Consider the following 57671-nt stretch of genomic DNA (forward strand, 5'->3'; position numbering starts at 1 on the left):
TGTTCATTACAAATTCTTCTATAATATCCTTGGTACTAAAATTATATAGAAATGTTTTATTAATTTTTTTAATGGAAACACCATCCAATTCATTTTGAAATAACAAACTTAAGTTAAATTTTAAAGGCTGATCAGACGGAAATCCATCAAGATATATGTACACGTATTGTTTAAGTTCTTCAGATACCACAACATATTTTATTTCAAAAGTCGTACTAGAATTGGTCACTAACTCTGGATACACAAGTACAGATTGTACACTTTTAAGCATATCCCAAGGGTCATCTATTTCAACCGCTAAAACTATTTGATTTTGGTTATAATATAGGAGTCTTGGCTCTCCAATAACACTCGAAGATCTAAAATTTTCATTTTTGGCACTTAACGTTGCAATTTCTTTTATACTCTCTTGTGACCTATTTACAACGAAATTCACACCTAATTTTACATTATCCATATCATAAGATTTTGTATTTTGGTTAATAATTATAATGTATTTATTTTCAGAAATCTGATATGTACTAACAGGCGTAATCTTATTATCAACTTCGATGAAGAACTCTTTAATAACTCCATCTACTTTTTTCTCAACATCCACACTAAATATAAATCTATTTTTACCAGATAACTCTTCTAGAAACTTAGTCTTAACAATAACATCCTTGCTATCAATTGCATTTGCTTTTGTTCCACAAACTAGAGCAAATAGTACTACGAACATAGACATAAATAAAGTAAATAATTTATGTTTACATTTAAACAACAAATTCCCCCCATTTACTTATTGATTTATTACAATTATATAACATTTGTGACAATTTTTCTATAAATAATTTACAAATCAATTATTAATTATAAACCTTATATATACTTTAATTAATTTATTAAAATTGTATTGAAATTTAAGAATGCTTCCGATATAATAATAATTGTTAATTGATAATTATTAACTTATTTTTGAATAATTATTTTATATTTTGGAGGTTTTTGTAATGAAAAAATTTGTTTGTACAATATGTGGATACATAGCTGAGGGGTCTGCTCCAGAGGTTTGTCCTATCTGTAAAGCACCAGCTGATAAATTTAATGAGCAAACTGGGGATATGACTTGGGCAGATGACCATGTAATTGGTGTTGCTAAAGATGTTGATCCTAGAATTATAGAAGGATTAAGAATGAATTTTGAAGCTGAGTGTACAGAAGTTGGAATGTATCTAGCAATGTCCAGACAAGCTGATAGAGAAGGTTTCCCAGAAGTTGCTGAAGCTTATAAAAGAATAGCTATAGAAGAAGCTGAGCATGCTTCTAAGTTCGCTGAGCTTTTAGGAGAAGTTGTTGACAACTCTACTAAAATTAACTTAGAGAAAAGAGTTGCTGCTGAGTATGGAGCTTGTCAAGGTAAAAAAGATTTAGCTACATTAGCTAAACAATTAAACTTAGATGCTATTCATGACACAGTTCATGAAATGTGTAAAGATGAAGCTAGACACGGAAGAGCATTCAAAGGTCTTCTTGAGAGATACTTCAAAGCTTAATTTATATTTAGAACTCATTGATTTATTCAATGGGTTCTTTTGTTTTTTGTTCTCTCCCTTACTAATAATTTCTTTGTTAAATTTTATGTGATATGTATATTAAGTTTTAAAATTTCATTTCGATATAAATTCATATATATCAACTTAAAATTGTTTGAAATTTATTACTCTTATGGGAGAAATCAATATGAAAAATTCGGAAAATAAAATTAAAAAGCAAAATGATTCGAGAGCATTTGCTTATAAGGCAATCTCACTTGCCTCTTTATCTACTCTAGCACTAACCCTAGGATTAAATAACTTCAAAGAAGCCAAGGCTTTACTTACAAGAACAGGAACTACAAAATTCTTTGGATCAAATGGTTCTAAAGTTATGCTTCCGGGTAATATGGGATCTACTGGAAATACAGGATACGGTATTAAATCAGCAGTTACTGGTGGGGCTACAAAAGTTACTGGCGGAGCTCTTACAAGTGGTAGCAAAGGATTTGCAAACTTCAATAAAAAATGCCATAATCCATTTACTCAACCATACCTAGATTCTGTTAGACCATCTAACACTAGTAACGTAGGATCCTCTAATAAAAATACTTCTACAAAATCTCCTACTACTAGCGGAACTAATGGTACATCTAAACTTCCTACTACTGGATCAGGCTCAACACTTGGTTCAAATAAAACTCCTTCTATAGGAAGTTCATCATCTAGTTCATCTTCATCTTTATCATCTTCATTAAGTAGAAATCCTTCTACAAGTAGTTCATCTTCTACTAGTTCATCTACATCATCTACGTTAAGTAGACCTTCTACAAGTGGATCAGTAGGTGTATATGAAAATCCTACAGATACTAACAACAATACTAATGGTAATAAAAATAAACTTACTCCTAAACAAAAAGCTGGATTAGTTGCAGCAGGTAGTTTAGGTTTCTTAGGAGTACTTGCTGCTATTGGTGTAGGTGTTGGTGCTGCTCAAAATAGTAACAACAATAAGTCAGATTCAAACGGTACTAAAGGACCTGAGTCTGTAGCTACTCCAAAAACTCCAGAAAACACAAATAAAGTAGTTAACTCTGCCGCAGGTAACTATTACACAGATACAAAAGCGTAATTACTTAACAATTCTCTTTTAAGGTAAGGGTGATTATTATGAATAACTCAAACAAAAATAATACTAAAGATATCACTAAGAAAGCCGTAGCTATTGGAACTGCACTCGGTGTAGTTGCAACCCTCGGAGCAAACCTAAATGTTAAAGAAGCTGGAGCTCGCACTCGTAACACTAAACCAAATAAAGAATCTAGAGTAAACTCAGACAAGAAATTTTCGTACACTAAAAGACCTTGGACAAATGTAGATAAAGCAAATGCTCAAAGTTCAGAAGGATACGCAGCAAAAAATAAAGAAGAACGAAAAACTTCTAGTAATAGAAAAATAAGAGTTCCTGTTAGCGTTTCGACTGCAAGAAGATAGTTTATATAAGGGGATACCTCTTCGAGGTTTCCCTATTTTCTTTTTTGTCAATTAATTTTAAATTTTTTTGCAACTTAAATATAAATTTTCCTTTTACCTCACCGAAATATATGATTGTAAAGCTTATAACAAAAATTTTTATAGGATTGTTTTTCAAACAAGGAGGTATTTTATAATGAGTAATTCATCTAAAAAAAATAATAAGAAAGATATCGCTAAAAAGGCTGTAGCCCTTGGTGCTGCTCTTGGTGTTGTTGCTGGTATCGGTGCTACTATGGGTGGTGGTGCTGAAGAAGCTCATGCTGCTAGAAGACCTTCCCAATCTTCTACTACAACTACTAACTCTGAACAAAGTACAACTACTACTAAAAGACCTTCTTCTAACGCTTCATCTGCAAATACTACAGGAACTTCTTCTAGAACTACAAGAAGTTCAGCTAACAGAAAAGTTTCTGCTAAGGTAGCTGATGCTAAAACTACTACAGATACTACTACAGAGGATACAACAACTAGTACAAGTACTGGAAGAAGATCTACTACTTCAACTTCAAGTACTGGAAGAACTACAACTAACAAACAAGAAGATGCTAAGAAGTCTACTTCTCACTCTTCTGTAAGTTCTAAAAGGTCTAAGTCTAAAGCTCAACAAAATAAAGATATGGCTTCAAGGTCTTCATCAACTGAGAAAACAAATAAAGTCGTTGTTAGCGTTTCAACTGCAAGAAAGTAGTTTATATAAGGGGATACCTCTTCGAGGTTTCCCTATTTTCTTTTTTGTCAATTAATTTTAAATTTTTTTGCAACTTAAATATAAATTTTCCTTTTACCTCACCGAAATATATGATTGTAAAGCTTATAACAAAAATTTTTATAGGATTGTTTTTCAAACAAGGAGGTATTTTATAATGAGTAATTCATCTAAAAAAAATAATAAGAAAGATATCGCTAAAAAGGCTGTAGCCCTTGGTGCTGCTCTTGGTGTTGTTGCTGGTATCGGTGCTACTATGGGTGGTGGTGCTGAAGAAGCTCATGCTGCTAGAAGACCTTCCCAATCTTCTACTACAACTACTAACTCTGAACAAAGTACAACTACTACTAAAAGACCTTCTTCTAACGCTTCATCTGCAAATACTACAGGAACTTCTTCTAGAACTACAAGAAGTTCAGCTAACAGAAAGGTTTCTGCTAAGGTAGCTGATGCTAAAACTACTACAGATACTACTACAGAAGAGGCAACAACTAGTACAAGTACTGGAAGAAGATCTACTACTTCAACTTCAAGTACTGGAAGAACTACAACTAACAAACAAGAAGATGCTAAGAAGTCTACTTCTCACTCTTCTGTAAGTTCTAAAAGGTCTAAGTCTAAAGCTCAACAAAATAAAGATATGGCTTCAAGGTCTTCATCAACTGAGAAAACAAATAAAGTCGTTGTTAGCGTTTCAACTGCAAGAAAATAATTTAATGGACACTGAAAAGTGTCCTTTTAATATAATGTAACGGATTTTCTAAACATGGAGGTGTATTTAGAAGTGTCTAATAAAAAGAATAAAAAAGAAATAGCTAAAAAGGCTGTTGCCTTAGGTGCTGCTCTTGGAGTTGTCGCTGGTATAGGTGCTAGCATAGGGGGAGGAGCTGAAGAGGCTCATGCTGCTAGTAGAACATCCCAAACAAGATCAACCAGAAATACAAACACTTCAACTTCTACATCAAAAAGACCAACATCAAATGCTAAGACAAGCGTATCAAAAGAAAATAGTGAAACAGAAAGCAAATCAAACCAAAACTCTAGAAATTATAGAAGCAAATTAAGCTCAACTTCAAGGAGTGGTAGTGAAGACGAATCTTCAAATAGAAGAAGAAGTAAAGCTAAAGTAATATCAAATTCTAATGCTGAAGTTGAGAATGAACAAAATGATGAAAATACTACATCAAAAAGACCTACCCCTAAATCATATAAAAGTATAGATGATAAGAAACAAAACTCAAAAGCAATAGTCGATGGGAGTAGATCATCTGCATCAACAGATGAAAGTTCATCAGGCAATAAAATTATAGTCAGAATATCAACAAAGAAATAATGTTTAAAAACAGCATTCTTATTTATAGGTTTGCTGTTTATTTTTATACAAAAACTAAAATGGAGAAGCATTAAGCTTCTCCAAAAATTAATATTTTAATCCCATTCCAACTACCATTTTCATAAATTCTTCTTCATTAATCATTCTATCCACCACGTGTTTCTTTGCATTAAATACATCTCCATTTGCATTTACAAGTGATTCATTGTTGTAAAAATCTATCCAGAATCTCAAACCTTCCTCATCCGGATCTCTATCAACAACTATAGAATAAAGTATTTCAATTAATTTATCTGTGGTATATTCAAGTTCTGAAAACTCTTTTTCCGCAAACAATAAATTAATCAAAAAATCTCTTGCTCCTATATCTTGATTATTTAATCTATTAATCCAATAATCATAACCAAGTTCGTCAGGGGCTCTTAAGAATGCTCTATCATACACATTGTATAAAAATGATTGCCTAGGATTCTCAGCTTCGAGGATTATATTTTGTATATTAAATATAATCTCCTTCCCTTCTTCTACTACAATTCTAACCTCTATTGAAGGATATTCCTTACCTGGCACAAGTCCTTCAACTCCAATATTTCCATCTTCATTAATTCGAGCAGATATTCCATCTATATCACATAATATATCCATCTCTTCTGTCAAACTTATATCTCCGAGATCAGGAATAGGAAATGCAAATTGATTACCTATTCCATCAAATCTTTCAATTTCAACAGGTTGCTCAAAAATTGTTTCATCTACAGGTTCATTCTTAATAATTTTCTCAACATAAAATTCTGTTTTGCCTGCACCTATTGTAAATTTCTCTGTAACAGGTTCTATCATAACAATATAATCTGTATCATCAGTTAAAAATTGATCTAAATTAAAACTTGTAACTGAAATTATATCTGATTCAATAGTATGAATTTTTACATATTCATCCCCAATTACAATATCAGATTCTTTCTTTTCGTTTGAGGAATCCTCATTTTCTTCACCCTGTTCTGCCTTTTTAACTGTCTTCAAATAAATGTTTAACTTATCTCCTTCTAAAAACTTTGTATTCTCTCCATAAGACCACTTAAGATCAAACGTACTTTTAGTAAATTCATCTTCATATTTCTCGCCCTCTTCAACAGTTGGCTTAATTCCTCTATACTCAAGTTCAAAATCTACAAAATAAACTTCATTAAAATATCCATGTGGATTGTAAGAAATCAACAAATCATAATCTTTTGTATTATCTGGAATCGTACACTCAAAATCAAATATTTCATTACGACTACCACTAAATATAGAATCACTATTATACTGTTTATGATCTGCCAATTTATAGAAAGTATCAACATATATATCTAAATAATCCATAACCACCATATCATTACCAAAATCAGTTTTTATTCTAAGTGTGTTACCTTTCATGGAATCTATCCTACAATTACTAAATTCTAATTTCTTTGTTCTAAACTGCATTGTTTTATCTTCAATATCATTTGCTTTCGTTTTATACGTAAGAAGAACATCATAATCCATATCTGGCAATACAGGAAGTATATTAAATTTCGTTAAATCTTCTAACTTATTACTCTCACCATGGAATGAAATTATATTAGGTTCTTTAGGATACTTATTATCACTTCGCTTCTTTACATATATTTCTACATAATCTCCATTTGCAAATATATAATCTTGTGGAGCTGCAATATTTAAAATTGCATAATACTCTGTCGTACTTTCTAATTTTATAGACGCATCTGCATGCGTTGTTTTAAATTCCACAGTCTTTTCAAATTTAACATTACTTATTGTGTAAACAAGCTTAGCTGTATAATCCATATCCATATAAGTTACAGTCCCATCACCTTTAAACACTCCGCTAACCTCAGAACCAACTTTTGAAAATGAAGATCCTGCAGGATATCCATTAACAATCTTTCTTTTAATATAAATCTCAACTTTATCTTTCTCATCAAAAGTCGTAGGTTCTCCAGATACTTTCCACTCAAAACTTACACTATTTGGTCTAATTGACGTTGTTTTAAATTCATCTATAGTAAATGAGCTAGTTTTCTGATTTTCAAATGTCTTTTCTAAAGTTTTTCTTTCTTCTGTATTTCTAACACTATATTTTTTATTAGAGCTTGAAGGTTCTTCTTCTGTTTCCTCTGTTTTTCCTGTTTCTTCAGATGAACCTCCACCTTCTACTGTTCCAGTATTTCCACTATCTTCTGAACCTTCTGTTCCAGTAGACACATCTTCACTATCTTCTGTTTCTTCTTCATCACCTTCTTCCTCTTCACTGCTGCTATCATCAGATCCTTCACCATTTTCTTGATTGTCATCACCATTTGAACCATTTCCGTCAGATAAATCTCCATTGCTTCCCGAATCTTCTCCACCTGATTCTGTTCCTCCTCCAGTCGAACCACCTCCAGTATCAGATCCGCTTCCAGATCCTCCACTACTACCGTCACCACTTCCAGATTCAATTATAGTATCTTTATCCTTTAGCTCATTTTTTGTCTTAAACTCAATCTTAAAATCATATTCTTTCTCTGGAATTAGGTATCCAATGCTCACCTCTTTTATATTTTTCAAATCAATTTGGTTTTCTCCATTACTAGCATGGATGTACTCTTTATCAGGCTCACTAGAAAAATTCTTTGCAGAACCATTTCTAAGTTTTTTAAATAATCTTATACTGTCACCTTCTTCAAACGTAAAATCTTCAGAATACTCAAGCTGAAATATAACTTCATTAACTTTTTTATCTTTAATAGAAACTTTTACCGTATTATTTTGATTGTTAGCTTCCCCAGTATTATTTGTTTCACCGTTTGAATATGATGTACCTTCAGATTGTGTTCTAACAAGTGCATTATTTTTTAAATCACCATAGCTTACATATTCTTTTCCATCTATATCATAAACAAATTTAAAATCATATTCTTTGTTTATATCTCTCCCCAAATTTAAAATACAAGATCCCAATCTGCTTAAATCTCTATTTGCATAAAATTGCGAATCATTTGGATATTCCGAATCATTCTTTTCTTTAATAAAAACTTTTAATGAATCATTACTCCCAAATCTAAAATTAGGCTCAGTTATTTCCCATCTAAGTTTAACATTTAAATTTCCATCACTATCAACTATAGGCTTGGCACTAATATTTTTAATTTCAAATGGAAGAGTTCTGAAAGTTTCATTTTTAATTATCAAAGATTCATCATATGAATTTAAAATTTCATAATCAATACTATATTCTGTATTCGTTTTCAAATTTTTATAATCAACACTATTTCCCTGAATTTGATCTTTTAAATCTATAGACCTAACTTTCTTTCTGGATAATTTATCATCCTTCTCCTCAATATAAATGTTTAACCTATCCCCGGATTTAAAATTTAAATTTTTAATGAAATCAAATTGTATAAATAAATCTCTTAAATTTTTTATCTTAATATCCGTATTAAGATTATAACAATCATTAGTCTGACCTATCTCTTTTTCAATAACTCCATCTCCAAACTTATAAGCAAGCTTTATATCATAAATAGGGGATAATTCTTTTAATTCAATAACAGTTGAGTTAACCTTTTCATCATTTATTCTAATATCTGGATCAACTGAATAATTTATATCACCCTTACCTTTGATATAAATATTAATTGAATCATTATTGATAAATTTAAAATTATTTGATGTGACATCCCATTTTAATTCAAGCTGATTATTATTAATCATTTTTGAACTCATATCCAAAATATCAAAATCTTTAGTCTTTATATGCTTATCAAATACTAAATTAACATTATCCTTTAAATTAATGACATATCTGATATCATATGTGGTAGATGGATGTAACGAAATATTATTAAACTTAAAAATATTTCTGAGATTATTTATTTCCTTCTTTGATTTCTTTATATGAAAGTCAAATCTATCTTCTTTACCTTCATCTCCAAATTTTTTACCATAAAGCTCAATTCCATTTATAAAAATCAGATTCTTTTTATCATATTTAAACATAACATCACAAGTATTAATTCCAATATTATTAACGTCAAAACTATTGTTTAAATATTTAAACTTCGAAACTTGATTAATTGTTTTAAATGATGATCTATCAATTAATGAAATTTTTATCTCATACCCAGTACCATCTTCTAACTTGTCATATATAAAAAATCGTTTATCAATTTCATTAATTTTAATTTCATTTCCAGAAATCAAATCTTTTAAACTAACTTTATTAATTTCATATCCAAATGCATCATCTACTACAATTTCAACAAAATTTCCACTCTCAACTATGTAAATAGGAACATCTATTTTATCCAGTGTATAACTTACTTTAATGCATAAATTCAAACACAATATTACAAAAAAAACAAACCTAATCATCATTTTAAATAAACTCTTCACACAAACTAACCCCCTACCGAATTTATTAAAAGCATAGATATTAGTTTTAAAAATTTTTAATAATTTATTCATATTCACAAAAAAAGAGAGCCTAAAACCAAATGGTCAAAGCTCTCTTAATTTTATGTTATATCATCTATTATGATAGTACCATTTCCATCAATGTTATTACCTAAATTTTTATTTGATAATATCAAATTAGGCTTATCAAAATTTATAGTTTTTATATCTGATTTAATATCTTCGTTAGAAATTAAAATATCATAATCATCTTTAGTTAAAACATTTTTTATATAATCCTCATCAAACGCAATAACATTACTTGATAAATTAAACTCCTCATATAGAAAATTTTTCAAATTCCTCGCAAGTTCTATATAGTTGTCATCAGAATAAGTAACAATCTTTAAATTCATCTTATCTTCAAAATTATATTTTTCAAACTCTTTTTTCAAATACTCTGTATTAAATTTGTACTTATTTAAACCATCTCCAGTAATGCCATTTATATGTCTTATATCTTTAACATCAACTATAAAATTTAAAAAGTTCCCTTTATCAATCTTATTATCTTCAATTTTAACTATATTTCCTTCTTCATCTTTCTGCTCATCTTCAATTTTTGTTGAAACCTCTGCACTCCCATCATCAACATCCAACTCATCATTTATATACTCATCTAAATCAAAACTCATTTTTGACTCTTCATTATGTACATAATAAATTTGATCAGAATCAAAATAATCTGAAACACAATTGTATGCCATATCAAGTACAAAATTTAATTTACCCGATTTATAAGATTCAAGAGCAAATTCACGAGTTGGAAATACTTCAATCACAACTTCCCTATCTTTAAGCACAGAATATAACTTTCCGTTTACTGCCTTGTAATTATTCAAATAGTAGTATTCATTTGGTGATAATACTATTTGCAAATTACCATTATAATCCTCCTTAACAGAAGATATTTTATATGCTCCCGAATAAGATATGTACTCATAAAAATCTTTGTAATTATATAAATATTTAAAATTCTCTCTCAAAGAAAATTTGTCCTTTGTTAAATTTTTCAAAAACATTTCATCTCTTTGTTTAAGTTTAATAACAAGAACATCATCTTTTAAAGCTTCAATACCAACTTGTTCAAAAAGTATGTTCCCTTTATAGTATTCCTCCACACCAACAATAAACTTCAATTCATCATAATAAAATTTATCTTTGTCTTTATCTAAAATATCTTTGAAAAAATTCACAAAATCTTGAGATCTTATTGGATTTCCTGTACTCATGTACGCATCATTTCTTATATAAAATCTATACTCAAGTCCATCACTAGAAACCGTATATCTTTCTGCAATCCCAGATGAAATATTTCCATCAGCTGTAAGATTCACAAGACCTTCAAACAAATTTCCAAGCATAACATTACTAACGTAATCATCATTAGAAAGATAAACCAAATTTTCAGGAATATTTACAACTCCAATACTCAAACTTGGTTTATCCAAAATAATATCTTTTTCTTGAAAAATATTAAACACTAAATTAAAAACTAGAAAGGCTATTAATAAAATTATCTTAATTACCCTCATAAAACACCTACTAAAATTTTAAAATATATAAGGATAATTCCATATTTTGTATTTTATATTCCTAGTTTTTTAGTAATCTTATTAAATTCATCTTCAGAAATTGTATTTACATTTAATTCCTGTGCCTTCAATAATTTGCTCCCAGAATTTTCACCATATATCACATAATCAGTCTTTTTACTAACAGAATCTGAAATTATAGCACCAAATCTTTCTAAAAGATCCTTAATCTCTTTTCTCGATAAATTTTGAATCGTTCCCGTAACAACAACTCTCTTCCCGTTAAATAAATTATCTTTTACTTCAACATCTTTTTCATATTTAAACTTTATTCCAAGTTCAATTAATCTTTTAATCTCTTCCTTTACTCCCTCATTATTCAAAAATTTAAATATATCATCTAAAATAACGTCACCAATTCCATATATTTTATCAAGTTCTTCACGACTCACATTCATTATTTTATCAAGCGTCTTAAACTCTTTTACTATGTCCTTTGAAGTTTTAAGTCCAACATTTTTAATACCAAGTGCATAAATAAAATTATACAAATTACATTCTTTACTCTTATTAATAGACCTTAAAATATTATTTGCCTTCTTCTCCTTAACTTTATCAAGGGTCACAAGATCTTCAAATGTTATCTTATAAAGATCAGAGATCCTTTTGACGCATAATTTTTCATAAAATTGTTCAGCAAGTTTTTCACTGAAACCTTCAATATTCATCGCATCTCTCGAAGCAAAGTGGACAATAGACTTAATAATTTGAGGTCTACAAGAAATTGTGTTTGTACAATAAAGATGTACTCCTTCACGACTTAAAGGAAACTTACACGAAGGACAAACATCCGGTATATCTATCTCTTTCAAATTTCCGCAAGAAAAACCTTTAATAATCTCCGGAATAACATCATTTGATCTCCTAATTAATACATCGCAATTAAGTTTAACATTTTTTCTAACAATATCATCTATGTTGTTTAACGTCGCACGCTTTATTGTTATTCCCGAAATATCAACAGGTTCAAGTATTGCTGTTGGTGAAACCCTTCCACTTCGTCCAACATTCCACTCTACGTTAATAAGTTTTGTTTTCACTTCTTCAGCTTCAAATTTATATGCTATAGAAAATTTTGGATGTTTAACCGTATATCCCAGTATTTCTCGTAAATTCAGCTCATTTATAGAAACCACGACACCATCAATATCATAATTTAAATTTTCCCTTAATGACTCGATCCTTTTTATTTCTTCCTTGACCTCATCAATTGTATTACACAATTTAAATTCAGGACACTTGAACTTATTGTGACTTAAAAAATTTAATATTTCAAAATATGTAGAAAATTTTCCATCATTATAATATGCAACATCATAAATAAATGTATTTAGTTTCCTCTTCTTCGTTTCACTCACATCTAAATTTCTCAAAGCTCCTGCTGCACCATTTCTTAGATTTTTAAGAGGTGTATCTGAGGTCTTATTATATTTTTCAAACTCATCTTTGGTCATTATGACCTCTCCACGTATTTCAAAATTTCCCATGTCATCTATTGATAATGGTATACTTTTTATAGTTTTTGCTTGCTCTGTTACATTCTCCCCAATCTCACCTGTTCCTCTTGTAGCTGCCTTTATAAATTCCCCGTTTTCATAAACAAGATTTATACTTACTCCATCAAATTTTTGTACAACTATATATGAATGGGGATTTAAATTATTTTCATTTGACAGATTTATATTTTTCTTGTGCCACATATCTAAACTTTCAAATGATGTAACCTTATCAAGACTCCACATTCTCGCTTTATGTACTGACTTTTCAAATTTATCTAAAATTATATCTCCAACTCTTTGAGTGGGCGAATTTTTCAAGACATAGTTACTCTCTTTTTCAAGCTTCTTAAGTTCATCATAAAGCTTATCATATTCCTTATCCTCAATTTTAGGATTATCAAGAACATAGTACTCATAAGAACATTCATTCAAATATAGGACAAGTTCGTGTATCCTTTTTATTTTATATTCCAAAAATCCCCTCTCCTAATCTTAAATAAATTCAATCGGTGCATTATTCAATCCAAGTTTCTTAATTCCATTATTATCAAAAGCAACCACAATTTTTGGACTTTCGGTATCCTCCTCAACTCTAACGATCACACCCAAACCAAAATTTTTGTGTTTGATCTTCATTCCCGCTCTAACATCATCTTTTGAAACATTATTATATTTTTTGGGAGAATCACTAACAAGTGGATTATAATTAAATTTCCCAAAACTTTTTGATGGCATAGACTCACAAATATTAATTTCTTCACCCCTAAAATCAATATTTAATAATAAATTACTTGGAACTTCTCCCAAAAATTTAGATTTAGTTCTAAACCCTGTTTCACCATAAACCATTCTCATGTTTGCATATGTAAAATAAAGTATATCTTTCGCTCTTGTTATTCCAACATAGCAAAGCCTTCTTGATTCTTCCATTTCATCAATATCATCAAAGCACTTATTACTTGGAAAAATTCCATTTTCCATACCAACCATAAACACAACAGGAAATTCCAATCCTTTCGAAGAATGAATTGTCATAAGTGTAATTGAAGAAGATTTTTCATCATATTTATCAATTTCACTAACAAGCATAATATTTTCAAGAAAATCTTCAATATTTCCATCAATATTCAATTGTTCAAAATTAACAGCCGCATTTATAAACTCCTGAATATTTTCAAAACGTGTATCTATATCAGAATCCTTAGATTTTTTTAAAGCATCAATATATCCAATTTTATCAATCATTAAACGAATAAACTCTGAAGGTTTTAAATCAATATATTTTCTAATCTCCTCAATAGATTTAGCAAAATTCTTTATGATATCTTGGGTTCTAAGACTAATTGTTGCAATTTCAGCACATGCAACCATCGCATCAAACAAACCAATTCCATTTCTTTCAGCATATTCCGATAATTTATACAAAGTTGTATCTCCAATGCCTCGTTTAGGTTCGTTTATAATTCTTCTAAGACTTATCTCATCACTCGGATTAACTATTGTTTTTATATACGCAATTATATCCTTAATTTCCTTTCTTTCATAGAAACGCATAACACCTACAAGCTTATACGGTATTTGATTTTTAACGCATATTTCCTCAAACATTCTTGATTGAGAATTTGTTCTATATAAAATTCCAAAATCTCTATATTCATATCCCTTTGATTTAATAAGTCTAAAAATTTCGTTAATAACAAACAACGCTTCTTCTTCTGCGTTACTTGCTCTAAATAATTTAATTTTATCTCCTTCATTATTTATTGCTTTTAAAATTTTCTTCTTTCTTCTTACATTATTTAAAATCACTTTGTTTGCGGCATCTAATATAGTAGACTTAGACCTATAATTCTTCTCAAGTTTAATAACCTTTGTATTTTTATAATCCTTTTCAAAATCCAAGATATTATTTATATCTGCACCCCTCCACTGATAAATACATTGATCATCATCACCAACAACACAAATATTTTTGTTCATATCAGCGAGCATCTTAACCAAGTAATACTGAGAATAATTTGTATCCTGATACTCATCGACCATAATATACTTAAATTTTGATTGATAGAAACTCAAAATTTCTGGATGTTTTTCAAATAATTCAATCGTTTTAAAAATTAAATTATCAAAATCAAGAGAATTGTTCTCAAATAATTTCTTCTCATAAACCTCATAAATTTGTGCAACAAGCCTTTCTCTATAATCAAAAGCATTTGAAATAGCTTCATCTGGTTTTATAAACTGATTTTTATAGTTAGAAATCTTCCTTAAAACTTCTGATGGATCAATATTATCTTGATTAATTTTAAGAATATCCATGCACTGTTTTACAAGAGCCTTTTGATCTGGAAAATCATAAATAGTAAATGAACTTGTATAACCAAGATTACCAATTTCCCTCCTCAAAATACGAACACATAAAGAGTGAAAAGTCGATATCCACATATTTTCAGAAATTTCTCCAATTAGAGAACGAACCCTGTCTTTCATTTCTTTTGCTGCCTTATTTGTAAAAGTGATAGCAAGTATTTGATAGCTATTAATACCTAAATTTTTTATCATATGAGCGATTCTGTATGTAATCGTTCTAGTCTTTCCAGACCCCGCACCAGCTAAAATAAGTAATGGTCCATCAACACTTGTAACCGCACTATATTGTTCCTCATTTAATAACTCCCTTAATTCCATAACCTACTCTCCTAAACCATTTTTAATAAATTAATCTCTTCTACAGTTAAATGCCTATACTCTCCCTCTTTCAAACTTTCATCAAGTTTTAAACCGCCAAACTCTATTCTCTTTAAATATGTAACCAAAAATCCAAATGTTTCAAACATTCTCTTAATTTGATGAAATTTCCCTTCAGTTAAAATGAGTTCACACTCTGACCCATCATTATGAACCTTAAGTATTTTTAACTTTGCTGACTTGCACTTAACACCATCTTCTAAAACTACTCCATCATTAAATATTCCAATAAATGAATCGTTTAAACATCCATCCACTCTAACAAAATATTTCTTTTCAACATGACGTTTAGGAGATAAAACCCTGTGGCACATATCTCCATCATTTGAAATAATTAAAAGTCCAACCGTGTCTTTATCAAGCCTTCCTATTGGATATGGCCCAAGAATTTTATCTTCTTCACTCACAATTTCCAAAACCGTCCTATCAAATTTATCAAAAGTTGCTGAAACAAATCCAGGAGGTTTATTCATCATCAAATAAACAAACTCTGTATACAAAACCTCCTCACCATTCACACAAACTTTATCCTTCTTTATATCAATATGTACAGATGGCTTGTCTGCAATTTCTCCATTAACACTAACACTATTTTGCCGTATCAATTTGTGAACTTCCTTCCTACTACCATATCCATTATTCGCAATAAATTTATCTAACCTCATCATAAGTTCATTACTCCTATTTATTTCTAAACAATATTTTACTACAACAAAGATAATTTTTTAATAAAAAAATAAAGCAGCCAATAAAGCTACTTTAAAAACCATTATTATAATAGTGAATAATATTTGTAACGTGTACACGAGTTTCTTTAGGAAGCATAGAAACATCTTCCAAAGATCTAAATCCACTTTTGTCAAGAGCATTTCCACCACAATTATAAGCTGCAACTGCCTTAACTATATCTCCACTATATCTATCTATCATTCCTTTTAAATGTTTAGTACCTGCATCAACATTTTCATAAATATTATACGGATCTTGAACATTAAACTTTTTTATAGTATTTGGCATAATTTGCATAAGTCCAATAGCTCCAGCATGAGAAACACATTTAGGATTAAAATTTGACTCCTGCTTAATAAGAGATCTTATAAGCTTGTCATCAACTCCATATTTTTCAGAAGCTATCATTATTGCATTATCCACATCACTATGTACTTCACCTTTACATTTATCCTTTTCTAAATCATGATCAATTTCAATGCATTCAAAATTATTAGTTATATTGATTTTATAACCTTTCTTTTGTAAACAAAATTGATTCACCTCATTTTCAGCACCAACCACAACATGATCATGATGAATTATACTTGATGCCAAAGGACTATGTACATTATTGAAAATCACTTGTGATATCAGAAGTCCGACGGCACAAGCTACTTCAATGCTCTTAGCACCCATATATAAAAAATTCCTCCTAAATAATTTTTGTTAGTTTACTCATTTAGGAGGAATTTATTCATTTACTTTCAGGTCACATTAAATTCATATATATCATAATCTTCATAGTTACAAGTCTTATATTCACTCTTTGTAAGAACAAGTAACTTATATTGTCCTTCTTTAAATGGGATAAAGCTATAAGTATTCTTTCTACTATAAGCTTGTACTCTTCTCCACTCACCTTGCTCCATCAAATAAAATTCATATCCAATATCTCGTCCACCTTTTGTATTTACAACAAAGAATATTGAATTATTGACGAACAAATACTCATCTTTAACTTCACAAATAATTTTCGTATTCATAATTGGAAGCGAATCTTGAACATATATACGAGCTTCCTTCAAAGAATCATATTCTAATTTTGAATTTTTATTTTTAGCCATAACGGAAAGTGTATACTTTCCCTTAACCGTTGGAACATAATCAAACGATGTGTCGTTAATAAATTGAGTTTCAACTATAACCTGATCATCAATAGACAAAACATATTTAAATAACGTTTGTTTAGTGTTCTGTGCAATCAAGCTAAATATTATCGGTTCTCCTACAACATAGCACTCTTGTTTTTTATAAAGAATATAATCTATTTTTGCCGGATAATAATCCCATACTTTAAAATGAAGTATTGTTGAAGCATCATACTCCTGCACCGAAAACATATCCTTAACTCTTATCTCAAGCTCATAGTATCCCTTCTCTTGAGGCATAAAAGTCAAAAAATTCTTATCACTATACTCTATATATCCAACTTCTTTATTCTCTTTTGTAATTATAAAACTATATTGTAATTTTAATCCACCTTCAGCTTTAACAATAATTCCTATAGGCTTATTCTTAACGTGTTTGTTGTACGAATCTATTTGTACATCTAAAATTTTAACTACTTGAGAAATATAAGGCAATACGTCAAAATTCATTTCGCCATAAACATCGTAACCTTGTGGCGTACTCTCATCTTTTACATAAACCTTAACATTATAATTCCCAGAAATTTTTGGTACCCATTGATAAAAATTTTCCCTTAGATAACCACTCTCTTCAATAAAATGTTCATCATCACTGCTTGGACCATTTATTACATATTTGTACAATAAAGTTTTTCCACCTTCAACCTGTATATTAAAGTTTATTGGATGCCCTGTGTAATGTGGAGAACTTAAATTTGCAGATAGTTCTATTATTTTTATCTCATTATACGGCTTAACATCGTATATAATAATAGCTCTATCATCATAATTATTTATAGAATAAAGATCCTTAACAAGTACAAGCAACCTAAATTTACCATGTCTATTTTCAATAAACGAAACAATACTCTTGGTTGAATAATCTTGTATTACTTCTACCTTACCTTCCTCATCAACCACCAAGAATTTATACAAAACTGTTTTATTTTCTTCATTATTTATATCACATTGAAATATTAGTTCCTCACCTGAAATAAGTTCTTTACTTAAACTTTTCAAAGATAATATCTCAATCTTTCCAACATCATTAACGCTAAATTTTATTGTTGCAAAATCATCAAAATTATTTTCAGAATCTTGCTTTTTACACTGCACAAGTATTTCTTTTTCACCAATTTCATTTAAAGTTAAAATAAGCTTATCGTCATATGTATAATCTTTAAGTAATTCCCATCCATATTGACCATTTATCCAAAATTTATAAAGACTTGGTGAATATGATGAGTCAACACTCAAAACCAATTGTTCCCCAACTGAATAACTATCTTTATCTAAATGCACTGACTTTATTATTTTTTCATCTTCAATGTCTTTGCCGATTATATAATTTTCCCTAGCTATATAATCAAACGCCTTCTTGCTCGAAATTTTTTTAGCCTGAACCATAACTATATAATTACCATATTCCGAAGGAACCCATACAACTTCTTTTTGAGTAGAGAAATCTTGTATAGTATACCATACTCCATTAATTCCTACGCAAAATCTATATACCAATTCCTCATCTAATCCCGAAACCTTTATATTTATTGGCACATCTTTATCCTGTGGAGAGGCTAAGCTAAAATCCATCAATAATTCATTCACGGTTTATCCCCCTTGCGGCACGTAAGCATAAATCTAACCATCATATTTTTATCATATTTCTTAAAATTTTAAATTAATTTTACTAAAAATTATAATATATTTAGGTAAATTATACTTTATTTAATGTCATGTATTCAACTATAAACATACTAAATTTACCAAAATTTAGTATTATAATTATTTAAATATATTTTGATTGTAAAAATCACCTTCCATTTGCAATTTTTCATAAATATTTGAAATTCCATCTTCCAAATCTATATTTATAGATTTTTCACTTACAGCTTTAATCATTTGATTATATTTTTTACATTCTTCAAGTTTTAAAATTAAAGTTTCTTTATACTTTTTAGATTTTAAAAATTTTTCATTTTCGTATATGTTCTCAAATTTTAATATTTCATCTTCATATTTGTGTTCTATAACATCTAAATAATTTATCTTAAACTTCAAAAAATCTTCTTTTGAAAATCTATGAATATATGTTAATGCATTAATTCCATTATTCTTCCCTGAACAAAATTCAAAATAAATTGGGCATTTATTATAAATTTTTGAGTGAGTCTTAAAAAAATCTTTCAAAAAATAATTAACAATGTTCTCCCTATAACTTCCACTTTTAAAACCAAGAGAAGTGCAAATAAATTTTAAATTCTCATCAACACATTCTCTATCGAAAATAACTTCTAAAAATTTCAAAAGCAAATTATAAATATCATTTCCAAAATATTCTTCTGTTGAAATTATAACAAGATTATCCTTTTCTGGGTAAAATCTTCTATAACTTCTCTTAAAAATATCATCTACATTATCTATAACTTTTTCATAGTCTAGTGAATACCTTCCAAACACACATCCAACAAAATAACTCAAAAAGCTTTCAACAAATTTTTTCTCATCAATCTTTCTTATAGAAACATTTCCATCTTCAACTTCATGCGAAACTTCATCTGTAAATCCATAAATTTCTTTAAAAATAATGTTCATCTTCTCTTCATTTCTTTTGACTTCTTCAAACATAATTTCAATTTCTCTATAAAAATTCTCATATGAATCCCTAAGTCTTCCACTTATCCTAAACTCAATTGAAGGATGAGTTTTAAAATCCCAAGACGTTTCATAAAAATCCCATTCCTTTTTGCAAAGATAAATATTTCTATTAGCAAGCCTTGTTATATCATCCAAATACAAATCATTAATAATAATTGGAAGATCTCCAATATTTCCAATCTGAAAATTAACCGTAGGAGCTATAGAAGACAATAAATAAAAGCAAACATTTGAACACAAAAAAGCTAAAATATATTTTTCATACTTTTGATCTGGAAATAATGAAGATCCTGAAACATCAAAAATAAATCCATAGTCTTTATACCTAACACCAAAATTTTTAAAGCCAAATAGTGACCATGTAATTCCTTTTTTAAAATAATACTTTCTATTTTTAATCACAAACTCCGGATCACTTATTCGAGGATATTTTGACCTCACAAAATTTATGAGATTCTCACCAGCATTCTCATATTTAATTATGTACTCATTGTTGCCATACCACTTCCTATAATCTCCCCCTTTGTTGTATGGAAACCATTTTTTATCTATTTCCTTTACATCGTCATGATTTTTTGAACAAAATTCTATATCACTCTTGTTCAGTTCATACCAATACCTAACAAAAGTTTTATTGTCAGTTGTTGCCATTCCTTGTTTTGGTTCAAAATATTCCTTAAGAGGTTTATGCTCTCTAAAAATTTCTCTCGCCCTCTCGCTTATCCAATAATTTATTGGAGATCCTGGGACATCATCAAATGATCTTAATTTTATTTTTGAATTCCTATTTTGAGATATTGGAAAATTAAACGGCTCTCCACTCGCATTAATATCCTCATATTTAATATAATTGTAAACCCCTTCATAATCTTTAATTGCCTTCTTTTTAAATATTGTCGCACTCGTTCCAAAAGCAATTGACATTACATTATTATCCATGTGAAGAAGTGAAACTATTGTATTTTTATCTGAAATAGATTTTCTGAGTTTCTCAAACTTATAAAGGAACATCCATGATTGCATAGTAAGCATTACGTTGAATCCATTATCGTGCGTTAACTCAAACCCTCTTTCAATAAACACAGAAAATAAATCCATCTTACTATTTGGATAATTCTCTTTTAAATAAAGTGTGAGCTTCTCCCCCATTCCCCGACTACTCATATACGGAGGATTTGTCACAACAATATGATACTTACTGCTTAAGAGCTTTGAGAGATTAATTAAATTTTTCATACACTCAAGCTCTTCTTCATTTAAATATGGATACACAAGATCTCCTATTAAATCAAAATCAAGTTTTTTCACAGATAACAGCGATCCATATTCTTTTGAATCCTTAAAAGAATCTAATATGTATTTAACATCACAAAATTTATCATTATCGAGAATACTCGCCTTCGCAAGAACACTCTCATATATTTCATTGCTCTCAATAATTGGATAAAGATTAAATTTAATATTTCTACTCTTAAAAAATTTTCTAGACTTACTTCTACCTTTCATCATAAGAGCAAAATATGCAAGCTCATAAGCTCTATCATCAACATCAATACCGAACAAATTATTTTCAAATATTAAATAAGGAATTTCACTTTCCATATACCCATATTCCTTATAGATTTCAAAAAGGAGATCAAATGCGTAAACCAAAATATGACCGCTACCCATACAAGGATCAATTATTTTTATATCTTTAGGTAAAATATTTTTAAAATCCGCATTCCCAATCTCAGCATCAACAAAATATTTAAGTTCTACTGGAAATTCACTCTCGCCACTATTTTCTATGTAAAACCTACCAAGAGAATTTTCAACCATATACTTAACAATCCACTTAGGTGTGAAAATTTGAGTTACTGAAGGTATGTTTTCTTTAGATATTTTTATATTTTGTTTAAGCCTTTTAAAAATTTCATCCTTCTTCTCTGTTATGTAATACTGATAAAGCCAACCAATAATCTCAACATTATCAAAAAAATACTTTTCATCGATATCATCTATAATTCTCCTAAGGAAGCTATTTTCATTAGAAAGATTAACTGGAAAAATCAAATTTCTATAATCGTTTGTATTTTTAAAAATTCCCGGTAAAATTTCATTTAAAGCATTGCACTGCTCAATAAATAAATATTTGAATAATTCATCAGCCTTATTTTCACTTTTAAGTCTTAAAATATATTCCCTATCAACATAAAAATCCAAATCATCAAAATATGTAACTATATCAGGATCAATCTTACTTCTATTTAAAGATGACAACACACGAATTCCAGATGGAATATAATTATTAATTTCCATAAATCTTATAGCAATTACACGATTAAACCAAGTATAGGCTCCCTCCTCAACAATAGAATCAAACCCTCTTTCATTGATTTTCCTAACTAAGATTTCTCTTTTCTCTATATCTTGTCCAAAAATTCTATATACCTTATCTTCCCCTATTTTAAAATCTTCATATTCATTACCATACCTTACACCTTCTTGTATGTAATCTTTGGTTATTCCAATTAAAAGTAACCTATCACTTACCTCCTTTATTAAACTTTTTCTGGCCCAAATAGCAAAATTTTTAACTACATTTTTATTCATTAATGGTTCCTCTATCTTTTAAAAATATACTTTCCATCTTAACCCCATAGCTATCAAATAAACTAGTACATTTTTTAAGCTTCTCTTTTAAATCAATCAACAAACTTTCATCTATAAATTTTGAGATTTCACTATCTAAAAATTTACCAATAGATTTTATTGTTTGTTGCAAATATAAATTATGTACTTGATAAAAGTCATCAATATATCCTCTCAATTCTGCAATACTGCTATATAAAGATTCACTATTTAAAATATTTTTAATTTTGAATGCACACTCACACACATCAATTTTATCAACAATAAAATTCTTATCCTTATCAAAAATTTCTACAACTGCAACACCTTTTTTAAATATTTCAAGTTGAACACTTGTATAAAAATTATAAACAAGTTCAAATTTATCAAACTTTCGTAATATATAATCCTCATCTATATCATGTAAATTCCCATCTTTAACCTGAAATGTAAAACTTTCAAATTTATTTATAAATTGAGTATTTAAATACACACCATTATTTTTTGAAATATTTTTAACCAACTTAATACGGTGCAAAATCTCATTAAAATCATCACATGAACTTATCTTAAGTTCATCAAAAGTATTAACAAAATATTTTTTATCAAATATTTTTTCAAATAATTTTTTGTAAATATTAAATTTACATTTCTCTCCATAATCCAAAAAATTAATAATAATTTTATTTAAGCTCGATCTAGATAATATAAATTCTTCAAGTTTATTAAGACTGTATTCACATGATAACTTTCCTTCTTTTACAAGATACAGAATGCCAAACAAAACATCATTTTTATTAAACCCATACGGTATTTGCTTAAAATGAAAAATAACATCAGAAATGTTCATTTCTCTAGAATCTATCAAAAATTTCTCAAGTTCTTGTATAAATAGAGAATTACAATTTAATATTTCACTTAATATCTTATTATTATTTAACGCTTCAACTATATCTCTCGGAGAATCCAAAATTTTATCAACATAAAACAATTTATTGAACCTACATGATATAAGTTCATTTAATGCTAATCTAAAAATTTCATTTATGCTCGAGGAATTTTTACATAACATTTCTCCATTTACAAATATTTTGGAATTTTTAATCCCATCAAGTATCAAAACTTTAACCCTCTCTAAACGATTAAAATGTTCAATTTCCTTTTGATTAATAATTTCAAAAAATGATTCTTTATAAAAATCTTTATTATATTTCAAAAACTTATCTAACTTTAAATATAAGTTTATCTCTTCAATTAAATTTTTATCGTCATCTAAATAAACAATAACATTGTTTTCTATAATTGATGTTACTCTTATCAAATCCAAATTAAAATTCTCATCATAATTAGTCATAAGAATTTTAATTCCAATTAGATTTGACTTTGAAACTTTGTACTCCATATTATCAAACAATTGATTAATTCCAAAATAATTCTTACCTCGATACTTAAATTTAGTAATTCCTATAATCTCATCAAATATTTCCCTACACAATAAATCATTTATATCGTGCGAATTAACATTGCTTCTAATAATTTTATAATTTATATCTCTCTCATTCTTCGATAAAAAATAAAATTTATCCCCATCTCTATTAACAAACCCCTCATTGATAAGTTTAGATAAAGAGTTTTTAACTTTATTTAACATACTCTGCTCTAAACTAATATCAGAAATAATTAATGATAATATAGTATCAATGTTCCCAACTAAATTCGGAACATATTTAATAAGAAATAATACCTTTAATATATTGATATCAAATTCATCAAGCATCGTATAATCTTTCAAAATCAAAAATATGTACTGGTGATTATAATCAATGAAATCACTAATCGCATCATAAAACATATAAAATGGAACAACACAATTAATATCATTATCTTTAAAATTAATTAATACTTTCTGAAAACAATTTATAAGACTTCTTTCACCTTTTGATATATCTCTGCTTATAACATTGTTTTTCATCATATAAAATATAATTTCTCTTAAAAGCTCAAGTTGATAAGGCAGAAAAGGATAATACCTCATAAAACTATCTTTGTTTATACTATTTTGATTATTGGTAATACTCAATTCCGATCCAAACTTTGTCTTTATAAAGAATTTTTTCTCATCGTAAAATTCTTCTATCAAACTTTTAAACTCATCTTTCTTAACTAAAAGTCTATTACACAAAACTTCTCCTATATTAACACTCGATAAATAGAATTTATTTTTAAACCTACTCTGTATTTTTGAAAAATCATATTTCTTATTACTTACCATGTCTAAAATATCAACATGACTTGTAACAATTACAAACGCCCTTCCTAAACATTTAATAGAAAGTTCTTCAACAATCGTTTGGAGATTTAAAATTTTATTTACATCATCAGCTATAAATTGTGAAACCTCATCTACCATAAATACAATGCTATGATCTTCACCATTTTTATTTAAGTAATCATTAACCTTCCGAGCAAAATTGTCAATATTCATCTTATAATTCTTCTCAATATTTAAAAAATACTCTTGTGCTACATCTAAACCAAAATTCTTACAAACACTTAACGCTTTAACTAACTGTTCATTATAAAAGTAAAACTTATCTCTTCCTTCCTCCCAACTTACATTTGAAATCTTTAAAAACTCTTCTTTAAAATCATCAAAAATATTTTCGTCAGATAATTGTTCCTCAAGTTCACATATAAATCCATAGCGAGAAGAAAACCCTCTCATAGCATTAAACTCATTAACAAAAACATCAAGCATTGACTCCTCTTTAATATTTTTTGAATCTATATTGAAAATAATAACATCCTTAGAAATACCCGCTACAAATTCAAGTTCATTTTTAATTAATCCCAAGCACTCATTATTCTTAATTAATAAATCCAAATTAATTTTCTTAAGTATATAATACAAAATCTTAAGAAAATGTGACTTACCACTACCAAAGAATCCTGAAATCCAAAATCCAATTGCATCATTTTTCATAACAAAAGAATTTTTATAAGTATCAATAAACTTTTCTATGTACCCAAAAATCTCCTGAGTAATAACATACTCATCTATCTCAACTATCTCTTTCCCTATATTTTCGGAAACTTTAACTACACTTTGTATATTCCTACCTACATCTTTAACAAAAATATCTTTGATAAACATATTACACCCCAAAAAATAGCAACCTATAATTCAAAGAAATAAATTATAAGTTGCTATAAAATCTTTTTTAATTACAATCTTTTTTCAAGTTCACTTTTCAAATCCTCAAATCCTTTCTTACCAAGAAGTGCAAACATATTTTTCTTATAATTCTCAACACCTTCCTGATTAAATGGATTTACTGCAGACAAATAACCGCTTATTCCACAAGCCTTCTCAAAGAAATAGATCATATATCCTACATTGTAAGCATCTATCTTAGGTATAGTAACAACCATATTAGGAACTCCACCATCCAAATGAGCAAGTAATGTTCCCGCAAAAGCTTTTTTATTAACAAAATCAACTGTCTTACCACTTAAATAATTAAGACCGTCAATATCCCCATCCATATTTTTAATCGTAAGATCTTTCAATGGATTTTCTACATTTATAACAGTTTCCATAATATTTCTCATTCCATCTTGGATATACTGACCAAGTGAATGTAAATCAGTAGATAGGTTCACAGAAGATGGATAAATTCCTTTTTTATCCTTACCTTCACTTTCTCCATATAATTGTTTCCACCACTCAGAAAAGAAAGTAAGAGATGGTTCGTATGATGCCAAAATTTCCGTAGTATATCCTTTTCTATAAAGAATATTTCTTGTAGCAGCATATCTATAAGAATAATTTTTCTCTAAATCATCACATTCAAAATCTTTTACAGCATCTCTAGCTCCTTGCATAAGGGCGTCAATGTCAACACCAGAAACAGCTATAGGTAAAAGACCAACTGGAGTTAATACAGAAAATCTCCCTCCAACATCATCAGGTATTACAAAAGTTTCATAACCTTCGCTATCAGCAAGACCTTTTAAAGCTCCTCTAGCTTTATCAGTTGTCGCAATTATTCTCTCTTTTGCTCCATCTTTTCCATACTTATCTTCTAAGAAACTCTTAAAAAATCTAAATGCAAGAGCTGGTTCTGTAGTTGTACCAGATTTAGATATAACATTTACATAAACACTTTTATCTTTAATAAGTTCTAATAAATCAATTAAATAGGTGGAACTTATGCTATTACCTGCAAAAAATATTTGAGGTGCTTTTCTCTTATCAGAACTTAAATAGTTAAAGAAAGTAGTATTTAAACATTCAATGCAAGCTTTCGCTCCTAAGTATGAACCTCCTATACCTATAACTATCAAAACATCCGCATTATCCCTTATTTTTTGTGCCGTAACCTTAATTCTGTTATATTCTTCTTTATCATAATCATTTGGCAAATTTACCCATCCCAAAAAATCATTGCCAGCTCCACTTCTATTTTTAATCAATTCATGGGCAAGCTTAACTTGGGGTACTATTAAATCCAATTCATCACTATTTATATAACTACCTAATTTTGAATCATCGAATTTCAATTTATCCATAGACATTTAATTACCTCCTTGAGATTCTCATAAATTTATTTTAAGATAACTTTAGTTAAAAATAAAGTAAATAAAAAATAAATTAAAACTATAATAAATACAAAAGGCAAAATCGCCTTATAAGCTCCCTTAACAAGTAACCAAAAATCTTGCTTATCTATATCTATCTTCTTATTGATATCATCTTTTTTCTTATTTTTATTAAATAACATAGTTAAACTTTATCCTCTTAATACACTAATACATTAATTATAATTTTTAGATATAAAAAAAACAATAAAAAGCGTTAATAAAACAACTTATTTATTGTTTCCTAAAAATTATATAATATCTATTACACTCAAAACATTTTTACAATTAATATTAATGGTTTTATCTACTCCCTCTATCTTTCGTATATACCTACCATTTAATAAAACATTCCAAGATAAATCAGTATTCAAAACAATTTCACTCATGTAAGACTTTATATTACAATCAACAATTTGATTATACATAATATCTGCATTAGAAAAATCCAAACTAATATTCGATACGAATGAAACCACGTTTATGTTTGAAAGATTTCGTGAAACACCATTAATGTGCAGTGTAGAAAACACTTCTTTTATATAAACCTTATCTCTACTATCTTTAAATACTCCTTTTTTATTGGTAAATACTTTCGATTTCACACAGAGCAAATAAATTCCATAGCCTAAAAATGCTAATGCCAATATAAAATATAAACTAATTCCAGAAAATAAAGCAATCATACCTATACCAAATATGATAAATACCTTACCCACACTATTTGTATACCTATCTTTCAAAAGTGTGATACCATTATAAACAAGCAAAATTGAAGCTATATAAATTAAAACCCTGAAACTACTAAGCATCCTTACTCCACCAATTAGTAAAATAGCTCCAATAACTAAAAACAATATCCCTTTTAAAAAATTACTATCCTTCGAAAACATACAATCCCTCCTACATATGATCGTATAACTAAACTCACTTATTCTTCTTTAAATTCGTACCTCTAAACTTAATAACCTGTTTATTAATACTAATATTTATAAATATCAATATAACTATCGTAATTAACATTATTAATGAAGCAAATATATCTTTATATAAAATAAAACTACTCTCTGTAATTACCACAAATGGAGCGAAAAATGGAATGCATACTAATATATTTTTAAAATAATTATTAGGAAACTGTAAATTAAGCATCGACAAAAAATACCCAATAGAAATCAAAAACACAATTGGAATTATTCCTAACGATAACTCTTCAATCTTATCAATCACACTTCCTATAAAAACAAATAATAAACCATATATCATAAATCCCAATACAAAATACGATATATATTTTAACACAAATAATCCATCAAATACTATAATTTCTTTAATTAATGGGAAATACTTATTACTCATCATTCCTGTTATTAAAAATAAAATAATTATAAAGTATATCAGTTGTATCAGAGCAGCCAACAAATAACCAAATAATTTTCCTAATATAATTGTTGAAAATTTAACTTTAGTTATAAATATATCCATTATTTTTGAAGTTCTCTCTATGTTTACATTCATAGATATAAACTGTCCATATAATATAAAAATCATGTAAATAAATATTGTTAATAAAAAAGGATACGTGTAGTTCTTTATAATCCCTATGACTTTATTTTTAAATAGACTAAGAGATTCAACATTATAATTTGGATAACTTATATTCAAATCAGAATTTTGGTTTAAAATGTATCTATCTAATATAAATTTAATTTCAGGATAGTTCTCTTTTGTGAAAATATTAATCTCTGATTTGGAAACTACATCTATGTATCCGTCAATCCCACCATTATATAGCTTCTCTTTAAGTTCATCTTCTTTAACTCCTTTATCAACCAATTTAACATAATAGTTATTGTCCAAACTCTTCTCAATACTTCTTATATATAAATTCAATTCCAAATCATCTTTAAAAATATAATTTTTAGGATCAGATATATAAATCAAATATTCACTTTTATCTTTTGATATAAAATTAAATTTTATAATTAGATCTGGCAAAATTGATACAATTATAATTAAAAGAGATATTACCAAGGTAGATATCTTGAAAAAATTTCTACCAATAATATCTCTAAAATTGTAAGCAGCTATTATGAAAAATTTGTTCACCTATAAATCACCAGCCGTATCCAAAAAAATTTCATGTAATGATTTATATTTTAAACCAAAATTAAAAATCTTAACCCTGTTAGAATACAAAATATTTAATATATCACTTGTAATATTTTCATTTAATATATTTATCTCATAAACATTTCTATTTTTTGTTATTCCTTTGACTCCATATATATTTAAATTCGGTAAGTTACCATCTATCTCGAGAACCAGTTTATTCCTACCATATGATTTTTTAATGTTCATCAAGTTACCTTCAATGGCTTGAGCCCCATTTTTAAAAATAGATATTCTATCACAAAATTCTTCTATATAATGCGTCTGATGAGTACAAAATATAATATATTTCCCCCTATTTACAAGTTCAGTTACTATATTTCTTAAAATTTCAGAATTAACTGGATCTAATCCACTAAATGGTTCATCAAATATCAAGATATCTGGATCATGAATTATCGTTGAAATTATTTGTACCTTTTGTTGATTCCCTTTAGATAAAGTTTCTATTGGCTTTTTCACATATTCCTCTAACTGAAACCTCTCCAACCAATAATTAATTTTACTTTTTGATTCCTTAACATCAAGCCCCGATATTCTTGAAAAATAAAATAAATTATTCCATACCGTACTCTTATAATAAAGACTCTTTTCCTCTGGTAAATATCCTATCTTTTCTCGTATAACATCTAAATCATTATTTTTAAATAACACCCGACCACTATCTTTAGATATTATATCTAAAATTATTTTTATGGTAGTAGTTTTACCCGCACCATTTCTTCCCAATATACCATAAACTTTTCCAGCCTCAACCTCAAAATTAACTTTATCTACAACTTTTTTATCAAAATAAGATTTATTTAAATCTATAACTTTCAAACTCATAATCTACTTCTTTGTAATGTCAATTCCGTAGTTGTCTTTATAATAATTAATTATGTAATTCTCTGCCTCTGGAACTTCAACATTTTGGAATTCATCTCTCTTTTCAGTCAAATGCTTTTGAGTTTGTTCATTCTGTTTAGCATGTTTATTTGACATTTCTCTAAAAGCAGCTGTTTGTAAAATACCACCTACAACTCCTATTACAAGCATACCTCCAGAGAAAATACTAGCAGCGGTAATAGCTCTATTAAATGGATGATTTTGCTTTTGTGAATCAATAGTTCTTTGTTGTTCTAAATTAGTAAGTCTTTGATTCAAACTATTAACACTTACGCTTGATTGCAATGTAGAACTAACTGTTCTCACGTTAGAAACTTGATTCCTAACTAATGAAGAAGCTACACTGCTAACTCTTCCAACCACTGCATTCGCATTAACCATACTAGCACTTAAAACACACAAATTTGCTAAAGACAATATGGCTATAGAATTTCTCTTATTTAATTTAAATTTACATACATTACCCATTTATTTATCCTCCAATACTAAATCCCGGTTTTACTTCTTGGTTACTCTCCGGTTTACTTATTGGATTTTTATACTTATCAGGCATAGGTACTCCCCAGCTATCAAATAAATTCTTCATGTACTTTTCACGCTCATTATAAAACGCATCATGTGTGTTCTGAAGAATCGTATGATTCACTTTTTCAGCTTCATTATACTGAAGTTGAGTTAAAGTCATTCCAACAATTGTACCAACACCAGCAATAACAGAAACTGCGAAACCAAAACCTCCAATTACTTTCTCTCTGCTACTCAATGTATATCTAAGATTCTGAGCTTGAACTCTAGATACTGTAGTAGCCGCTCCCGCTGCCCTTCCAATAGATGCATGAACTTCTTGACCCTGACCTGCTAAAATATTAAATGATATGGGCCCTGCAACTAGTGTGCCAAGCATATATTTTACTAATTTCGCCTTCTTTCTATGTAACATATTCTCCTCCTAATTACTATAAAAATGATGTATCAACATCAAAACAAAAAATATTAATCTGCTAAAAATATTTTTAAAATTTTAGTATTACATATCAATTATAAAAATAATATGAAGTGTTAATATTTTAAAAAGAGGTTTGATTTAATGAATACTTTAACAGATACTATTAACGCAAAGTTAAATCATTTAAATTTAGATATTGAGGAATTCCTATATACAGAACTGTTGTTTATAACAAATCAATTAAAATATGATTTCAAAAATCACTCACTCAATAATCTTTCAAATTATATTGAAATATTAAATGAAATTAAAACACTGAAGCAAAACACATTATCATATACAAATTCTCCCGTAGAATCTAACCCATCTGACTTATTAAATGATATAGAAAACGCAATAGCTACATCTGGAAATGTCTATACAAAACCAAATCAGGATGACAGTTATTATTTTTATAATTTTAATCCTAACTATGGAGAAACGGATAAAAACTTAAATCTTATCTACAAATTGATAAATATCGAAGATTTTGATTTATTCCCTTTAAAAATAAGTGGACTAAAATTATTTGACAACGTATTTCTTGGACAAACTTTTAGAGATTCAATGAAAAAATTATTCTCTTTCTTGTTCATGTTAAATGAGCAACCGTTCATAGAACTCTGCAGTGAAAAATCAAAATATTTTTCAAATTCTGCTTCTGATATGAACAAACCTATAGTGCTAAAAGAAAATGAATGTTACTTCGAATCAAATATAGATGAAGATGAAGCTATAGAAATGATAAAAACATTTTTAAATTATATAAATATCGATTTATCTGCTTGTAAAGTCTTAACACAGTGCTCTACTAATAAATCCGATGAAAATTATATTACAATTGTTCTATAAAATAAAGGCAACATATAAACATATGTTGCCTTAAACTTTAAAGCTTATTATTTTATTACAAGCTTAATATTCAATATCTAATATACATATAGTATTATCTTCTAAGAAGTAATAAACAAACTCAACCATGTACTCATTTTCTAAACGAATTCTTATCTTATAGTATATATTACCTAAGAAATCAAATACATCCCTATATATATACTCAATAATATCATAATTTAAAATATCTTGAACTTTCTCTAAAAATATATCTTCATCTTTAAACTTTTTACATAAAAGAGTGTCCAATACCTCCACTAAAACTTCCCCCCATATCGATAATAATACAAGTCTAATTGCTAAATATGTAAATTCTAAACTATTTTTAATATTAATGTTATTACTATTATAACATAATCTTTTAAAATTTTCCACATATTAAAATAAAATCATTTTACTCTTAACTTCATCACTGTCATTATCACCCTTCAACACCGACAATAATTTAAAACCAAAATCAAATACAGATCCAGCACAATTAGACGTTATTACCCTATTATTTATAACAACCTTTTCTTTAACATACGTACCATTCTTTACATATTGCTCAAATCCTTCATAACAAGTAAATTTATTATCTTCAAGTAAACCAGCATCGCCCAGAATTACAGGAGCTGCACAAATTGCTGCTAAATATTTATTATTTGAATGCATATACTCAATAAATTCAAATATTGGTTTGAAATTTCTTATCTCCTCAACTCCTTTAACCCCACCCGGAAATATTGCCATCTCATATTCTGAAAAATCAATGTCTTTAAATAATTTATCACACACAATTTTTATATCATGTGCTCCAACTACTTGTAAAGAATCTGTTATGGATACTATATCAACATCTACATTTCCTCTTCTTAAAATATCTATAATTCCAATAGATTCTAGTTCTTCAAATCCATTTGCATTAAAAATACAAACCTTCATTATTTAATCACCTACGCTCAAAATAAAATTTTAATAAATATATAAACATTTACTTAAGTGTGCTATAATAGAAATATAGTTGCAAGTTATGTTTTGGGTAACTTCCATATATTATTAAATTAAACATATTCTTCTCCTACTTTAACCTAAAACATATCTTGTAACCTTATTTTATTCCACTCGATCCAAATCCATTAACACCTCTATCAGTATCATGATTTATATAATCCACTTTACATATTCTTACATCATATACAGGTTTTAATACTAATTGTGCAATTTTCATTCCTTCTTTTATCATAAAATCTTGTTTTCCATGATTTATAATAACTATTTTAACTTCCCCTCTATATCCTTCATCTATTGTTCCTGGAGAATTTAATACAGTTAATTGATTGTTTAATGCAAGTCCACTCTTTGGTCTTACCTGAATTTCAGTATTTTTAGGCAATTCCAATACAAGTCCAATAGATATTAATTCACTTTCTCCGCTTTTTATAAGTTTATTTTCTACAGAAAATACATCCATTCCTGCGTCACCATCATTTGCAAATTCTGGTAATTTAGAGTTTGAATATAATAATTTAACCTTTAATTCATACATTTTTATACCCAACCTATGTTATTTTTAATTATATATTAATCCTTAATTTCGTTTAAAACTACCCCTAATTTTACAAATTTATTTTAAAAATACACTGCTTCCACCTGTCGATAATTTCTTCACATCTAAATTTAAATTATTAATCCTAACTTCTATACAATCATCAATAAACCTAACACTACTAACATCCAAATCTAAATCTAAATTTCCAAACGCCTTCAACAAATCTTTAACAAAAATTTTTATAGGAATATGTTCTATATTAACTCCTGGAAAAACACAGTTTATCATCTTAACTTGTATATATAATAAATTTTCCCTTAACTCCTTTATATTTAAAGAAATATCTCCAACCTCAAATGAACCAATTATTATCCCTTTTAAATAAATAGCTTGACTCACATCTATTCCAGAGATAGAAAAGTTGCCACTCTTTACAAAATCTCTAACAAAAGACATTATATCATCACCTGAAAGTCTTAATATGGTCTGTGTAAGTTTCAAAAATATCCCTCCATTTTTGTTTGAATTTTTATTTCTTGGATTAATCTTTACATTTATATCTTTTGAAATAATATGAATAAAACCATTTTTAGTAACTACATTTTTCAAATCAAAACTAAAATTTGAATGTTTAATTAAATTATTTAAATCTATTTCAAAAGTATGTTTATTTAATTTGTTTTCACTTATAATATTCATTGGAAAAAGTTTTATAAATATATCAATTATGGACTTTGGGATACATATCCCATTAAAACTTATCTTTGTTATCTTAATATGAATTTTATTATCATGAACCTTAAGTATCTTAAAATGTAAATTTAAATTTCTAAATATTTTATAACTAATATTTTTTATTTGTACTTCATCAACAATCTTGATCTCTTTAAAGTGAATCTTCCTACTCGCTAAAAATTTAATTAAAATGTGTGTTAAATCTCTTTCACTGAGCAAAATAGAAATATTAGTTAACTTCATCGATCATCTCCTGAAACAAAAAAATAAAAAGCACATACCTTATATATTTAGATATATGCTTATCTTCTTCATTCTTATTCTATATTTAATTATTTTTCTTTTACTTCTCTTTTAACTGCTTCTCTAAAGATTTAAATCTAACATTTGTAAACATTTTTTCTATTATAGTTCTTATAGATTTATTCATTTCTTCGCTTTTTAAAATTTTATTGAAATCATTTACCCATAAATTAAGACTTTGGTCACTTGGACTACTACCATAAATTACATTATACATTATTTTTATTTTCTCAGAATTATCTATGTATTTATTTTCAAAATTTTCTTCCTTAATTACGCTAAAAATAAAATTTCTAAGATCAACTTCCTTTTTCATTAATTTGTTATACCAAAACCAAAATTCACCTTCACTTGGAAATTCAATACTATTTTCATTCTTGTCTACCCCATTTTTAATATTTATATAAGTGCTTGAAATAAAATTTTTAATGTCATCCTCAGATTTTGGACACTTAAACTCTGGTAAATTTATCTTTAGTGTACAACCTTTATCATTTTTAACTTCTATTTTAAAATCTTTATAAATTTTAAGTGGAACTAAATTTTTAATTGAAACATATCCATTTTCAATTTTAATTTCAACTTTTTCAATTCCACACAAAACTTGATCAACTTTAAAAGAGTCATCAATATGATATTTGAATTTAATATCTCCATCTCCAAATTCAATAGAATTTATATCTATAACTTTAATTTCTTCCTCATCGTCCATTATTTCTTCCTTATTTATAATTTTATCCGAAATATCTCTTTCATATTTTTTATCTTCTTTAATATTATTATTAAATTCTAATATAAGAAATTCTCTTTCACCATTTTCCAAATAATAATTCAAATATATTAAATACGAATTATTTTCTTCAAAGCCTATTTGTTTTGGAATGCTTAATTCTCCATTTTCATTTTTAGAAATATTTAAAATTGGTGTATCCAATAATTGAATACCTGTTGATTTATTTTTTATCCCAACAATGTCTATACTACCGCTAATATTTAAATGTTTTGAATTCAAAACTAACATATTTTCATTTGTAAAATATCCAGTGACATATTTTATATTGTTATTTTCTTCAATAACTATAGGTATAATTTCATCAAATTTAACTCCATTGATCTTAATTCTAATTCCATATTTATATTCAGCAACTATCGCACCTTTTAATTTTATAATTCCTTTTTTAGAATTTAATATCGTTCCTTTATCCTTGTCTATCAAATTAAAATTAATATCATCTAAATTAAAAACGCTGTCTATCTCTATCAAATCATAATTGCTAATACAATCTATATTTTTAAAACAAACTTCTACCTCATGACTTGTGTTTTTGCTTTTAGCAATTGCTCCTTTAAAAGATATATTATTATTAACACTTACTTTCAAAACATCATCAAGCTCAATATCATTAATTTTGAATCTCACAAAATAATTATTTCTCGTATCCAATGTTTGATTTATGAATATACTTCCATTTAACTTTTCTATCCTAGTATTGTAATTAGATTTTAAAAGATTCTTACCGTCACCTCCATCTTTAAAAACTCCAATCACCTTAACAACATCTGTTATTTTTAATCCCTTAGCATGATCCAAAGATATAAAAATTTTATTACTTATAACATCAGTTAACGCACTTGCATTTGATAAGTCTATAGGAATAACTTCAACACCAAAACCATTCATCAAAAATCCATTTATCTTAAGTATGAGTTCATATGAGTTTCCTGACTCAATCCTTCCAAGAATATCAATCGTATTAACTTTATTTGTTAATTGGCATGGAGAGATTAAATTTTTCTCTTTCTCTTTAATGTCATGTAAAGATACGACTTCTATAACATCATCTTTACTCAAATTATTAATTCCGCTTAAATCTACTCTTAAATCTTTACCAACTTTTTCAATAGCAGTTGCTTTAATTTTTGAAATATCAAGATCCGTAACACTCACATCACAATCATCTTGTGGATCCAAATCAATTCCGTTTACTCTTAATCTTACCTTATATTTTTTGCCATGAGTTAAGGCATTTTTTAATACTATCTCACCTTGAAAATTTGTAATTTGATTTTGATTACAATCAAGATTTAATAACATATTCTCATTTGGATTCAATTCATCATAAACACTAACAACATAAACCTTATCATTTTCACTAATTCCACTATCTTTATCTATGCATATATTTAATTTGTCAGATGCTTGAGAAATTATATTTAATTTCACGTTTCCTTTAACATTTATCTCCCTATAAACTGGGTTGATATGAAACGAATCTATTCCAACTATTTCAGATCCTTTTTTCAATAATACCGTATATGTAGATGTAGTTAAATCATTTATATCGTTTATATGTATAGTTGCCTTCCCTTCATTGTCTAATTTAGAATTGCCAATTTTTGAATCATTTTTAAAAATACTTACCTCTGAATCACACAATAATTTACTCGTATCTTCAATTTCCAAACTATCCTTTAAGTCGTTATATGTAACCTTAATATCTAAAAATTTATAACCTTGATCACATTTATTTACAATTTTATAAACCTGACCAAGCTCTTTTGTATTCAAAACAATCGTATATGTATCATCTTCTAAATTTGTCACAGGTTCACCTGATGAATCCAACAAAATTCTTCCATCATTTGAAAAAGTATATGAAATTGATTTATTTATAAGTTTGACATCTAAAATAGTTACATTATTTGGAATATTTATTAATTTGTATACAGCATCTTCCTTTTTGGGACTTTCGTCTTTCACTATGCTAATTCCTAAAACACTTTTGATTTCAAGTTTATTTACTATCTTTGAAATTGAATTTGCATTTAATTTATTGCCTATTAACATCATGAAAACCACCATACAAAAAACAAATGTTTTAATTGTATATCGATGTTTTATCTTCATTTGAACTACTCCTTTAAAATATGGTTTGTTTTTAGTATGGTAATTCTATTTAATTATAATTAGTTAAAATTTTTTCCATATGTAAAAACAAAAAGGCAAGTTGCTAAAACAATTTAACAACTTACCTTAAATTTTTAATATTATTCTTCTATATCTTCAACGACACTTCTTAAAGATTTATCAAAATCATCATCATCTCGTAGAACAAAATCATCAATATAGAAACTATCCAAATAAGTTTCTATAAATTCTCTACATCTATAACGAATTTGTATCTCTATATCCAAAGCATCACTCCCACTTTGTAACACATTGAATATAAAACTCGTCAAGTCATAAAATCCACCCCAAAGACTCCAATTATTTGGACTCATAAACTCAGGACAAACTTTCCTACTTGCATCATAGTGTCTAACAAGCCTATCCATTTTTAAGTCATGCTTAATTAGAAGCTCAGCAGCCAATCTAGCCATACCTAAAATATTATTCTTATGATCAGAGTCTTTATTAACACACATCCCTATTCCAATACTATTATCATTTGTTATCCCATATTTGCCTCGGCCATCCCCACAATGCCAAGATCTGTACTCTTCACCTACAAAATTATAAATTTTATACTCATTTCCTTCATTTCCAACTAAATAATGATAACTTGCATTATCAGATACATTTTCAAAAAAGTTGTAATGCCTATCTAATCCAGAACCTTCATCCCAATTTCCTGTATCATGAATTACTACATATTCAATTTTTTTATTTTCTCTATTTGAAAAATTATTAGATATTAATCTTTCTTTCAATAAATATTGTTTCATGTTTCACCTTAAAAAATTATTATTGTATATCATAATATTTATAAAACATTTTTAGTATTCATTTAATTTTTTATCAATCTCTATTAATCAAAAATTAATTTCTTCGTAATGCTTCTTACTCTCACAACAAAATTTATAAATATGAGCGATAAACCTTCAGAAAAAATTAAACTCATCCATATTCCAGTTAACCCAAACAATTTTGATAAAATTATTAGACTTATAGGTAGAAAAACAAAAGACCTAAATATACAAATTACATTTGAATATTTAGGAATCTCCATTGATTGATAATAAATACTTGTAGTTAAATTTATTCCCAAAATAAAGAATGCTAAATTTGACACATTAAGTCCAAAATATGCAATACTCATAATTTCCAAATCAGACGTAAATATTCCAATCAAACTATTTCCCCATATTAAACATATTAAAACATAAATAAATGTTAACAGAAATCCAAACTTTTTTGAAAATCCATAAAATTTAAGCATATCTTTCCCATTCTTTTCTCCAAAAGAATAACTTATAAGAGGCTGTACTCCAAAATTCATTCCAAGAAGTACCATATAAATGTTTGAATTTATATAATTTATAACACTAAATGCCGTTAATGCCTTACTACCTACAAAAAATATGAGAGCAATGTTATAGAAAAATATAATCATTGAGAATGTTATTTCTGCAAGAAACGATGGAAAACCAATCATTACTATACTCTTTAATATGTTTAAATCAAACGTTGATCTTTTAAATTTCAATAATCCTCTCTTAAAAATAAAATGATTCATCAAAATTATTATAGTTAATATTTGTCCAATTCCAGTTGCTAATGCTGCACCCTGTATTCCCCATCTAAATTTAAATATAAAAATATAATCGAGCACTATGTTCGTAATCGCCCCAAATATATTCGCAGTCATTCCAAGTTTTGGATTACCATCATTTCTCACAAAGCTATTTATAACAATACCTATTAAATTAAAGCTACAAAATAAAGAATAATATTTCAAATACTCTGAAGAATAATACAAAATTTCATCACGTGCCCCAATTAAATACATTATCTTATTGCATCCAAAGAAAGCAATTAAACTTAACATTAGACTCAATATAACAATGAGTCTTATAGTTTGTCCAAATATATTTTGTGCCTTAATCTTATTATTCTCTCCAAAACTTTTAGAAACAAGAGATCCACCTCCAACTGCTATCATAGTAGCCAATCCAAAATACATTATAGTAATTGGCAAAACCATATTCACTGCAGCAAGACCAGTATCTCCTATTCCTCTTCCTACAAAAATTCCATCCATTATCGTATAAAGTGATGTGACTAGCATAGCTATCATAGACGAAATTGAATATTTAAAAAACATTTTTACCATAACCTATCTCCAAATAAGTTTAAAACATAAATCTTTAAAGATAGTTTGTACAAATCCCAAAATAAAAACCACTAAATTTTAAATAATTTAGTGGCTTAAATCTATTTTGTTGTTTCGCTTACTATTCTGTAATACGAATTAGATGTAATTTTGTATATAATCATATAAAATATAGCAAATACAATAAAGCTACTTATTGTTGTTATAGCAAACAGTACCACATTATTAATACTAACTGTTAAAAGTAATCTACATATAATTGGAAAAGCAAATATCAAATGTATAAATGCTATAATCAGTGGCAAAAAAAATACAGTTAAAAGTTGTGAATTAATACTCTTTCTGATTTCTTTCTTGGTCATACCAACTTTTTGCATAATTCCAAATCGTGATTGATCCTCATATCCTTCTGAAATTTGTTTATAATAAATAATTAGTACTGCTGCTGCGATAAATACAATGCTTAAAATAATCCCTATATAAAATAACGCTCCAAAAAGACTATTGAAATTTTCACGTTCAAATTCCTGACTTCTTAAATAAACACTTTTATATCCAAAATTTTCTTTGATTAATTCATTTGTGAAAATATCCAAGAAACTATTATAAAGTTCTATTTGTTTACTCGGTTCCATTCCAGTATCAAAGTTATAAATAAAACTTTTCCTAGCTAATTTTTCCCCATAGAAATCTGATAAATTATCAAAACTTCTGATAACACTTTCTATATCTGGCACAATTAATATTATATTGTATAACATATCAATTGCACTGTCACCAATATTAACAAAATCATCAATCTTCTTTTTAATATTAAATATTTCCCCATTGCTAAAAGAAATCTTATCATCCTTATAACTATTTTTATAAGAATATAATAACGCCTCTCCATCATTTAATGTTTCATTTGAATTCATAATTTCATTGTAATCATCAAGTGAAATAAAGTTTATTGAATATGCATTTGTTCCATTTGATGAATTATAATTTATTAAGGTTGTTTCAACATAACTACCATTAACTATTCCATAGATAGCAGCATTGCGATAAAAATATCTATTTTCTGGTACAACATTACGCTCTCTTAACTCATCTGATAATTTATCTTCTAATTTCTCAATATTTCTATTTAAAAAACTATCTAATTCATCAAACCTAAATTCTAAATTAATATCACGTGGATATCTTGTATTTATTGCATCTTCTTTACCAAAATAAAGACAAGCTGTAGATGCCATCATAACCAAAACCATTGTAGCTAAAATACAAATAGACGCAAGACCTGCTCCATTCCTTTTCATACGATAAATCATTGAAGAAACAGATACAAAATGATTTGTTTTATAATAGTACCTCTTTCTCTTTTTTAAAATACGTAAAAATAAAATAGAGCCTGAAATCATTGTAAAATATGTACCTATAATTACCATAATTACAGCGATGAAAAATGTAGGAAGTGCTTGAATAGGATCTTGAATTATAACTGAGATATAATAGGAAACTCCCAAAATCAAAATCCCCATAATCCCAATGAACCAATTACCTTTTGGAGGTTTTTCTCCAACATTCTCACTTCGTATAAGATTAATTGCACTTGAAAATTGCACTTGACGGATTGAATTAATCAAAATCAAAATAAATATAATTCCAAAAACTTGAATAGTTCTTTCAATTGAAATCATCGAGATTGAAAAAGTATAATTTACAATACTACCCATAAGATTAACAAGTACAAGCTCAGCTAACTTCGAAAAAATAATTCCTGCCAACAGTCCAATACCAATTGATATAACTCCAATAATCAAAGTTTCCCAAAATAATATAATCCCTATATTTCTTTTCCCCATACCAAGGATATTATAAAGACCAAATTCCTTTTTTCTACGTCGAGCTAAAAAAGAATTTGTGTAAAACAAAAAAATTCCAGAAAATACTGCAATAACCTGACTACCAAGATGAAGAACCGTCCTAATTGTTTCCCTACCTCTCAAATTATTTAATATATCGCTCACTCCTAAAAACATAACAATATAAAACATCATTATCATGCCAATACAAGTAAAAATATATGGAACATACATCCTCTTATTTTTTCGAATACTACTCATAGCAAGTTTGAGATAAAAATTTATTTTCATTTTCTTGCTCCTCCTGTTATGAGTAAAGTCAATGTATCTGAAATTTTTTGATAAAATTGATCATCTGTATCATCCCCACGATAAATTTGATGAAATACTTCTCCATCTTTAATAAATAAAACACGATTTGCTACACTTGCAGCTCTAACCGAATGCGTTACCATTAGAATTGTTTGACCTATATTGTTAACCTCTACAAAAAGGCGAAGCAACTCATCAGTAGCTCTAGAATCTAATGCACCCGTTGGTTCATCAGCAAGAATTATTTTAGGATTATTTATCATTGCCCGTGCAACAGCAGCTCTCTGCTTTTGACCTCCAGATACCTCATATGGATACTTTTTAAGAAGCTTGTGAATACCAAGTCGTTCTGATATTGATACCAAACGATCATGCATTTCTGTGTAATGTTTCCCTGCAAGTACGAGAGGTAAATAAATATTATCCTCCAAAGTAAAAGTATCCAACAAATTAAAATCCTGAAATACAAATCCAAGATTATCTCTCCGAAAATTTGCAATAAATGATTCCCTAATTTTAGAAATATCATTGCCATCTAAAATAACACTTCCACTTGTTGGCTTATCAATTGCTGCCATAATATTCAAAAGAGTACTCTTACCTGATCCAGATTCGCCCATGATAGAAACAAACTCACCCTTCTCTACACTGAAATTTACATTTTTTAACACCTCAACTTTATTTCCCCCAAAACGAGTACTATAAACCTTTTTTAAACTATTTACTTCCAAAATACTCATAGATGTTGTTCCTCCACTCAATTTTATGATGTTATTTTAACAAAAAAGGGAAATGACCCACCATCGATTTGGCTTACATTTCCCAAGCTAAACCTTACATTTTTGTAAGGTACTAATCTCTTTTAAAATTATTTTGTTCTAAATTAATATGTACTATTGTTCCCTTATAAAGTTCAGATGTAACATAAATATCAATCTCAAGATTATTACAAATTCGTTTACAAAGGTAAAGTCCAATTCCACTAGCCTTTTTATAAATCCTTCCGTTATATCCCGTATATCCCTTCTCAAAAATACGAGATAAATCTTCTGGTGCTATACCAATTCCTGTATCCTCAATACAAAGTATTGCACCTTTAATATAAATTTTAATACTACCCTTACGAGTATACTTCAAAGCATTAGACAAAAGCTGATCGATTACAAAAGAAAACCATTTCTCATCTGTTACAATTATTCTTTCTATAGCGTCATATTCAATCCTAATCTTACGATCAATAAACTCAGAAGCAAATCTTGCAATTGAATGCTTTATAATATCCCCAACATTATGTTTCCTAAAAACATAATCATTATAATCTGACTCAAGTTTCATAAATGCTAAAACCATTTCAACATACTGACTTATTTGTGATAAATCCGAAGATAATTTCCTAGAAATTAAAGTATCTTCATTTTGTAAAGTAAGCTGCATTGAAGTAATAGGTATCTTGATTTGATGTACCCATAAAGTATAATATTCCATAAGATTTTTGTAACGTTCAGATGTAGATGCATTTAATTGTGAGACTTCACTCTTCAAGGATTCTATAACTTCTTGGTAATCACTATCTTCAATGCATTCAATAGATGGCATATAAGAGATCATATCAGCTGTTAATTTTTTCATTATTATAATCTGATTATGTTTACGCATTTTATTTAAAAATCCTATGCAAATAAATACGACACCAAAAATCAAACATATTAATGACGGATATATGACAGCTTTAAGTGGTAAACGATATAAAATAAAACTAACAATGAAAAATAAACAAAATAAGGTCCACACAAGAATTCCTTTTCTATGTTGTTTTATATATAACAAAAATAATTTCATTGAAACCTCTCTCATTTTAGTAATTCTCTAAATTTCACTCAACAATATATCCAACACCAACCCTAGTGGTAATAAAATTTTCAAGTCCTGAAGAATCTAATTTCTTTCGTAATCTATTAACATTAACTGTCAGTGTATTTTCATCAATAAAAGATTCTGTTTTCCATAATCTTTCCATAATTTTTTCTCTACTTACAACCTTACCCTTATTCTCCATAAGACATAAAAGAATTCTATATTCATTTTTTGTAAGAGCTATCTTATTATTATTAAACGTAAGCGTATCATCCTCCATATTCAAAAATGCACCTCTGTGCTCCAACACCGAAACACTCTGTATAAAATCATAGGCTCTACGTAACATAGCCTGTACCTTTGCCACCAACACATTCATATCAAAAGGTTTAGCTATAAAATCATCTGCCCCCATATTCATTGCCATTACAATATTCATGTTATCAGACGCAGAGGATATAAATATAATCGGAATATTTGAAATTTTTCGAATTTCCCTACACCAATGATATCCATCGAAAAATGGAAGAGAAATATCAAGCAAAACAATATGTGGATTATAAGATTTAAAATCAGTAAGAACCATCCTAAAATCCTCTATAACATATAAATCCAAATCCCACATCTTCATTTTCTCTTTAATTGCCTCAGCAATTCTAAAATCATCTTCAACAATTAACAATCTATACATTTTACATACCATTCCCCACCAAAAATTTTCACATAAAATGATATTAACTTTAAAAATAAAAACACCGTAACTGAAAATCAATTACGGCATTTTTTGGCGCACCTAGCAGGGTTCGAACCTGCGACCTTTGGATTCGAAGTCCAACACTCTATCCAGCTGAGCTATAGATGCAAAGTATAAGTAATTATACTAAAAATATCTTACCAAATTCAATACATTACAATCATAAAAAATTTAATTTTATATTTCCTCAAAATCTATAAGTGGTATTATGTTAATTAAAGGCTCATCATATGGATGAATATTTTTTATTTTCTCAATCACCATTTTTAAATCTTCTTTATTACAAATGGCTTCAACTTTATTTTCGAGGACCTCACAAAGTTTATTTTCAAATCCTAAATATGGATTTGATCCTTCAAGAGGTCTAAACACCCCTTTAACCTCAGATACACAAACACAATTATCATAATTTCCAACCTTACCGACTCCTGTAGAATTTAAAAGTTCACGTATCTTATCTGTAAAATTGTATGGTATATATACCTCAATTTTAAATCTTTTAAACTGCATAAAAACTCCTTAACACCTTCAAAAGAAAACCATTATAAAACTGTTTTCTTAAATTTGTATTTATTTTACCGGATATTGTTGAGCATTGACCACATTTCGTCTGCTGTGTTTATCCCCTTCGTTGCCATTTGGTATGCTCTTTGTGCAAGAATCATCTCGGTCATCTCTTGTGCAACATCAACATTTGACATTTCAAGATGTCCCTGATAAAAATCTGATTGCACTTGAAACATTATAACATTTTCTCCAGAAGGAACAAAGCTATTCTCTCCCTTAGATATCAAATCTCCATTACCAACCGCATCATAAAGATTTATCTTACAAATCCATTTACCATCAGATGTTGAAACCAATCCATTCTTATCTACAATCATATTTTTTGCTGAAAGTCCTGTGTTCATCGAATCTACTCCGTCAAAATAAGAAACCTCAACCAAATTTCCATTTTTATCAGTAATCCTTCCAAATGTATCAACATTCATAGCTCCACTTCTAGTATAAGACACTTGTCCATTGCCATCAGTTATTTTAAAAAATCCATTACCATCTATAGCAATATCTGTATTAATTCCAGTTGGCTGAAGTGATCCTTGAGATTTATTTCTTCCAATACCTGTTAATTTAACTCCGTTTCCAATCGATGAATTTAATTCTGTTACTGGTACTCCCTTTATATTTAAATCTTTGTGAAACAAGCTCGAAAATGAACTATCAATTTTTTTATAACCGTGAGTATTTATATTTACCATATTATTAGAAATTATATCTAGCTTCTGTTGCTGTGCTATCATTCCACTTTTACTATTGTTAAGGATATAAAACATATTTTACACCTCCTACTTAAATAATTTTAAATTAAACTTTCCCAATATCATTTGCAGAAATACGTAAACTTTCATCCAAATATCCAAGTATCTTCATAGTACTTTCAAAACTTCTAAGAGTATTTGTTAAATTTACCATTTCAATCGCTGGATCAACTTCAGAAACTTCAATATTATTATTACGAACCTTCGAAGTTAATATCTCCGTTACTCCATCTCCTTTATATAAATTGTTCCCAACTTTTTCTATAGTTTGCTTATCTTGAAAATCTGAAATCCTAATTCTATAATAAGCTTGATTATCTACAATTAAATTGTTATATCCATCCACAGAAATATTCGTTGCAAGTCCAACATTAATTGGTTCATAATTTCCATTTCTTAAATTCACTCCCATAACCGAAGCTCCTGTTGAAGTTTTTAAATTCCCAATTTCATCAAGAACAAAAGATCCATCTCTGGTATAATACTCTTGACCTCCTTGAATAACTGTAAAAAATCCATCTCCAATAAGAGCAAAATCTGTAAATTTATCCGTTTGTTTTAAACTTCCTTGATCAAATTTCGTTCTAGTAGAATCTATCTTTGATCCAATAGACATTCCTCCCAAATTTTTAAAACTGCTAAATCCATTATCTTTGTTAGCCATCATAACTTTATCAAACTGAGAAATAATTAAATCATCAGGCTTAAATCCAGGTGTACTTATATTGGTTAGATTATTTGTTATGACAGCTTGCTTAGCTTCAAGACTTACAAGTCCAGAAATAGCTGTATACATTCCTCTAATCATAGTCTTACCTCATTAACTATCATTATTTTGTTTTTGGATGTTATCCAAAGATGCCTTAATTTCCTCAATCTCTTTTTGAATTTCAAAAATTGTTTCTCCTATTTCATGTCTAAATGAAATTAAATCAGACTTTGTGACATTATCTCCAAAATCTGATTTATTTATTAATTCTGCAAATTTGCCTTTATTTTTTTGATTATTCATAATCTTTTCTATAACAAAACAACAAACTATTAATCCAAATGACAAAAATATTAACACTAGGTCTTTCCCCTCCTAATAGGATTACTAATTATAAATTCGTTTGTCATAATAATATTTTTCCATAATAGTTTTCAAATTTTTAAGAGCCCTATTATGAATTTGACACACTCTAGACTCTGATACTTTTAATATTTTTCCAATTTCTTTAAGAGTCATACACTTTATATAATAATAGTAAATAACTTTTTTATCTTTTTCTCTCAAGCTATCTATTGCTTGTCCTAAATATTCAACAACTTCTTTATCTTCAAGAGCACTCTCAGGGTTTGGACTATTTGTATCTTTTATTGTGTTTATAAGAGAAATATTATCATCATCCGAAAATATCATGTTCTCCAAAGACACTTTCGATACATAGTTAACATAATTTTCAATAGTACCTACCTCACCAACAGAAAGATCAAGGTAATTTGCTATATCCAAAACCCCGGGCTCTCTCATCAAAGTATTTCTAAGCACTTCTACTGCTTTGTTATACTTATTTAACTTGTCCGCAATTCCCTTAGATACAGGACTATTTTTTCTTATCTCATCAATCATAGCTCCCTTAATTCTAATAGAAGCATAAGTTGAAAATTTCATTCCCTTACTTTTGTCAAACTTACTAATTGCGTCCATTAATCCAATCATTCCATATCCTACTAAATCATCAAATTCCATATATTTTGATTTTCCCGTTATCACCTTAGATGCTATATACATAACAATAGGGATATAATTTTCAACAACTATATCATCATTATCTATCTTTTTAATGCTTGTACTCATTTCAGATTCATCATTGTAGTCATTTTGTTTTTTACTGTCCTCAACCTTAGTAACATCTGCTATCATAATAAATTTCCTCCTAAGTTCTCCAATCATTCCCCCATTTTGAAAATTTTTAGTCTAAAACATTAATAATAAAATCCAAAAAATTAGAATTCTTACTTCCATATTCGTTAATCGTATTTAAATAAATTTTTTCAGCTATTTTATAAAGCTCTATATTCAAAAATTTTTTATCTATCAAATCCAGTATTTTAAACTTTACACCACATTTTTTTGTGATAATATCTGTAAGATTTTCAAAATAATTTTTCCAATCTAAATCTTGCGTATAATCTATCAAAATAATCTGAACTTCTTGTCCACTTAATTTTCCATAACCAATTTTTTCAGTGATTCTATTTAAACTGTCCTCTGTATTATTTGCTAAAATCAAAATATTATCACTAATTTTTGAAATTTTAGAATAAACTTGTTCAAAGATGTCCGTAGCATCTAAAAGGATGAGATCTAAATTTTTAAATTGTTGTTCACTCATAAATCCACCAATTTTTAAAATTTCTTGATTATATTTACTTTTAAAAATATTATCTGAAAAAATATTTCTACCGATTAATTTATTTGTCTCACCTTCAACAAATTTAATACATTTATCTTCATGATTTTCATCATTAAAATCCCTAAATATCACACTTTCCTTGCTCCGTGATATACTTTTACTAATTACATCTAATAAAGCTTCATTATCATTGTCTGTACAATTTATAAACCCTATAACCTGCAAAGTCTTTTGAAGAGCACTAGCGCTCCTCAAAAGACTTACAAGTGAGCTTGCTTGACTTCCAATCATAACTCTCTTATTCTCCTAAAATCATATCTAAAATTTCCTCTTTATTTGGTTGCTTAATATCTAGCGGAACATCTTGACCAACTGTAACAAAACTTATTGGCAAAGATGTTTTATAACAAATATTTACAAACATACCAAAACTATTTGTTTCATCTAACTTTGTTACTATAACATTTTTAAATTTGATGCCTTTAAATGAATTTATAAATCCGTCTAAATCTTGCTGTTTCATTCCGGCACTAACAACAAGTGTCACTTCGTCTGATTGAATAGATTGAACAAACATATTAAGTTCATTTAAATGTATAATATTTTTGTTACTTCTTCCTATCGTATCTACTAAAACAACTTCACACGATTTCATATAATCAAAAACATTTCTTATATCCTCAAGAGTCGTAACATATTTGTACGGTATATTCATAATGTCTGCGTACATTTTCAATTGTTCAACAGCTCCAACTCTAAACGTGTCTATCGTAACTAATCCTACACTCTTGTTTAAATTTAGAGAAAGCATACCCGCAAGTTTTGCAATAGTTGTTGTTTTCCCAGAACCCGTTGGTCCAACTACTACTACTTTGCTTGAAATATTAGAGTCATAAATCTTAATTATGTTTGAAAAAATTCCCCTTAAATATTTTTTGACTGCCGATTTATTCATAAGCTCATCTTTTGTTAATGTACAGCTTGCTCTAATTTCATCACAAAGATCTTTGCATATATCTTGGCTATACAAAATTTCATCTAAATAACTTGGTGATGGTTTAGAAGTCGCAATTTCTCCTACAATATTTTTAATCTCATGTATTTCTTTCTTCAATTCATCAAGTGTACAGTTTTTATTATCTCCAATATTACTTTGTTTTATTAAATCAGCGTAATTATTTATTGCTTCATTTTGATTTTCATTGATTTGGTTTTGATTCGTAATGTTATTAATCTTAGATACCTCATAATTTGAATCTAAATTGAAATCCATGATAGATGAATTAGATTTCATATTGTAATTTTCTAACCTGTTCTTACTTTCCATATTAAATGGATTAATGTTAGCATTTTGATTAACATATGCTGATCCATCTTTGATTTGATTTGAAAACATATTTTCTGAAAAACCATTAAGTTCTTTGTGTTTCTCCTCGAACAATTTATTGTAATAACTCATAGATTGACTTTGTTCTTGGGGTTTATAAATATTTGATTGAAAAGAACTTGTCAAAGGTACATTCATATTTGTATTTTTAAAATTCGTTGCATTGTTTAATCCATTTATATCAGTCTGTGATTGTGCTTGATTAGAAGCTACCGAATTAAAATTGGCACTATTATCAAACTCATCCCCAGGTAATAATCTATTTTCATTAGTATTTGTAGGATTTACAACTCCTACCGTAACTTCCAACTTTTTATTTGTAAAAAGTCCTTTTATACCTGGTTGTCTGACTTGCTTTTTACTTATTATGTAAGCATCATCACCAAGCTCATGTTTAATACAAAATAAAGCCTCATTTATGTCATCTACTAAATACTTTCTAATTATCATCTATCTCTACCATCCTACTATTTATTATTTGTACATCGGGTACGATTTCATTTAAGGAAATAATAAACAAATCCCCAAACACTAATTCCGTAAATCTTTTAAACGCTGGCCTAATTCGTGGTGAAACAAGAATAATAGGCTGACTATAATTAAATTGAACTCTCTTAATTGCATAACTTATTGCTTCAAACACCTTTCTTGATAAGTTTGGTTCTAATGCAATAAAACTTCCTTGTGTTGACTTTTGAATACTATTTGTTAAAAGTTCTTCGAGTTTTGGACTCAGAGTAACAACAACAATTTTTTTCTCCTCATCGACAAACATGTTTGAAATAACTCTACTAAGAGCAAATCTCACATGCTCTGTCAAAACCTCAACATCTTTTACAATTCTTGAATTATCAGCAAGACTCTCAAAAATTGTTACAAGATCCTTAATAGGAATTCTTTCCTTAAGAAGATTTTGTAAAACTTTTTGGACATCTCCAATACTCATAAGATCTGGTACGAGTTCTTCCACAACAGTTGGATACTTCTCTTTTAGCGTATCTACAATTTCTTTTGTTTCTTGTCGTCCAATAAGTTCAAAAGCCTTAATCTTTATCATCTCAGTTATATGAGTAACAATTATTGTCGTCGGATCAACAACCGTAAATCCTAAAAGTTCAGCCTCTTCTCTTTGAGATTTTTCTATCCACTTCGCATCGAGTCCAAATGTTGGATCTTTTGTCATAAGCCCCTGTATACCATCAAGTTCTTCATTAGAAGTTGAAATAGCCATTAACATATTGGGAATAACTTCTACTTTAACCACTATTGTGCCCCAAATTTTTAGCACATATTCATTACTCTTAAGTTGCAAATTATCTCTAATCCTTATTGGTTTCAAAATCAGTCCAAGCTCAATTGCAATTTGTCTTCTTATTGATGCTATTCTGCTTAAAAGATCTCCTCCATTTCTTTCATCTGCTAAAGGAATAAGACCATATCCAATTTCAAGTTCAATAGGCTCAATCAATATAAGCTTATTTACATTTTCAGGTTCTGATTTAACTTGTTCTGCGTTCTCAACGTCTTGCTTTAAATTTTCTTCTTGTAAATCTTTTCCAGACTTATCTCCACTTTTTAAAATTAAAAATCCTCCCAAACCAGTCATAACTGCTAAAGCTAAAAACGGAATGGTTGGAAGCCCTGGAATTATTGCAAGAATTCCAAGTATTCCTGCAGATGTCAAAAGCACAATTGGAAACGATGAAAATTGTTCCGAAATCGCACGACTTAAACTTTTTCCATCTCCTGATCTAGTTACAATTACACCAGAAGCAGTTGAAATTAAAAGAGCTGGTATTTGTGAAACCAATCCATCCCCTACAGTTAACCTCACATATGTAGACGCTGCTTCTCCAACTTCCATTCCCATCATCATTGTTCCTATAACTATACCCGCAATGATATTAATCAAAGTTACAATTATCCCTGCTATAGCATCACCTTTAACAAACTTCGAGGCACCATCCATTGATCCATAAAAATCTGCCTCAAGTTGAAGATTCCTTCTCCTTCTTTTCGCTTCCTCTTCAGATATAATTCCAGAGTTTAAATCAGCATCAATACTCATTTGTTTCCCTGGCATAGCATCGAGCGTAAATCTTGCTGAAACTTCTGATACACGGCCAGAACCGTTTGTTATAACAAGAAATTGAATTATAACAATGATCAAAAAAATAATTACTCCTACTACATAATTCCCTCCGATAACAAACTCTCCAAATGCTTTTATGATACTTCCACCATCAGCCTTAGAAAGAATAAGCCTAGTTGAAGACACGTTTAATGCAAGCCTAAAAAGAGTAGTAACAAGCAAAATAGTCGGAAATATTGAAAACTCTAAAACTTCTGTAGAAAATATAGTAATCAACAATATCATTACAGAGATTGTTATATTAACAGCAATAAGCATATCTAAAATAAAAGGTGGCATTGGAATAATAATCATAAGTACAATGCAAATTATCCCAGCTGCCACACCAATATCTATTAAATCCTTTTTATTTAATCCCAGGGCTTTTGTATTTTCCAATCAAACAACACCCCTCTCTTACTAATACTTTTTACTTTTGTTATTAAGTTTAAATATGTACGTCAAAATATCTGCCACTGATTTATATATCTCTTGTGGTATCTCCGCTTCTAGCTCAACATTCTTATAAATAAATCTCGCAAGTTGTTTATCTTCAACAATAGGAACATTATTTTCTTGAGCAAGTTCCTTTATCCTATAAGCAACATGATTTATTCCCTTCGCCATAAGTTTAGGGGCCATATCCTCCCCCTGTTTATACCGAAGTGCTACAGCTATATGAGTCGGGTTTGTTATTATAACAGAAGAATTTTTAACATTAGACATCATATTTTGCATAATTATTTGTTTACCCTTTTGCCTAATTTGAGATTTTACCTGTTGATCTCCTTCCATTTGTTTAAATTCTTCTTTAACTTCTTGCTTAGTCATTTTAAGTTTTTTATTATAACGAAATTTCTCAATCATAAAATCAACTGCACCTATTGCCGCAACTACTCCAAAAATTTTTGTAAATATAGAAATAAATAAAGGTACAACAAATGAAAAAGATTGATTTGTTTTGAAGTTTCCAAGCCTTAAAAACGTTTCCATATTATCAATGATAAATTGATAAGAAAAATAACAAAGTACTATGACAATAATGAAATCTCTAAATAAATCAAACAATGATTTAATACTAAAAATGTTTTTAATTGTATTTAATGGATTAAAATCTTTAAAGTTTGGTTTTAAAAGTTTTGGCGTAATCAAAAATCCTGTTTGGATTATGTTTGATATAACAGAAAGTCCTATAAAAATAATTCCAGGTATAAGCACAACAATTAAAATCTTCGGCAAAACAAATTTAAAAATATCAACGACATCATATCCACCATAATTATAAGCAATCCCATCTCCAAGGAAATATGACATTATCTTTTGGAGTTCCCCCAAAATAAATTTTCCAAGTATAATGACTAAAACAACTCCAAGAATAGAAATTGCTGAAACCAAAAATGTAGATTTGGCAATATTACCTTCCTCTTTTGCCTTCTTCTTTTTATGTGGCGTTGCCTCTTCCGTCTTATCATCTGAAAATACAAATATCACTGGAGCAAATGAAAACACTTTAAAAATTAGATTATTAAAATCCACATAGATATCCATAAATCTTGTAAATATAATTTTTACCGATATAATCAAAAGTGATATTGTCACTGCTATCTTAAATGGAAAACTCACAACTATCATGTTTATCTTCGGAATTATCTTAGATATTATCCCTAAGATAATGTCGACAAAAATCAAAATTATAATAATAGGGATTATTATCATAAATGATGCTCTAAAAATTGTAAGCATTGCAAAAATAAAACTATTTAAAAAATCTGAAGAAATATTTAAATCTCCAATTCCTATCTTTTCATAGCTAAATATAAACGCCCGTATAAAATAATGGTGACCATTAAAAATTATAAATACGCTAAGCGAAATCCAATAAAAAATCTTCTCTATCACACTTGAATTATTATTTGTCATCGGATCAAATATTTGTGCTGAAGAAAATCCACCTTGGGAATCCAAAACAGATCCAATTCCACTAAAAAGTTGAAAAAGTAAATTAACAAAAATCCCAATCAACAACCCTATTAGCGTTTCTGATAAAATTAAAAATATGTACTGTTCATTTCCATAAAGTTTTATATCAACATTTTGATAAATAATAGGAAACAACATAAATGCAAATGCTACAGAAAACATAATCTTAAATACATTGCTTATACCTTTTGGAAAAAAAACTTGAGATATAACGATAAACGCACTAACTCGTATGATTATTAATAGAAGAATTTTATAATCGATTTCAAAATTCAATTAAACTCACCTAACCAGTTGTAATTTTTTGAACTATATTAAACATCTCATTCGTAAATTTAACCATCTGTTTAATCACAAAAGGCGCCATCATAAGTCCCATAAGCGATAATATTAAAACTTTAGGAACAAAAGTTAAGCTCTGATCATTTAAATGTGTAATAGCTTGAATTATGCTTATAGCTATTCCAATTATCATAGTAATCAACAAAAATGGAATTGATATTTTGAATCCTGTAACCAACGCTTTTCTTATTACTGAAATTGCCAAATTTTGACTCATCAAACACCTCCAAAGCTCATAAATAATGATTTAATTACAAGTCTCCAACCATCTACAAGTACAATGAGAAGTATTTTAAACGGAAGTGATATTATCGCAGGTGAAACCATCATCATCCCCATAGCCATAAGTATACTAGCAACAACCATGTCAATTATCAAAAATGGAATAAATATCAAAAATCCAATTTGGAATGATGTCTTAAGTTCACTGAGTGCAAAAGATGACATAAGAGTTGTAATAGGAACATTTTCTGATGTAACTTCTCCCTCATATTTTGAAAGCTCTAAAAATAATTCCAAATCATCTTTCCTCGTTTGCTTAAACATAAATTCCTTAATAGGAATAACTCCCCTATCATATGCTTCCTTACCACTAATATCCTTATTCATGTAAGGAACAATCGCATCATTATTAATCTTTTCTCCAATTGGCATCATTATAAAGAAAGTCAGTATTATCGAAAGTCCAACCAAAACCATACTAGGTATTGCATTCTGAAGTCCTGAAGCATTTTTCAAAAAAGCAAACGTTATAACTATTCTTGTGAAACTCGTTGTCATTATTATCAACATAGGCAAAAAAGTAAGTAGCGTGAAAAATATAAAAAGCTCAACATTTTTACTAATAAACCCTTCGTTGCTATCTGAAAAAATCCCCAACGCACTCACCTTAAAATCAATAAGTACAATCGCTAAAACAACTAACATACATACTCTATAGAAAGCCTTCTTCATAAAATAACTACCTTCCTTCTGAAAATGCACTCTTCCTCTTTTTCATACACTCCAAAACTCTACTCTCATCTAAATGTTCGATAAGATTAACTCCCCCATGACTTGAAGAACACAAATAATATTTATCCATAACTTTTATAATCAAAATATAATTATCTTTTGAAACACAAGCTCTTGAGATAACCTTTATAAATATATTTTGATTTTGCATACCCTTAAAATTCAATTTTATATAAACGATCATAAGAATTACTAAAATTAAAATTAACGCAAACACATTCATAACACTACTCATCTTAATATTTAATTCACTAACAAGTTTGTAAAATAAACAGATAATAATACTTCAGATTCAAGAATTGAATTAACAGCATTTTTAATCTCAAGTTTAATTGCTTCAATTCCTTCACTGGTTTCAACTTCGCTTAACGATTTATTTTTGAATATCGTTATGATCGTATCTTTTATTTTATAAATGTTTGAATTTATACTCTCGAGTGCTTTCTTATTTTTTGAATCGTAAGTCATTGCTAGTGATGCCTTTACATATTTTTTGTTAGAAGGATCTTTTATATTAACTACAATATCATCTAACTGCATAACTTCCTCAACTATCTTCTTAGGCTCATCACTATTATTGTTCATTTTGGAAATTATAAAAAACCCAGCTACTCCCCCAATGACAATTACTAAAAGTAAAACAATTACAATTATAATTACTCCTTTACCCGACTTCTTCTTTTCTTCACTTGCCATAAAATCACCCTTCTACTTTATTCAAAATCAAAATATTAACTCTTCTATTTTTAGCCTTATTCTCAGCAGTATCATTAAGTGCAATAGGTCTAAACTCTCCATAGCCTTGGGCAGATATACGTACTGGATTGACATTCGCAGACTCGACTAAAAATCTAGTAACAACAACCGATCTTGCCGTTGATAACTCCCAGTTACTCGCAAACATATATGTATTAATTGGAACATTGTCCGTGTGACCTTCAATAATTATCTGGTTATCAATTTCATTTAAAACATCTGCGATATCTCTTAATATATGTTTACTTTCCCCCTTCAGGTCAGCTCTTCCCGATTGAAAAAGCAATGAGTCAACAACCACAACAGAAACCCCTCTTTCAACTACTTCAACTGAAATAAAATCTTCAAGTCCCTTTTCATTAATTAAATTATTTAATATATCAACCAAAGAATCTTGAGTTTTCTCTTCTTCCTGTTCTTTATCTACATTATTAAATATATCTTCCCCAACTCCCTCGTTAGTAATGGGGTTATTCCCTCCACCGTTAAATATATTATTGAAAGCCTGAGTAAGCTGAGCTTCTTTCTTTGCATCTACAGTCGACATTGAAAACAACAATATGAAAAACACCATAAGTAAAGTCATCGCATCAGAGAATGTAACCATCCACTCAGGAGCTCCACCACCTTGTTCTTCCTCTTTCTTCTTTCCCATAAATTTTTCATCCCCAAACGAATTAATTATTTATTTGACTTTATATTCTCCTCGAGCTTAATCTTTTCACTTTCCTCTAAATATGTACTTAAAATTTCTTGTATCATTTTAGGAGTATATCCAGATCTAACACATCTTATAGCTTTATACTCAAGCATAATAAAATCCATAACTTTTCCTGCATTAAGAGAAATTTTATCTGCAAGAGGTAACATTATTAAATTCGCAGCAATCGCACCATAAAGAGTTGTTATGAGTGCGGTAGCCATACCGGCAACAAGTTTGTTAATATCTTCCATATTTCCAAGAAGTTGAATAAGTCCAATAAGCGTTCCTATCATTCCAAAAGCCGGCGCATACGCTCCCCACTGTTTAAAGAACTTAATTCCTTGCTTCATTCTTTCTTCATAATTTTCCATTTCGCTTTCCAAAATATTTACTATAGCATCTTCCTCAGCTCCATCAACAATTAGTTTAATTCCTTGTTTTAAAAAGGCATCATCCATGTTCTCAATCTCACCTTCTAAAGATAACATTCCTTCTTTTCTTGCTTTTTTAGAAAGATTTATTATTTGAACAATAAAAGCAATTTTATCTCTGTTCGTATCCCTAAGTACAACATTCATATAAGATCCTATAGCCTTTATTTCATTCATTGAAAAACTAACTAATAAGGCAGCAAACGAACCAACTATAACGATTACAAATGACTTAACATCAACAAATGCCATGAGTGAGGTTCCGGGCCCTAGCATACCATAGAGTAGCATGACAATACCAACTACAATCCCAATAATACTTAAATTATCTTTTTTCATTGTGTTCACTTCCTCAAAATCTAATTATTTGTATCTTTTATTATTCTTCTAAACGTTCATTATAATTCAACTTACAACAATGGAATTATTTCCAATATTATTAAAAAAGAAAGTACATACATAACGTATGTACTTTAATTAATTTTTGAAAATTTCATAAAATTTATTTCTCTAAAGAACTTAAACATTTATTGTAGAATTCTTTCATTTCCTTATCAAATCTAACGATCTTAAAATCTTTTTTTGTTACACAAA

General features: G+C 28.3%; 51 protein-coding genes and 1 tRNA gene (2 of these 52 running past the window's edge). 7 read left to right on the top strand and 45 right to left on the bottom strand.

The genetic code is table 11. The features are described 5' to 3' along the window. On the bottom strand, window positions 1–763 hold the 5' portion of the coding sequence (locus RATSFB_RS04875; protein WP_044035566.1) for a DUF4214 domain-containing protein. The gene continues 320 nt to the left of window position 1, outside the view; 763 of the gene's 1083 nt are visible here — the first part of the coding sequence; it begins with the start codon at window positions 761–763; its stop codon lies off the left edge, out of view. Window positions 764–992: 229 nt separating this feature from the next. On the opposite strand from RATSFB_RS04875, the gene RATSFB_RS04880 reads away from it, so the two are divergent. From RATSFB_RS04880 to RATSFB_RS04905, 6 genes are all read left to right on the top strand, one after another. Further along, entirely contained in the window at window positions 993–1535 is a 543-nt protein-coding gene (locus RATSFB_RS04880; RefSeq protein WP_014094934.1) for an NADH peroxidase, read from the top strand. A gap of 187 nt (window positions 1536–1722) precedes the next feature. Then, a complete protein-coding gene (locus RATSFB_RS04885; RefSeq protein ID WP_014094935.1) occupies window positions 1723–2646 on the top strand; it encodes a hypothetical protein in 924 nt (307 codons plus the stop codon). Between the two features lie 38 nt (window positions 2647–2684). Next, complete coding sequence (locus tag RATSFB_RS04890) at window positions 2685–3008, top strand: hypothetical protein (protein ID WP_014094936.1); 324 nt, start codon at window positions 2685–2687, stop codon at window positions 3006–3008. Between the two features lie 175 nt (window positions 3009–3183). Continuing rightward, window positions 3184–3738, top strand: coding sequence for a hypothetical protein (locus tag RATSFB_RS04895; protein WP_014094937.1), 555 nt, complete (start codon window positions 3184–3186; stop codon window positions 3736–3738). A gap of 175 nt (window positions 3739–3913) precedes the next feature. Then, window positions 3914–4468, top strand: a complete 555-nt coding sequence (locus RATSFB_RS04900; RefSeq protein ID WP_014094938.1) for a hypothetical protein — start codon at window positions 3914–3916, stop codon at window positions 4466–4468. A gap of 72 nt (window positions 4469–4540) precedes the next feature. Continuing rightward, window positions 4541–5089 (top strand): hypothetical protein, encoded by a 549-nt coding sequence (locus tag RATSFB_RS04905; RefSeq protein ID WP_044035567.1) that lies wholly within the window; start codon window positions 4541–4543, stop codon window positions 5087–5089. An 87-nt stretch (window positions 5090–5176) separates the two neighbouring features. Here RATSFB_RS04905 and RATSFB_RS04910 read toward each other — a convergent pair whose 3' ends face one another. From RATSFB_RS04910 to RATSFB_RS04985, 16 genes are all read right to left on the bottom strand, one after another. Continuing rightward, the gene (locus RATSFB_RS04910; protein WP_044035568.1) at window positions 5177–9514 is read right to left on the bottom strand and encodes a DUF4214 domain-containing protein; all 4338 of its coding nucleotides are present in this window, start codon (window positions 9512–9514) and stop codon (window positions 5177–5179) included. Window positions 9515–9636: 122 nt separating this feature from the next. Beyond that, window positions 9637–11109 carry an ABC transporter substrate-binding protein gene (locus tag RATSFB_RS04915; protein WP_014094941.1) on the bottom strand — a complete coding sequence of 491 codons (1473 nt, stop codon included), beginning with the start codon at window positions 11107–11109 and terminating at the stop codon, window positions 9637–9639. 53 nt (window positions 11110–11162) lie between these two features. Next, window positions 11163–13142: an NAD-dependent DNA ligase LigA gene (gene ligA / locus RATSFB_RS04920; RefSeq protein WP_014094942.1), complete on the bottom strand. Its 1980-nt coding sequence runs from the start codon at window positions 13140–13142 to the stop codon at window positions 11163–11165. A gap of 18 nt (window positions 13143–13160) precedes the next feature. Then, complete coding sequence (locus RATSFB_RS04925; RefSeq protein ID WP_014094943.1) at window positions 13161–15356, bottom strand: ATP-dependent helicase; 2196 nt, start codon at window positions 15354–15356, stop codon at window positions 13161–13163. An 11-nt stretch (window positions 15357–15367) separates the two neighbouring features. Then, window positions 15368–16084, bottom strand: coding sequence for a pseudouridine synthase (locus RATSFB_RS04930; RefSeq protein ID WP_014094944.1), 717 nt, complete (start codon window positions 16082–16084; stop codon window positions 15368–15370). 91 nt (window positions 16085–16175) lie between these two features. Then, on the bottom strand, window positions 16176–16823 hold the full coding sequence (locus tag RATSFB_RS04935) for a lytic transglycosylase domain-containing protein (protein WP_014094945.1): 648 nt from the start codon (window positions 16821–16823) through the stop codon (window positions 16176–16178). Window positions 16824–16891: 68 nt separating this feature from the next. Then, complete coding sequence (locus tag RATSFB_RS04940) at window positions 16892–18922, bottom strand: triple tyrosine motif-containing protein (RefSeq protein ID WP_014094946.1); 2031 nt, start codon at window positions 18920–18922, stop codon at window positions 16892–16894. Between the two features lie 177 nt (window positions 18923–19099). Further along, a complete protein-coding gene (pglX, locus tag RATSFB_RS04945; protein WP_014094947.1) occupies window positions 19100–22567 on the bottom strand; it encodes a BREX-1 system adenine-specific DNA-methyltransferase PglX in 3468 nt (1155 codons plus the stop codon). Next, window positions 22560–25739, bottom strand: a complete 3180-nt coding sequence (brxC, locus tag RATSFB_RS04950) for a BREX system P-loop protein BrxC (protein WP_014094948.1) — start codon at window positions 25737–25739, stop codon at window positions 22560–22562. The genes pglX and brxC overlap by 8 nt, the downstream gene beginning before the upstream one ends. A 71-nt stretch (window positions 25740–25810) precedes the next feature. After that, entirely contained in the window at window positions 25811–27163 is a 1353-nt protein-coding gene (locus tag RATSFB_RS04955; RefSeq protein WP_014094949.1) for a glucose-6-phosphate isomerase, read from the bottom strand. A gap of 29 nt (window positions 27164–27192) precedes the next feature. Then, window positions 27193–27369, bottom strand: a complete 177-nt coding sequence (locus tag RATSFB_RS04960) for a hypothetical protein (protein WP_044035569.1) — start codon at window positions 27367–27369, stop codon at window positions 27193–27195. A gap of 108 nt (window positions 27370–27477) precedes the next feature. Further along, complete coding sequence (locus RATSFB_RS04965) at window positions 27478–28119, bottom strand: hypothetical protein (RefSeq protein ID WP_014094950.1); 642 nt, start codon at window positions 28117–28119, stop codon at window positions 27478–27480. Window positions 28120–28153: 34 nt separating this feature from the next. Next, on the bottom strand, window positions 28154–29335 hold the full coding sequence (locus RATSFB_RS04970; RefSeq protein ID WP_014094951.1) for an ABC transporter permease: 1182 nt from the start codon (window positions 29333–29335) through the stop codon (window positions 28154–28156). After that, window positions 29336–30226, bottom strand: a complete 891-nt coding sequence (locus tag RATSFB_RS04975; RefSeq protein WP_014094952.1) for an ABC transporter ATP-binding protein — start codon at window positions 30224–30226, stop codon at window positions 29336–29338. 3 nt (window positions 30227–30229) lie between these two features. Beyond that, window positions 30230–30754 (bottom strand): hypothetical protein, encoded by a 525-nt coding sequence (locus RATSFB_RS04980; protein ID WP_014094953.1) that lies wholly within the window; start codon window positions 30752–30754, stop codon window positions 30230–30232. 4 nt (window positions 30755–30758) lie between these two features. Beyond that, entirely contained in the window at window positions 30759–31226 is a 468-nt protein-coding gene (locus RATSFB_RS04985) for a hypothetical protein (protein WP_014094954.1), read from the bottom strand. A 147-nt stretch (window positions 31227–31373) separates the two neighbouring features. On the opposite strand from RATSFB_RS04985, the gene RATSFB_RS04990 reads away from it, so the two are divergent. Continuing rightward, on the top strand, window positions 31374–32123 hold the full coding sequence (locus tag RATSFB_RS04990; protein ID WP_014094955.1) for a hypothetical protein: 750 nt from the start codon (window positions 31374–31376) through the stop codon (window positions 32121–32123). A gap of 63 nt (window positions 32124–32186) precedes the next feature. Here RATSFB_RS04990 and RATSFB_RS04995 read toward each other — a convergent pair whose 3' ends face one another. From RATSFB_RS04995 to RATSFB_RS05130, 28 genes are all read right to left on the bottom strand, one after another. Next, window positions 32187–32540, bottom strand: coding sequence for a hypothetical protein (locus tag RATSFB_RS04995; RefSeq protein ID WP_014094956.1), 354 nt, complete (start codon window positions 32538–32540; stop codon window positions 32187–32189). Between the two features lie 3 nt (window positions 32541–32543). Next, a complete protein-coding gene (locus tag RATSFB_RS05000) occupies window positions 32544–33089 on the bottom strand; it encodes a DJ-1 family glyoxalase III (RefSeq protein WP_014094957.1) in 546 nt (181 codons plus the stop codon). A 166-nt stretch (window positions 33090–33255) separates the two neighbouring features. Further along, the gene (dut, locus tag RATSFB_RS05005; protein ID WP_014094958.1) at window positions 33256–33693 is read right to left on the bottom strand and encodes a dUTP diphosphatase; all 438 of its coding nucleotides are present in this window, start codon (window positions 33691–33693) and stop codon (window positions 33256–33258) included. A 78-nt stretch (window positions 33694–33771) separates the two neighbouring features. Then, window positions 33772–34674, bottom strand: a complete 903-nt coding sequence (locus RATSFB_RS05010) for a hypothetical protein (RefSeq protein ID WP_014094959.1) — start codon at window positions 34672–34674, stop codon at window positions 33772–33774. 100 nt (window positions 34675–34774) lie between these two features. Then, window positions 34775–37642, bottom strand: coding sequence for a hypothetical protein (locus RATSFB_RS05015; RefSeq protein WP_014094960.1), 2868 nt, complete (start codon window positions 37640–37642; stop codon window positions 34775–34777). A gap of 140 nt (window positions 37643–37782) precedes the next feature. Then, window positions 37783–38460 carry a peptidoglycan recognition protein family protein gene (locus RATSFB_RS05020; RefSeq protein WP_014094961.1) on the bottom strand — a complete coding sequence of 226 codons (678 nt, stop codon included), beginning with the start codon at window positions 38458–38460 and terminating at the stop codon, window positions 37783–37785. Between the two features lie 83 nt (window positions 38461–38543). Further along, a complete protein-coding gene (locus RATSFB_RS05025; protein WP_014094962.1) occupies window positions 38544–39848 on the bottom strand; it encodes an MATE family efflux transporter in 1305 nt (434 codons plus the stop codon). A gap of 101 nt (window positions 39849–39949) precedes the next feature. Further along, entirely contained in the window at window positions 39950–41986 is a 2037-nt protein-coding gene (locus tag RATSFB_RS05030) for an ABC transporter permease (protein ID WP_014094963.1), read from the bottom strand. Further along, complete coding sequence (locus RATSFB_RS05035) at window positions 41983–42747, bottom strand: ABC transporter ATP-binding protein (RefSeq protein ID WP_014094964.1); 765 nt, start codon at window positions 42745–42747, stop codon at window positions 41983–41985. The genes RATSFB_RS05030 and RATSFB_RS05035 overlap by 4 nt, the downstream gene beginning before the upstream one ends. Before the next feature lie 112 nt (window positions 42748–42859). Next, the gene (locus tag RATSFB_RS05040; RefSeq protein WP_014094965.1) at window positions 42860–43846 is read right to left on the bottom strand and encodes a sensor histidine kinase; all 987 of its coding nucleotides are present in this window, start codon (window positions 43844–43846) and stop codon (window positions 42860–42862) included. A 34-nt stretch (window positions 43847–43880) separates the two neighbouring features. Then, entirely contained in the window at window positions 43881–44552 is a 672-nt protein-coding gene (locus tag RATSFB_RS05045) for a response regulator transcription factor (RefSeq protein ID WP_014094966.1), read from the bottom strand. A gap of 94 nt (window positions 44553–44646) precedes the next feature. After that, a tRNA-Arg gene (locus RATSFB_RS05050) sits at window positions 44647–44723 on the bottom strand. Window positions 44724–44792: 69 nt separating this feature from the next. Then, window positions 44793–45125, bottom strand: coding sequence for a cytochrome c biogenesis protein (locus RATSFB_RS05055; RefSeq protein WP_014094967.1), 333 nt, complete (start codon window positions 45123–45125; stop codon window positions 44793–44795). A gap of 65 nt (window positions 45126–45190) precedes the next feature. Continuing rightward, window positions 45191–45949: a flagellar hook-basal body complex protein gene (locus RATSFB_RS05060; protein WP_014094968.1), complete on the bottom strand. Its 759-nt coding sequence runs from the start codon at window positions 45947–45949 to the stop codon at window positions 45191–45193. Window positions 45950–45980: 31 nt separating this feature from the next. Continuing rightward, window positions 45981–46742 carry a flagellar hook-basal body complex protein gene (locus tag RATSFB_RS05065; RefSeq protein ID WP_014094969.1) on the bottom strand — a complete coding sequence of 254 codons (762 nt, stop codon included), beginning with the start codon at window positions 46740–46742 and terminating at the stop codon, window positions 45981–45983. A 12-nt stretch (window positions 46743–46754) separates the two neighbouring features. Then, on the bottom strand, window positions 46755–47003 hold the full coding sequence (locus RATSFB_RS05070; protein ID WP_044035570.1) for a hypothetical protein: 249 nt from the start codon (window positions 47001–47003) through the stop codon (window positions 46755–46757). Between the two features lie 27 nt (window positions 47004–47030). Next, window positions 47031–47840 (bottom strand): sigma-70 family RNA polymerase sigma factor, encoded by an 810-nt coding sequence (locus RATSFB_RS05075; RefSeq protein ID WP_014094970.1) that lies wholly within the window; start codon window positions 47838–47840, stop codon window positions 47031–47033. Between the two features lie 49 nt (window positions 47841–47889). After that, a complete protein-coding gene (locus RATSFB_RS05080) occupies window positions 47890–48624 on the bottom strand; it encodes a hypothetical protein (protein WP_014094971.1) in 735 nt (244 codons plus the stop codon). Between the two features lie 7 nt (window positions 48625–48631). After that, on the bottom strand, window positions 48632–50170 hold the full coding sequence (gene flhF / locus RATSFB_RS05085; RefSeq protein ID WP_014094972.1) for a flagellar biosynthesis protein FlhF: 1539 nt from the start codon (window positions 50168–50170) through the stop codon (window positions 48632–48634). Further along, a complete protein-coding gene (gene flhA, locus RATSFB_RS05090) occupies window positions 50160–52250 on the bottom strand; it encodes a flagellar biosynthesis protein FlhA (protein ID WP_014094973.1) in 2091 nt (696 codons plus the stop codon). Before flhA ends, flhF begins: the two co-directional genes overlap by 11 nt. A gap of 21 nt (window positions 52251–52271) precedes the next feature. Further along, a complete protein-coding gene (locus tag RATSFB_RS05095) occupies window positions 52272–54107 on the bottom strand; it encodes an EscU/YscU/HrcU family type III secretion system export apparatus switch protein (protein ID WP_014094974.1) in 1836 nt (611 codons plus the stop codon). Between the two features lie 10 nt (window positions 54108–54117). After that, on the bottom strand, window positions 54118–54390 hold the full coding sequence (locus RATSFB_RS05100; protein WP_014094975.1) for a flagellar biosynthetic protein FliQ: 273 nt from the start codon (window positions 54388–54390) through the stop codon (window positions 54118–54120). Next, window positions 54390–55127: a flagellar type III secretion system pore protein FliP gene (gene fliP / locus RATSFB_RS05105; RefSeq protein ID WP_014094976.1), complete on the bottom strand. Its 738-nt coding sequence runs from the start codon at window positions 55125–55127 to the stop codon at window positions 54390–54392. The genes RATSFB_RS05100 and fliP overlap by 1 nt, the downstream gene beginning before the upstream one ends. A 7-nt stretch (window positions 55128–55134) precedes the next feature. Beyond that, window positions 55135–55410, bottom strand: coding sequence for a flagellar biosynthetic protein FliO (locus RATSFB_RS05110; RefSeq protein WP_044035571.1), 276 nt, complete (start codon window positions 55408–55410; stop codon window positions 55135–55137). Between the two features lie 20 nt (window positions 55411–55430). Then, a complete protein-coding gene (locus tag RATSFB_RS05115; protein ID WP_014094978.1) occupies window positions 55431–55883 on the bottom strand; it encodes a flagellar basal body-associated FliL family protein in 453 nt (150 codons plus the stop codon). Window positions 55884–55887: 4 nt separating this feature from the next. Beyond that, entirely contained in the window at window positions 55888–56598 is a 711-nt protein-coding gene (locus tag RATSFB_RS05120; RefSeq protein ID WP_014094979.1) for an OmpA/MotB family protein, read from the bottom strand. 26 nt (window positions 56599–56624) lie between these two features. Further along, a complete protein-coding gene (locus RATSFB_RS05125) occupies window positions 56625–57416 on the bottom strand; it encodes a motility protein A (RefSeq protein WP_014094980.1) in 792 nt (263 codons plus the stop codon). A gap of 163 nt (window positions 57417–57579) precedes the next feature. Then, window positions 57580–57671, bottom strand: the 3' end of a protein-coding gene (locus RATSFB_RS05130; RefSeq protein WP_044035572.1) for an acyl-CoA thioesterase. 325 nt of this gene lie beyond the right edge of the window; the window shows 92 of its 417 coding nt (coding positions 326–417); its start codon lies beyond the right edge, outside the window — the gene reads right to left on this strand; it ends in the stop codon at window positions 57580–57582.

Source organism: Candidatus Arthromitus sp. SFB-rat-Yit (assembly GCF_000283555.1).
In the GTDB taxonomy this organism is placed as follows: domain Bacteria; phylum Bacillota; class Clostridia; order Clostridiales; family Clostridiaceae; genus Dwaynesavagella.

What these genes read in the sequence shown, in the direction of transcription:
- RATSFB_RS05110 (WP_044035571.1), bottom strand. Translation starts at nt 55,410, where the DNA reads ATGAATGTGTTTGCGTTAATTTTAATTTTAGTAATTCTTATGATCGTT.
- RATSFB_RS05065 (WP_014094969.1), bottom strand. Translation starts at nt 46,742, where the DNA reads ATGATTAGAGGAATGTATACAGCTATTTCTGGACTTGTAAGTCTTGAA.
- dut (WP_014094958.1), bottom strand. Translation starts at nt 33,693, where the DNA reads ATGTATGAATTAAAGGTTAAATTATTATATTCAAACTCTAAATTACCA.
- RATSFB_RS04890 (WP_014094936.1), top strand. Translation starts at nt 2,685, where the DNA reads ATGAATAACTCAAACAAAAATAATACTAAAGATATCACTAAGAAAGCC.
- RATSFB_RS04985 (WP_014094954.1), bottom strand. Translation starts at nt 31,226, where the DNA reads ATGTTACATAGAAAGAAGGCGAAATTAGTAAAATATATGCTTGGCACA.
- RATSFB_RS04960 (WP_044035569.1), bottom strand. Translation starts at nt 27,369, where the DNA reads ATGTTATTTAATAAAAATAAGAAAAAAGATGATATCAATAAGAAGATA.
- RATSFB_RS05080 (WP_014094971.1), bottom strand. Translation starts at nt 48,624, where the DNA reads ATGATTGGAAGTCAAGCAAGCTCACTTGTAAGTCTTTTGAGGAGCGCT.
- RATSFB_RS05055 (WP_014094967.1), bottom strand. Translation starts at nt 45,125, where the DNA reads ATGCAGTTTAAAAGATTTAAAATTGAGGTATATATACCATACAATTTT.
- RATSFB_RS05025 (WP_014094962.1), bottom strand. Translation starts at nt 39,848, where the DNA reads ATGGTAAAAATGTTTTTTAAATATTCAATTTCGTCTATGATAGCTATG.
- RATSFB_RS05100 (WP_014094975.1), bottom strand. Translation starts at nt 54,390, where the DNA reads ATGAGTCAAAATTTGGCAATTTCAGTAATAAGAAAAGCGTTGGTTACA.
- RATSFB_RS04975 (WP_014094952.1), bottom strand. Translation starts at nt 30,226, where the DNA reads ATGAGTTTGAAAGTTATAGATTTAAATAAATCTTATTTTGATAAAAAA.
- RATSFB_RS04930 (WP_014094944.1), bottom strand. Translation starts at nt 16,084, where the DNA reads ATGATGAGGTTAGATAAATTTATTGCGAATAATGGATATGGTAGTAGG.
- RATSFB_RS05035 (WP_014094964.1), bottom strand. Translation starts at nt 42,747, where the DNA reads ATGAGTATTTTGGAAGTAAATAGTTTAAAAAAGGTTTATAGTACTCGT.
- RATSFB_RS04990 (WP_014094955.1), top strand. Translation starts at nt 31,374, where the DNA reads ATGAATACTTTAACAGATACTATTAACGCAAAGTTAAATCATTTAAAT.
- RATSFB_RS04915 (WP_014094941.1), bottom strand. Translation starts at nt 11,109, where the DNA reads ATGAGGGTAATTAAGATAATTTTATTAATAGCCTTTCTAGTTTTTAAT.
- RATSFB_RS05015 (WP_014094960.1), bottom strand. Translation starts at nt 37,642, where the DNA reads ATGAAGATAAAACATCGATATACAATTAAAACATTTGTTTTTTGTATG.
- RATSFB_RS04880 (WP_014094934.1), top strand. Translation starts at nt 993, where the DNA reads ATGAAAAAATTTGTTTGTACAATATGTGGATACATAGCTGAGGGGTCT.
- RATSFB_RS05040 (WP_014094965.1), bottom strand. Translation starts at nt 43,846, where the DNA reads ATGAAATTATTTTTGTTATATATAAAACAACATAGAAAAGGAATTCTT.
- pglX (WP_014094947.1), bottom strand. Translation starts at nt 22,567, where the DNA reads ATGAATAAAAATGTAGTTAAAAATTTTGCTATTTGGGCCAGAAAAAGT.
- RATSFB_RS05020 (WP_014094961.1), bottom strand. Translation starts at nt 38,460, where the DNA reads ATGAAACAATATTTATTGAAAGAAAGATTAATATCTAATAATTTTTCA.
- RATSFB_RS05125 (WP_014094980.1), bottom strand. Translation starts at nt 57,416, where the DNA reads ATGAAAAAAGATAATTTAAGTATTATTGGGATTGTAGTTGGTATTGTC.
- RATSFB_RS04895 (WP_014094937.1), top strand. Translation starts at nt 3,184, where the DNA reads ATGAGTAATTCATCTAAAAAAAATAATAAGAAAGATATCGCTAAAAAG.
- RATSFB_RS05000 (WP_014094957.1), bottom strand. Translation starts at nt 33,089, where the DNA reads ATGAAGGTTTGTATTTTTAATGCAAATGGATTTGAAGAACTAGAATCT.
- RATSFB_RS05045 (WP_014094966.1), bottom strand. Translation starts at nt 44,552, where the DNA reads ATGTATAGATTGTTAATTGTTGAAGATGATTTTAGAATTGCTGAGGCA.
- RATSFB_RS05115 (WP_014094978.1), bottom strand. Translation starts at nt 55,883, where the DNA reads ATGGCAAGTGAAGAAAAGAAGAAGTCGGGTAAAGGAGTAATTATAATT.
- flhF (WP_014094972.1), bottom strand. Translation starts at nt 50,170, where the DNA reads ATGATAATTAGAAAGTATTTAGTAGATGACATAAATGAGGCTTTATTT.
- RATSFB_RS04980 (WP_014094953.1), bottom strand. Translation starts at nt 30,754, where the DNA reads ATGGGTAATGTATGTAAATTTAAATTAAATAAGAGAAATTCTATAGCC.
- RATSFB_RS04935 (WP_014094945.1), bottom strand. Translation starts at nt 16,823, where the DNA reads ATGGGTGCTAAGAGCATTGAAGTAGCTTGTGCCGTCGGACTTCTGATA.
- fliP (WP_014094976.1), bottom strand. Translation starts at nt 55,127, where the DNA reads ATGAAGAAGGCTTTCTATAGAGTATGTATGTTAGTTGTTTTAGCGATT.
- RATSFB_RS04925 (WP_014094943.1), bottom strand. Translation starts at nt 15,356, where the DNA reads ATGGAATTAAGGGAGTTATTAAATGAGGAACAATATAGTGCGGTTACA.
- RATSFB_RS04885 (WP_014094935.1), top strand. Translation starts at nt 1,723, where the DNA reads ATGAAAAATTCGGAAAATAAAATTAAAAAGCAAAATGATTCGAGAGCA.
- RATSFB_RS05010 (WP_014094959.1), bottom strand. Translation starts at nt 34,674, where the DNA reads ATGAAGTTAACTAATATTTCTATTTTGCTCAGTGAAAGAGATTTAACA.
- RATSFB_RS04965 (WP_014094950.1), bottom strand. Translation starts at nt 28,119, where the DNA reads ATGTTTTCGAAGGATAGTAATTTTTTAAAAGGGATATTGTTTTTAGTT.
- RATSFB_RS05060 (WP_014094968.1), bottom strand. Translation starts at nt 45,949, where the DNA reads ATGTTTTATATCCTTAACAATAGTAAAAGTGGAATGATAGCACAGCAA.
- RATSFB_RS04900 (WP_014094938.1), top strand. Translation starts at nt 3,914, where the DNA reads ATGAGTAATTCATCTAAAAAAAATAATAAGAAAGATATCGCTAAAAAG.
- RATSFB_RS04955 (WP_014094949.1), bottom strand. Translation starts at nt 27,163, where the DNA reads ATGTCTATGGATAAATTGAAATTCGATGATTCAAAATTAGGTAGTTAT.
- RATSFB_RS05075 (WP_014094970.1), bottom strand. Translation starts at nt 47,840, where the DNA reads ATGATAGCAGATGTTACTAAGGTTGAGGACAGTAAAAAACAAAATGAC.
- RATSFB_RS05120 (WP_014094979.1), bottom strand. Translation starts at nt 56,598, where the DNA reads ATGGGAAAGAAGAAAGAGGAAGAACAAGGTGGTGGAGCTCCTGAGTGG.
- RATSFB_RS05030 (WP_014094963.1), bottom strand. Translation starts at nt 41,986, where the DNA reads ATGAAAATAAATTTTTATCTCAAACTTGCTATGAGTAGTATTCGAAAA.
- brxC (WP_014094948.1), bottom strand. Translation starts at nt 25,739, where the DNA reads ATGTTTATCAAAGATATTTTTGTTAAAGATGTAGGTAGGAATATACAA.